The 55,179-nt window shown below is 50.6% G+C and carries 62 protein-coding genes and 2 pseudogenes (2 of these 64 cut by a window edge); 16 read left to right on the top strand and 48 right to left on the bottom strand.

Features of this window, described 5'->3' with window-relative positions:
- The 3 genes in view from xdhB to guaD are tightly spaced (each overlapping or abutting the next) and all read right to left on the bottom strand, a layout consistent with a single transcriptional unit that may run on beyond the window.
- Window positions 1-1,999 carry the 5' portion of a xanthine dehydrogenase molybdopterin binding subunit gene (xdhB, locus tag ACPUC8_RS14395; RefSeq protein ID WP_039336153.1) on the bottom strand. The gene continues 368 nt to the left of window position 1, outside the view, so only the first 1,999 of its 2,367 coding nucleotides appear in the window; the start codon lies at window positions 1,997-1,999; its stop codon lies beyond the left edge, outside the window.
- Complete coding sequence (gene xdhA / locus ACPUC8_RS14390) at window positions 1,989-3,431, bottom strand: xanthine dehydrogenase small subunit (protein ID WP_039336151.1); 1,443 nt, start codon at window positions 3,429-3,431, stop codon at window positions 1,989-1,991. Before xdhA ends, xdhB begins: the two co-directional genes overlap by 11 nt.
- Window positions 3,428-4,756, bottom strand: a complete 1,329-nt coding sequence (guaD, locus tag ACPUC8_RS14385) for a guanine deaminase (RefSeq protein WP_039336149.1) — start codon at window positions 4,754-4,756, stop codon at window positions 3,428-3,430. Before guaD ends, xdhA begins: the two co-directional genes overlap by 4 nt.
- A gap of 1,205 nt (window positions 4,757-5,961) precedes the next feature.
- Between guaD and ACPUC8_RS14380 the strand changes: the two genes are divergently transcribed.
- The 4 genes from ACPUC8_RS14380 (at window position 5,962) to ACPUC8_RS14365 (ending at window position 11,509) form a co-directional block, all read left to right on the top strand.
- Complete coding sequence (locus tag ACPUC8_RS14380; RefSeq protein ID WP_494926625.1) at window positions 5,962-6,549, top strand: helix-turn-helix transcriptional regulator; 588 nt, start codon at window positions 5,962-5,964, stop codon at window positions 6,547-6,549.
- 61 nt (window positions 6,550-6,610) lie between these two features.
- On the top strand, window positions 6,611-7,741 hold the full coding sequence (locus tag ACPUC8_RS14375) for an efflux RND transporter periplasmic adaptor subunit (RefSeq protein ID WP_494926624.1): 1,131 nt from the start codon (window positions 6,611-6,613) through the stop codon (window positions 7,739-7,741).
- A 3-nt stretch (window positions 7,742-7,744) separates the two neighbouring features.
- On the top strand, window positions 7,745-10,873 hold the full coding sequence (locus tag ACPUC8_RS14370; protein ID WP_494926623.1) for an efflux RND transporter permease subunit: 3,129 nt from the start codon (window positions 7,745-7,747) through the stop codon (window positions 10,871-10,873).
- Between the two features lie 42 nt (window positions 10,874-10,915).
- Window positions 10,916-11,509: a TetR/AcrR family transcriptional regulator gene (locus ACPUC8_RS14365; RefSeq protein WP_494926622.1), complete on the top strand. Its 594-nt coding sequence runs from the start codon at window positions 10,916-10,918 to the stop codon at window positions 11,507-11,509.
- A 148-nt stretch (window positions 11,510-11,657) separates the two neighbouring features.
- Here the strand turns inward: ACPUC8_RS14365 and ACPUC8_RS14360 are convergent, their stop codons facing one another.
- On the bottom strand, window positions 11,658-12,476 hold the full coding sequence (locus tag ACPUC8_RS14360) for an arginase family protein (RefSeq protein WP_494926621.1): 819 nt from the start codon (window positions 12,474-12,476) through the stop codon (window positions 11,658-11,660).
- Window positions 12,477-12,848: 372 nt separating this feature from the next.
- Here ACPUC8_RS14360 and ACPUC8_RS14355 point away from each other — a divergent pair, with 372 nt between their 5' ends.
- Both ACPUC8_RS14355 and ACPUC8_RS14350 read left to right on the top strand, forming a co-directional pair.
- Complete coding sequence (locus ACPUC8_RS14355) at window positions 12,849-13,142, top strand: hypothetical protein (RefSeq protein ID WP_494926620.1); 294 nt, start codon at window positions 12,849-12,851, stop codon at window positions 13,140-13,142.
- Window positions 13,143-13,949: 807 nt separating this feature from the next.
- The gene (locus ACPUC8_RS14350; protein WP_494926619.1) at window positions 13,950-14,342 is read left to right on the top strand and encodes a YgiW/YdeI family stress tolerance OB fold protein; all 393 of its coding nucleotides are present in this window, start codon (window positions 13,950-13,952) and stop codon (window positions 14,340-14,342) included.
- A gap of 56 nt (window positions 14,343-14,398) precedes the next feature.
- Here the strand turns inward: ACPUC8_RS14350 and ACPUC8_RS14345 are convergent, their stop codons facing one another.
- The 5 genes from ACPUC8_RS14345 to ACPUC8_RS14325 form a co-directional block, all read right to left on the bottom strand.
- Window positions 14,399-14,605 (bottom strand): hypothetical protein, encoded by a 207-nt coding sequence (locus ACPUC8_RS14345; RefSeq protein ID WP_494926618.1) that lies wholly within the window; start codon window positions 14,603-14,605, stop codon window positions 14,399-14,401.
- Between the two features lie 158 nt (window positions 14,606-14,763).
- Window positions 14,764-14,979, bottom strand: coding sequence for a hypothetical protein (locus ACPUC8_RS14340; protein ID WP_494926617.1), 216 nt, complete (start codon window positions 14,977-14,979; stop codon window positions 14,764-14,766).
- Between the two features lie 80 nt (window positions 14,980-15,059).
- Window positions 15,060-16,322 (bottom strand): translesion error-prone DNA polymerase V subunit UmuC, encoded by a 1,263-nt coding sequence (gene umuC, locus ACPUC8_RS14335; protein WP_494926616.1) that lies wholly within the window; start codon window positions 16,320-16,322, stop codon window positions 15,060-15,062.
- The gene (gene umuD / locus ACPUC8_RS14330; protein WP_494926615.1) at window positions 16,322-16,744 is read right to left on the bottom strand and encodes a translesion error-prone DNA polymerase V autoproteolytic subunit; all 423 of its coding nucleotides are present in this window, start codon (window positions 16,742-16,744) and stop codon (window positions 16,322-16,324) included. The genes umuC and umuD overlap by 1 nt, the downstream gene beginning before the upstream one ends.
- Before the next feature lie 1,254 nt (window positions 16,745-17,998).
- The gene (locus ACPUC8_RS14325; protein WP_494926653.1) at window positions 17,999-18,232 is read right to left on the bottom strand and encodes a DNA polymerase V; all 234 of its coding nucleotides are present in this window, start codon (window positions 18,230-18,232) and stop codon (window positions 17,999-18,001) included.
- A 201-nt stretch (window positions 18,233-18,433) separates the two neighbouring features.
- On the opposite strand from ACPUC8_RS14325, the gene ACPUC8_RS14320 reads away from it, so the two are divergent.
- Complete coding sequence (locus ACPUC8_RS14320) at window positions 18,434-18,604, top strand: hypothetical protein (protein WP_494926614.1); 171 nt, start codon at window positions 18,434-18,436, stop codon at window positions 18,602-18,604.
- A gap of 218 nt (window positions 18,605-18,822) precedes the next feature.
- On the top strand, window positions 18,823-19,416 hold the full coding sequence (locus ACPUC8_RS14315; protein WP_494926613.1) for an Ail/Lom family outer membrane beta-barrel protein: 594 nt from the start codon (window positions 18,823-18,825) through the stop codon (window positions 19,414-19,416).
- A 127-nt stretch (window positions 19,417-19,543) separates the two neighbouring features.
- Here the strand turns inward: ACPUC8_RS14315 and ACPUC8_RS14310 are convergent, their stop codons facing one another.
- From ACPUC8_RS14310 to ACPUC8_RS14275, 8 genes and pseudogenes are all read right to left on the bottom strand, one after another.
- Window positions 19,544-19,969 (bottom strand): tail fiber assembly protein, encoded by a 426-nt coding sequence (locus ACPUC8_RS14310; RefSeq protein WP_494926612.1) that lies wholly within the window; start codon window positions 19,967-19,969, stop codon window positions 19,544-19,546.
- A 2-nt stretch (window positions 19,970-19,971) separates the two neighbouring features.
- Window positions 19,972-21,387, bottom strand: a complete 1,416-nt coding sequence (locus tag ACPUC8_RS14305) for a gp53-like domain-containing protein (RefSeq protein WP_494926611.1) — start codon at window positions 21,385-21,387, stop codon at window positions 19,972-19,974.
- A gap of 64 nt (window positions 21,388-21,451) precedes the next feature.
- A pseudogene (locus tag ACPUC8_RS14300) lies at window positions 21,452-22,113 on the bottom strand (UCP028438 family phage-derived protein).
- The gene (locus ACPUC8_RS14295) at window positions 22,114-23,232 is read right to left on the bottom strand and encodes a baseplate J/gp47 family protein (protein WP_494926610.1); all 1,119 of its coding nucleotides are present in this window, start codon (window positions 23,230-23,232) and stop codon (window positions 22,114-22,116) included.
- A complete protein-coding gene (locus tag ACPUC8_RS14290; RefSeq protein ID WP_494926609.1) occupies window positions 23,233-23,601 on the bottom strand; it encodes a phage tail protein in 369 nt (122 codons plus the stop codon).
- A 3-nt stretch (window positions 23,602-23,604) separates the two neighbouring features.
- Window positions 23,605-24,216: a phage baseplate assembly protein V gene (locus ACPUC8_RS14285; protein ID WP_494926608.1), complete on the bottom strand. Its 612-nt coding sequence runs from the start codon at window positions 24,214-24,216 to the stop codon at window positions 23,605-23,607.
- On the bottom strand, window positions 24,213-25,328 hold the full coding sequence (locus ACPUC8_RS14280) for a phage late control D family protein (protein WP_494926607.1): 1,116 nt from the start codon (window positions 25,326-25,328) through the stop codon (window positions 24,213-24,215). Before ACPUC8_RS14280 ends, ACPUC8_RS14285 begins: the two co-directional genes overlap by 4 nt.
- Before the next feature lie 2 nt (window positions 25,329-25,330).
- Entirely contained in the window at window positions 25,331-26,320 is a 990-nt protein-coding gene (locus ACPUC8_RS14275; RefSeq protein ID WP_494926606.1) for a hypothetical protein, read from the bottom strand.
- A gap of 399 nt (window positions 26,321-26,719) precedes the next feature.
- Here ACPUC8_RS14275 and ACPUC8_RS14270 point away from each other — a divergent pair, with 399 nt between their 5' ends.
- Complete coding sequence (locus ACPUC8_RS14270; RefSeq protein WP_494926652.1) at window positions 26,720-26,896, top strand: con-10 family general stress protein; 177 nt, start codon at window positions 26,720-26,722, stop codon at window positions 26,894-26,896.
- Between the two features lie 65 nt (window positions 26,897-26,961).
- Here the strand turns inward: ACPUC8_RS14270 and ACPUC8_RS14265 are convergent, their stop codons facing one another.
- Window positions 26,962-27,624, bottom strand: a complete 663-nt coding sequence (locus ACPUC8_RS14265; RefSeq protein ID WP_494926605.1) for a thioredoxin domain-containing protein — start codon at window positions 27,622-27,624, stop codon at window positions 26,962-26,964.
- A gap of 151 nt (window positions 27,625-27,775) precedes the next feature.
- Window positions 27,776-29,488, bottom strand: coding sequence for a phage tail tape measure protein (locus ACPUC8_RS14260; RefSeq protein ID WP_494926604.1), 1,713 nt, complete (start codon window positions 29,486-29,488; stop codon window positions 27,776-27,778).
- Between the two features lie 42 nt (window positions 29,489-29,530).
- Between ACPUC8_RS14260 and ACPUC8_RS14255 the strand changes: the two genes are divergently transcribed.
- Complete coding sequence (locus ACPUC8_RS14255; RefSeq protein ID WP_494926603.1) at window positions 29,531-29,863, top strand: hypothetical protein; 333 nt, start codon at window positions 29,531-29,533, stop codon at window positions 29,861-29,863.
- 111 nt (window positions 29,864-29,974) lie between these two features.
- Here the strand turns inward: ACPUC8_RS14255 and ACPUC8_RS14250 are convergent, their stop codons facing one another.
- Window positions 29,975-30,271 (bottom strand): hypothetical protein, encoded by a 297-nt coding sequence (locus ACPUC8_RS14250; RefSeq protein WP_494926651.1) that lies wholly within the window; start codon window positions 30,269-30,271, stop codon window positions 29,975-29,977.
- 132 nt (window positions 30,272-30,403) lie between these two features.
- Window positions 30,404-30,760 (bottom strand): hypothetical protein, encoded by a 357-nt coding sequence (locus tag ACPUC8_RS14245; RefSeq protein ID WP_494926602.1) that lies wholly within the window; start codon window positions 30,758-30,760, stop codon window positions 30,404-30,406.
- An 810-nt stretch (window positions 30,761-31,570) separates the two neighbouring features.
- Between ACPUC8_RS14245 and ACPUC8_RS14240 the strand changes: the two genes are divergently transcribed.
- Both ACPUC8_RS14240 and ACPUC8_RS14235 read left to right on the top strand, forming a co-directional pair.
- Window positions 31,571-32,149 (top strand): DUF6932 family protein, encoded by a 579-nt coding sequence (locus ACPUC8_RS14240; protein ID WP_494926601.1) that lies wholly within the window; start codon window positions 31,571-31,573, stop codon window positions 32,147-32,149.
- The gene (locus tag ACPUC8_RS14235; RefSeq protein WP_494926600.1) at window positions 32,146-33,057 is read left to right on the top strand and encodes a hypothetical protein; all 912 of its coding nucleotides are present in this window, start codon (window positions 32,146-32,148) and stop codon (window positions 33,055-33,057) included. The genes ACPUC8_RS14240 and ACPUC8_RS14235 overlap by 4 nt, the downstream gene beginning before the upstream one ends.
- Window positions 33,058-33,249: 192 nt before the next feature.
- Here the strand turns inward: ACPUC8_RS14235 and ACPUC8_RS14230 are convergent, their stop codons facing one another.
- The 15 genes and pseudogenes from ACPUC8_RS14230 to ACPUC8_RS14160 form a co-directional block, all read right to left on the bottom strand.
- Window positions 33,250-33,621: a hypothetical protein gene (locus tag ACPUC8_RS14230; protein ID WP_494926599.1), complete on the bottom strand. Its 372-nt coding sequence runs from the start codon at window positions 33,619-33,621 to the stop codon at window positions 33,250-33,252.
- A gap of 286 nt (window positions 33,622-33,907) precedes the next feature.
- Window positions 33,908-34,795, bottom strand: coding sequence for a signal peptidase I (gene lepB / locus ACPUC8_RS14225; RefSeq protein WP_494926598.1), 888 nt, complete (start codon window positions 34,793-34,795; stop codon window positions 33,908-33,910).
- Between the two features lie 50 nt (window positions 34,796-34,845).
- Window positions 34,846-35,505 (bottom strand): DsbA family protein, encoded by a 660-nt coding sequence (locus tag ACPUC8_RS14220; protein ID WP_494926597.1) that lies wholly within the window; start codon window positions 35,503-35,505, stop codon window positions 34,846-34,848.
- A gap of 116 nt (window positions 35,506-35,621) precedes the next feature.
- Complete coding sequence (locus ACPUC8_RS14215; protein ID WP_494926596.1) at window positions 35,622-36,110, bottom strand: phage virion morphogenesis protein; 489 nt, start codon at window positions 36,108-36,110, stop codon at window positions 35,622-35,624.
- A gap of 169 nt (window positions 36,111-36,279) precedes the next feature.
- On the bottom strand, window positions 36,280-36,594 hold the full coding sequence (locus ACPUC8_RS14210) for a hypothetical protein (RefSeq protein WP_494926595.1): 315 nt from the start codon (window positions 36,592-36,594) through the stop codon (window positions 36,280-36,282).
- Between the two features lie 72 nt (window positions 36,595-36,666).
- Window positions 36,667-37,098, bottom strand: a complete 432-nt coding sequence (locus tag ACPUC8_RS14205; protein WP_494926594.1) for a hypothetical protein — start codon at window positions 37,096-37,098, stop codon at window positions 36,667-36,669.
- 31 nt (window positions 37,099-37,129) lie between these two features.
- Window positions 37,130-38,683, bottom strand: a complete 1,554-nt coding sequence (locus tag ACPUC8_RS14200) for a phage tail protein (RefSeq protein WP_494926593.1) — start codon at window positions 38,681-38,683, stop codon at window positions 37,130-37,132.
- Between the two features lie 67 nt (window positions 38,684-38,750).
- Entirely contained in the window at window positions 38,751-39,560 is an 810-nt protein-coding gene (locus ACPUC8_RS14195) for a hypothetical protein (RefSeq protein ID WP_494926592.1), read from the bottom strand.
- Window position 39,561: 1 nt separating this feature from the next.
- Entirely contained in the window at window positions 39,562-40,203 is a 642-nt protein-coding gene (locus ACPUC8_RS14190) for a hypothetical protein (protein WP_494926591.1), read from the bottom strand.
- 1 nt (window position 40,204) lies between these two features.
- Complete coding sequence (locus tag ACPUC8_RS14185; RefSeq protein ID WP_494926590.1) at window positions 40,205-40,597, bottom strand: hypothetical protein; 393 nt, start codon at window positions 40,595-40,597, stop codon at window positions 40,205-40,207.
- 46 nt (window positions 40,598-40,643) lie between these two features.
- Window positions 40,644-41,774: a P22 coat - protein 5 family protein gene (locus ACPUC8_RS14180; RefSeq protein ID WP_494926589.1), complete on the bottom strand. Its 1,131-nt coding sequence runs from the start codon at window positions 41,772-41,774 to the stop codon at window positions 40,644-40,646.
- A gap of 13 nt (window positions 41,775-41,787) precedes the next feature.
- Window positions 41,788-42,486, bottom strand: a pseudogene (locus ACPUC8_RS14175) (DUF6651 domain-containing protein).
- Between the two features lie 160 nt (window positions 42,487-42,646).
- Window positions 42,647-43,987, bottom strand: a complete 1,341-nt coding sequence (locus ACPUC8_RS14170) for a DUF4055 domain-containing protein (protein WP_494926588.1) — start codon at window positions 43,985-43,987, stop codon at window positions 42,647-42,649.
- 72 nt (window positions 43,988-44,059) lie between these two features.
- The gene (locus ACPUC8_RS14165; protein ID WP_494926587.1) at window positions 44,060-45,532 is read right to left on the bottom strand and encodes a phage terminase large subunit family protein; all 1,473 of its coding nucleotides are present in this window, start codon (window positions 45,530-45,532) and stop codon (window positions 44,060-44,062) included.
- A complete protein-coding gene (locus ACPUC8_RS14160; protein WP_494926586.1) occupies window positions 45,519-46,088 on the bottom strand; it encodes a terminase small subunit in 570 nt (189 codons plus the stop codon). Before ACPUC8_RS14160 ends, ACPUC8_RS14165 begins: the two co-directional genes overlap by 14 nt.
- A gap of 31 nt (window positions 46,089-46,119) precedes the next feature.
- Between ACPUC8_RS14160 and ACPUC8_RS14155 the strand changes: the two genes are divergently transcribed.
- The gene (locus ACPUC8_RS14155) at window positions 46,120-46,368 is read left to right on the top strand and encodes a hypothetical protein (protein WP_494926585.1); all 249 of its coding nucleotides are present in this window, start codon (window positions 46,120-46,122) and stop codon (window positions 46,366-46,368) included.
- A 178-nt stretch (window positions 46,369-46,546) separates the two neighbouring features.
- Window positions 46,547-46,891 carry a hypothetical protein gene (locus tag ACPUC8_RS14150; protein WP_494926584.1) on the top strand — a complete coding sequence of 115 codons (345 nt, stop codon included), beginning with the start codon at window positions 46,547-46,549 and terminating at the stop codon, window positions 46,889-46,891.
- A 178-nt stretch (window positions 46,892-47,069) separates the two neighbouring features.
- On the opposite strand, the gene ACPUC8_RS14145 is transcribed toward ACPUC8_RS14150, so the two are convergent.
- The 3 genes from ACPUC8_RS14145 to ACPUC8_RS14135 all read right to left on the bottom strand — a co-directional run bounded on the left by ACPUC8_RS14145 (window position 47,070) and on the right by ACPUC8_RS14135 (window position 48,309).
- On the bottom strand, window positions 47,070-47,591 hold the full coding sequence (locus tag ACPUC8_RS14145; protein ID WP_494926583.1) for a KilA-N domain-containing protein: 522 nt from the start codon (window positions 47,589-47,591) through the stop codon (window positions 47,070-47,072).
- 242 nt (window positions 47,592-47,833) lie between these two features.
- The gene (locus ACPUC8_RS14140; RefSeq protein WP_494926582.1) at window positions 47,834-48,067 is read right to left on the bottom strand and encodes a hypothetical protein; all 234 of its coding nucleotides are present in this window, start codon (window positions 48,065-48,067) and stop codon (window positions 47,834-47,836) included.
- Window positions 48,068-48,108: 41 nt separating this feature from the next.
- Window positions 48,109-48,309: a hypothetical protein gene (locus ACPUC8_RS14135; RefSeq protein WP_494926581.1), complete on the bottom strand. Its 201-nt coding sequence runs from the start codon at window positions 48,307-48,309 to the stop codon at window positions 48,109-48,111.
- Between the two features lie 286 nt (window positions 48,310-48,595).
- Between ACPUC8_RS14135 and ACPUC8_RS14130 the strand changes: the two genes are divergently transcribed.
- Window positions 48,596-48,862, top strand: coding sequence for a hypothetical protein (locus tag ACPUC8_RS14130; protein ID WP_283227923.1), 267 nt, complete (start codon window positions 48,596-48,598; stop codon window positions 48,860-48,862).
- A gap of 397 nt (window positions 48,863-49,259) precedes the next feature.
- Here the strand turns inward: ACPUC8_RS14130 and lysC are convergent, their stop codons facing one another.
- The 7 genes from lysC to ACPUC8_RS14095 all read right to left on the bottom strand — a co-directional run bounded on the left by lysC (window position 49,260) and on the right by ACPUC8_RS14095 (window position 52,449).
- Entirely contained in the window at window positions 49,260-49,535 is a 276-nt protein-coding gene (gene lysC / locus ACPUC8_RS14125; RefSeq protein ID WP_494926650.1) for an Rz1-like lysis system protein LysC, read from the bottom strand.
- Entirely contained in the window at window positions 49,462-49,830 is a 369-nt protein-coding gene (locus tag ACPUC8_RS14120) for a hypothetical protein (protein ID WP_494926654.1), read from the bottom strand. Before ACPUC8_RS14120 ends, lysC begins: the two co-directional genes overlap by 74 nt.
- Complete coding sequence (locus ACPUC8_RS14115; RefSeq protein WP_494926580.1) at window positions 49,814-50,317, bottom strand: lysozyme; 504 nt, start codon at window positions 50,315-50,317, stop codon at window positions 49,814-49,816. Before ACPUC8_RS14115 ends, ACPUC8_RS14120 begins: the two co-directional genes overlap by 17 nt.
- Window positions 50,318-50,320: 3 nt before the next feature.
- Entirely contained in the window at window positions 50,321-50,542 is a 222-nt protein-coding gene (locus ACPUC8_RS14110) for a class II holin family protein (protein WP_494926579.1), read from the bottom strand.
- A 206-nt stretch (window positions 50,543-50,748) separates the two neighbouring features.
- Window positions 50,749-51,450, bottom strand: coding sequence for an antitermination protein Q (locus tag ACPUC8_RS14105; protein WP_494926578.1), 702 nt, complete (start codon window positions 51,448-51,450; stop codon window positions 50,749-50,751).
- Window positions 51,451-51,502: 52 nt separating this feature from the next.
- Window positions 51,503-51,787, bottom strand: a complete 285-nt coding sequence (locus ACPUC8_RS14100) for a hypothetical protein (protein WP_494926577.1) — start codon at window positions 51,785-51,787, stop codon at window positions 51,503-51,505.
- Window positions 51,788-51,804: 17 nt separating this feature from the next.
- Entirely contained in the window at window positions 51,805-52,449 is a 645-nt protein-coding gene (locus ACPUC8_RS14095) for a LuxR C-terminal-related transcriptional regulator (protein WP_494926576.1), read from the bottom strand.
- A 381-nt stretch (window positions 52,450-52,830) separates the two neighbouring features.
- Between ACPUC8_RS14095 and ACPUC8_RS14090 the strand changes: the two genes are divergently transcribed.
- Window positions 52,831-53,520, top strand: coding sequence for a DUF421 domain-containing protein (locus tag ACPUC8_RS14090; protein WP_494926575.1), 690 nt, complete (start codon window positions 52,831-52,833; stop codon window positions 53,518-53,520).
- Window positions 53,521-53,594: 74 nt separating this feature from the next.
- Here ACPUC8_RS14090 and budC read toward each other — a convergent pair whose 3' ends face one another.
- Together budC and ACPUC8_RS14080 are read right to left on the bottom strand one after the other, a co-directional pair.
- On the bottom strand, window positions 53,595-54,359 hold the full coding sequence (budC, locus tag ACPUC8_RS14085) for a meso-2,3-butanediol dehydrogenase (RefSeq protein ID WP_494926574.1): 765 nt from the start codon (window positions 54,357-54,359) through the stop codon (window positions 53,595-53,597).
- A gap of 155 nt (window positions 54,360-54,514) precedes the next feature.
- Window positions 54,515-55,179, bottom strand: partial view of a glutathione-independent formaldehyde dehydrogenase gene (locus ACPUC8_RS14080; protein WP_494926573.1) — the 3' portion only. 469 nt of this gene lie beyond the right edge of the window; only the last 665 of its 1,134 coding nucleotides appear in the window; its start codon lies off the right edge, out of view; its stop codon occupies window positions 54,515-54,517.

Genomic DNA, 55,179 nt, shown 5'->3' with positions numbered 1-55,179 from the left:
GCCCGATATCCAGCGCGGGGTTCAGAGAAGCGCCCACATCATGCAGAATATCCGCACGAAGCAGCCGATACTCGCCGGTAAGCGTGTCCACCAGCACTTCGCAGCACGCCGCGCCGTAGGCATAGTAATAGAAAGGTTTGCCGCGCCCGGCCTGACGATCGTAGTGAATGCCGGGCACTTTGTAGAAACCGGTGGCCGATAACGGCACCTGATTCAGCCAACCCTGCTGTGCCACCTGCGCAAAGGTAAAGTGCTGTCCCGGCACACGCACAATGCCATTGCTAAAGTGAACGTCATCAGCTGAACACTGGTGTAAGCGACACAGCATCTCGGTTAAGCGATCGCGTAATATCTGTGCGGCATTCTGCGCTGCTTTACCGTTGAGATCGGCCCCGCTGGAAGCAGCGGTCGGTGAAGTATTGGGGACTTTACCGGTATCGGTTGCCGTGACCTGAATCTGGCTGATATCAATTTGCAGCACCTCTGCCACAATCTGCGCCACCTTAGTATTCAAGCCCTGACCCATCTCCGTCCCGCCATGGTTCAGTTGCACCGTGCCATCGGTATAGATCAGGATGAGCGCTCCCGCCTGGTTGAGAAAGCTGGAGGTAAAGGAAATCCCAAACTTGACCGGCGTCAGAGCCAGGCCTCGTTTCATAAAGCGTTGGCTGGCGTTAAAGGCGGTGATCTCAGCGCGTCGTTGCGCATACTCACTGCTGGTTTCCAACTGCGCAGTCATCTCTTGCAGCAGGTTATCTTCAACCTGCTGATAATAATGGGTAACATTGCGGTCGTGTTTGCCGTAGTAGTTGCGTTTGCGCAGTTCGAGCGGGTCAAGCCCACGTTCGCGGGCGATGTGATCCATGATCTGCTCAATGGCCACCATCCCCTGTGGCCCACCGAAACCGCGATAGGCAGTATTGGAGGCGGTATGGGTACGACAGCGATAACCGGTGATCAGTGCATCGCCAAGGTAATAGGCGTTATCTGCGTGGAACATCGCACGATCGACAATCGATCCGCTAAGATCGAGCGAATAGCCGCAATTGCCTGCCAGATCGATTTTGACACCGCAAAAAATGCCCTGATCGTCAAAGCCGACATCGTAACGCACATAGAAAGGATGGCGCTTACCGGTGATGCGCATATCATCCCGGCGTGCGAGGCGCATTTTCACTGGCCGACGCAACTGCCGGGCTGCAATGGCACATAAGCACGCCACGCCGGCCGCTTGCGTTTCTTTCCCCCCAAAGCCCCCACCCATTCGGCGCATATCAATGGTGACTTTGTTCATGGTGATATTCATCACTTCAGCCACCAGCTTTTGCACTTCCGTGGGGTTTTGCGTCGAGGAGTAAACCTGCAGCGTGTCATCCTCGCCGGGGATCACCAGCGCAACCTGGGTTTCCAGATAAAAATGCTCCTGACCACCTATGTGAAACTCGCCCTGAATACGATGTGGCGCACGCGCCAGCGCGGAATCCACATCACCACGCTGGTGAATATGCGGCTGTTGTACGAAGTGCTGTTTCTCCAGCGCTTCACGCACATCAAGAATGGCGGGCAGAGGCTGATATTCAATAATTGCCGCCGCTGCGCCCGCACGCGCCGCTTCCGGGGAGTCTGCTGCCACCGCAATCACGATTTGTCCCAGATATTCGACGCTATCTTGCGCCAGCAACGGATCGCCTGGTTCAAGCGGACCGACATCGTTCAGTCCGGGCACATCGCGCCACGTCAGCACGCTGACCACGCCGGGGATCGCATAGCAGGGCTGCACATCGATATGTGTGATGCGGGCATGTGCATGTTCACTCAAGCGCGGGCAAAGATGCAGTAAGCCCGGCAAGTCGGGTTTGTCATCGATGTAACAAGCTTCGCCGGTGACATGTTTGTCGGCACTTTCATGCTTTTGACTGCGTCCGACACCGGTTTTCATCTCAGTAGCGAACTGGCTTTTCAGCAGCGTTTCGGTCAGCTCGGGTCGGTTATGAGACATAACGCGCCACCTCCGTGATAGTCAGTTCGCCCGTGATCTGGGCGTAATAGCGGCGCAAGAGATTGCGCGCCACCTGCAAGCGATAGTCTGCGCTGGCGCGAAAATCGCTCAAGGGCTGAAAATCCTGACTGAGTGCAGCGCAGGCTTTTTCGATACTGGCTTGATTTAATGGCATCCCATTCAACGCGTCTTCAGCAGCCAGAGCACGTTTTGGGGTGGCGGCCATGCCACCAAAGCCCAGTCGTGCTTGCTGTACCACGCCGTCTTCCACCTGAATGTTGATGGCGACAAACACCGCAGAGATATCATCATCCAGTCGTTTAGCCACCTTCCATGCGCTAAAGTCATGTGACACCGTCACTTTTGGAATGATGATGGAGTGAATAAACTCCCCCGCCTGCAGCACCGTTTGCCGATAGCCGATGAAGAACTGGTCGAGTGGCACCTCACGCATCACTTTTCCTTTCTGCAGGGCCAAACGCGCATTCAACGCCAGCAGCATCGGCGCACAGTCGCCAATCGGTGAAGCATTACCGATGTTGCCGCCCAGCGTGCCCTGATTGCGAATTTGCAGTGACGCAAAACGCTCGAGTGTGGCGCTAAAAGCCGGGATTTTGTCGGTCAGGAAGTGGTAACAGAGATGCAGCGGCGCGGCCGCTCCCAGCCGGAACGTGTCCTCATCTTCGCTGCACTCGGCTAATTCCTGCACCTGCTCTAAGGCGATCAACAATGGCAGACGTTGATACTGCTGGGTAATTTGCAAAGTCAGATCAGTGCCGCCCGCCAGCAAACGCGCGTCAGGATGCTGCTCATACAGCGCGGCTAACTGCGCCAGCGTTTTTGGCACAAAACAGCGGCTGCCGTTGGCTTCAAGGGTTTGCACTTCTGTGTTGTTCAATGCCTGAAGCCGCTGTACCAGCGCGGTTTCATCAGCTGTAAATGCATCTGCTACTGGCTGCTCACACGCCTGCTGCGCCGCTGCCATAATCGGTCGATAGCCGGTACAGCGGCACAGATTGCCCGCCAGCGCCTGTTCGGCATGGTGCGGATTCCAGCCTTGACTGTTTTTTTGCAAGGTAAACATGGACATGACAAACCCCGGCGTACAATAACCGCATTGCGAGCCGTGGCAATCCACCATGGCCTGCTGCACACTGTGCAGTTCACGCCCCTGCTTGAGATCTTCTACGGTAATCAACTGTTTGCCTTGTAAACTGCTCACCAGTGTCAGGCAGCTGTTGACCGTTTGATACTGCATGCGCCCCGCTACCACTTTACCCAGCGTTACCGTGCAGGCACCACAGTCTCCTGACGCGCAACCTTCCTTCGTGCCGCGCCGCTGCTGCTGATTGCGCAGGTAATTGAGCACCGTGAGATTGGGGTCTAAAGCCGTCTCGGTGATCAGGCGGTTGTTGAGCAGAAACTGGATCATGCGGTTATCTCCTCGCCATGCCGCTGCCAGACGGGTTTGCCACTCAGCCAGGTTTGGGCAATATTGCGGTCATCGCCCAGCGTCATCATGACAAACAGGCGTTCCCAGATGTCTTTACTGTTGGCACTGCGTAATTTTTGCAGCGGTGACACCGCCGGATCGAGCACCACAAAATCGGCCTCTTTGCCGGGATTGAAGTTACCAATTTTGTCATCTAAATCGAGCGCATGCGCCCCGCCCAGTGTGGCGTGGTAGAAGGCTTCACAGGCACTGAGTCGGTATTGTTGCAACTGCCCAACTTTGTAAGCCTCCCCCAGGGTTTGCAGCATATTAAAAGTGGTACCTGCGCCGACATCGGTTCCGATACCCATGCGCACACCCTGCTGCCAGCAGCGTTTGATGTTGAACAACCCGCTGCCGAGGAACAGATTGGAGGTGGGGCAGAATGCGATGGAGGAATCGGTATCGTGCAGGCATTGCCATTCGCGATCTTCCAGATGCAGGCAATGCGCAAACACACTGCGCTTACCGGTCAGTTGATGCTGGTGATACACATCAAGGTAGCCGTCGTGCTCTGGGAACAATTCGTTCACCCAGGCAATTTCCTGCTGGTTCTCACTGAGGTGTGTGTGCAGCCAGGTATCAGGGAACTCTTCACGCAGCTGACGTACCTTCTCCAGCAGCGCCGGTGATGACGTTGGCGCAAAGCGCGGCGTCAATGCATAACTAAGCCGACCACGCTGGTGCCAGCGCTCAATCAGTTCCAGGGTATGCTGATAACTCTCTTCGGGGGTTTCGGTCAGATACTCTGGCGCGTTGCGATCCATCATCACCTTGCCCGCGATCAATCGCATATCGAGCTTTTCCGCTGCGCTAAATAAGGCGTCAACGGACTGTTTGTGGACGGTGCCAAACACCAGCGCACTGGTGGTGCCATTCGCCAAGAGCTGCTGCAAGAAGAAGGCGGACATCTGCGCAGCGTGGTCCGGGCAGTGATATTGGCTCTCGACCGGGAAAGTGTATTGGTTCAGCCACTCCAGTAGCTGCTCGCCAAAGGCCCCAATCATCTCTGTTTGCGGATAGTGGATGTGGGTGTCGACAAAGCCCGGCACGATGAGTTTACCGCGCAGATCGATCACCTGAGCGGCATCAACGCGCCCTTCTGCGATCTCCCAACTTTCCAGCGCGACCACTTTGCCATCACGCAGCGTTAGTAGGCCATCTTCAAGATAGCGTGCATTGGCCGCAATCTGATCGGGCTGTGCAGCCAGGGCGGTGAAGTCAAAGAAGCTGGCGCGCAGCAGGGTTTCAGAGGCGTAAGGCATAAAAGTTCCTTGATACATGTCATTGCAGATAATTGCCTTGAAAGTGAATTGCAAGGGACATGCCAAAGCTTAGAACAAAAAATACTGTTCTATTTCAATAAAATAGGTGATTTTTATTGATTTTGAGGGCAGGATCAATTCGCAAACGAATGCGCAACCGTTTGCTGACAATGGCAAACGGTTGCTATTGGTGATGAAAGTGTAAATCGCAGAGATAACGTAGTAAGACCCGTGATTTTTTGCGCAATGCCGGTGCAATAGCGCACTCTTTTTGTGCACGAAGAATCCTGCAACACACCGGTTAGGCTTTTCATGAGCATGGTGTCAGGGTTAATGCTAAGGTGTGGCTGAGAACCTGAAATCGTTTAAGGATAAGTTTGATGTTGATGGTTAATTTTATGATTTTTAAGTTTAAATATAGAAAATCATAAAGTTAGCCATGAGCTAAAACCTGCCAACCTCTGCTAATGTCGTCTTTTCCTGCCCCTTTTTTGCCCCTTCTGCCCAGTTATGCCCCTGGATTTGCCCCTTTTTTACCCTTATGACTGTACCTGATATCAAAAACACAATGCCGCTTTTTTGATGAGTAAATTGTCATGCTGTTACGTACTCGCAGAACTAGTCACAACTCCACCCGTACTACATAGCCTTTAACCCACAAGGAAAGACCAAAAGTAGCTAACACTTAGTGTTATAGAACGGGAAAGCGGGGCAAATGTAAGAAGCTTCTGTACTGATAATGAGTGGCTGCAAGTTTTATATTCCCGCTAGCACCTTAGGCGCAGAGTTGGGGCAGCTTTTTTTGCATTAAATGAGCTCTATCACAACTTCGGTAAAGCCAAATCCGCCTAACAATTTCATCGTTTAGTTCTGTGCAGTCCAACGCAATTGATAGCCTGATTTCGGATAGGAAAAGGTCAGATGCGGATTTCAGTGCTTCTAACGCGGATCAGTGCTAGCGCGAGCTTCAACCAACTCTCATGATCCGGATACTGTCAGATAGCTAAGGCAAAAAATGCATTCAAACATGCGCATTGACTGACAGTAGACGACAATCGGGGATCTCACCCCAAATCCGGTCACTTCATAAAAACCCCTACGATACTAGTTGCCGCATTAGTTTATTTACTTTACAGTAAAGTAAATTATCTTGAATAAATCTATATTTCAACTGATGCTGGAGTCGTCCCATGAAGATATTGTGTATGGATAATGATGTTTGGGCAGTATCGGGGCTAAGTTGCCTTCTTGAGGGCCAGTTAAGCCTCGAATGCCAGCAAGTCTCTATCAGGCATACGAAAGCCATCCTTGCGAAGCATTATGTCGAATTTTTTATCACCGAACTGGCCTCCCCAAACAACAATGTAAGCGAGGTGTACAATTTTCTGAAGTTGTTGAACGCCAGATTGCCCTGGTTGAAGATTATTATCTTCACGCGTTTTGAAGATAACGCTATGTTACGCTTTTTTTTTGATAATCTCTCCCACGCGGTAATTATTACAAAGCGGGATCCAATTGGTGAGATTCAGGATGCCACAAGTAATTACAAGGACTATTACATCAAAAATTACATGCGATGGCAGTATTTAGATTCGCATCTGAATATCCTGAACAAAACAGAATTTCAACTACTCCAGTTTTTCTCAAGAGGGGAAAAACAGGTGGATATCGCCGCGAGGTATAACTTAAGCAATAAAACAATCAGCACTTACAAACGGCGTATTCTCAATAAATTATCCTGTTCCAATCATGTTGAGCTTAACTCTAAACTCAGAGAGTACGGCTATCATTAAAATAAAAAAAGATTTTATTTTACACATCCACAGTAAAATATATTAAAACTGAAGGTGCAACATGCGATTTTTCATGCGGAATGCGATTACAGCATTTTTCCCCTTATTTTTCATTGTCGGTTGTAATGATGAAGTAGCTGAGCCAGATGAAACGGGTCTACCGGAGGTTTCTGTTCTGGAGATTTATCCACAACCGCTGGTATTAACGCGGCAACTTCAGGGTCGCACTTCGGCGCCAGAGATTGCTGAAGTAAGGCCTCAGGTTAACGGTATTATCCATTCCAAACTTTTTACCGAAGGTTCAATGGTGAAAGAGGGGCAACCCTTATTTCAACTTGAAACTGAAGTCTACGCCAGCCTGCTTGACCAGTATGTTGCCAACCTGGCTGTTGCACGTTCGGCACAAACAGCCGCAGGCTCGAAATTGAATCGAGCAAAAAAAATAATTTCACAACACTATATTAGCCAGCAAGACTATGACGATCTCAATGCTGCCTATCAGCAGGCTGTCGCCAGTGTTAAAGCAAGTGAAGCCCAGGTTCAGAGCGCGAAAATCAACCTGAAATACACTACCATCGTGGCACCAATTTCAGGACAAATTGGTCGCTCCAACATCACCGTGGGTGCTTTAGTCACCGCTAATCAAACTGACCCACTGGTAACGATTCAGAGCATTAATCCTATCTATTTTGATTTCAGTCAGTCTGGTGAAGATTTTCTGCAATTAAGACGCGAGGTGGATTCCGGGAGTGTGAACGCTATCCCCGTGAGCGTACATATGTTCTTGCATGATGGAACAGGTTATGAGCAGCAAGGTGAATTACAGTTTGCAGACGCCACGATTAATGAAAGTACCGGTTCAGTCAGCCTTCGGGCCAGTTTCCCTAATAGTCAAAACTATCTTATCCCTGGCATGTTTGTACGTGCTCAGGTTGATGTTGGTAGGCGTGAAAATGGATTTTTAATTCCGCAAAATTTAATAACACGGGCCGCAAATGGTGATGCCAGCGTGCTAGCCGTCAATGAGAAAAATCAGGTTACCTCATTACCACTTTCATTGGGAAGAACCGTAGGCAATCAGTTTATTGTTGAAAGCGGATTTTCAGGTGGCGAAAGAGTGATCACCGAGGGAGCCAGTGACCTGGAATCGGGCACTGAAGTCGCCATAAAAGAGTCTCCGGAAAAGGAATAAATTATGTTTTCGCGGTTTTTTATTGATCGACCCGTGCTGACCATTGTGATTTCCCTGCTGATTATATTTTCAGGTGCATTGTCTATTCTCACTATGACGGTAGAGCAATACCCTGATATTGCGCCGCCGGGCGTGACCGTCACCGCTAATTACACCGGTGCATCGGCTGAAACGGTACAAAACAGTGTGACACAAGTTATCGAGCAGCAGATTAAAGGTATTGATGGCCTTCTTTATTTCTATTCCACCAGTAGTGCTGCAGGTCAGGCACGCATTCTCCTCAGTTTTGCTCAGGAAACGGATCCTGATATTGCCCAGGTTCAGGTACAAAATGCGGTGAATCAGGCCCTCACCCGTCTACCGCAGGAAGTTCAGCAGCAAGGTATTACCGTGACCAAATCCCAAGGCGATAGCTTGATGGTGGTCGGCTTGTATGATGAATCCGATGCGATGAGCAGCGTTGATATCAGTGACTTTCTCGTCAGCAATTTTCAGGACCCGCTTAGTCGAGTGGATGGCGTGGGAGAAACCACGGTTTTCGGTGCCCAGTATGCCATGCGTATCTGGATGGACCCGGTCAGACTTCACAGCCTGGGACTGATGCCCTCCGATATTCAGACCGCCGTTGAGGCGCAGAACGCTCAGGTCACCAGTGGGGAGTTAGGCGCACTACCCGCGCCAGAAAACCAGGCGATCACCGCAACAGTTACTACCCAGTCACGTCTGCAAACCGTCAGCCAGTTTAATAATATTCTGCTGCGTACCAACCGCGACGGGACAAAAGTACTGCTCAAAGACGTGGCAAGGGTTGAACTGGGTGCCGAGAATTATCAAAACCAAACGCGTTTAAATGGTCACCCTTCCTCAGGTATCTCCATTCAGTTGTCATCCGGGGCGAATGCACTCGCGACCGCAGAAAATGTAAAAGCAGAAGTTGCCAGGCTGACCCCTCTTCTTCCCGCTGGGATAAAAGTCGCTTACCCGCGTGACAGTACACCTTTCGTCACGGTGTCGATCGAAAAGGTGATCGAGACCCTGATTGAAGCAATTATTCTGGTTGTTATTGTGATGTATCTCTTTCTGCAAAACTGGCGAGCCACGCTGATTCCCGCCGTCACCGTTCCTGTGGTGTTGTTGGGCACGTTCGGCTTGCTTGCCGCTTTTGGTTACAGCATTAATACGCTCACGCTGTTTGCGATGGTGCTGGCGATAGGGTTGTTAGTCGATGACGCCATTGTCGTGGTGGAAAACATTGAAAGGATCATGTCGGATGAGGGGAAAAGTCCGCGCGAGGCCACCTTACAATCGGTCAACGAAATCACCGGTGCGCTCTTTGGTATCGCGTTGGTGCTTTCTGCGGTATTTATCCCAATGAGTTTTTTTGGTGGTTCGGTCGGAATCATTTATCGTCAATTCACCTTCACCATTGTCGCAGCCATGGCGCTCTCTGTGTTTGTCGCGATGACGCTAACCCCCACGCTTTGCGCACTTTTTTTAACACCACAAAATCATCGTTCCACGCGCTTGTTTCGCTACTTCAACCAGGCGGTAGAATCAGGGCAGAAAAGCTATCTCAAAAGCGTCGGCTATGTGCTCCGTCGTCCTCTGATCTTTCTCGGCCTGGCCGGGTTACTCGTTTTCATTTTGCTCTTTAGCTACACCCGCCTGCCCACAAGCTTTCTGCCGATTGAAGATCAGGGTTCTGTTATGTTGCAAATCTCTGCGCCGACCGCCTTTACCATGGCGGATACACAGCGCGCAGCCGATGAAGTTGCGCGCTATTTCATGGAAGAAGAGAAAGATAACCTCAACGTGGTTTTTATGGTAGTCGGTCGCAATAATGCCGGCAGCGGTCAGAATGTCGCGATGGCTTTCGCCGAACTGAAACACTGGGATCTGCGTAGCGGCAGTCAAAATACAGCACAGGCGATCATCGCGCGCGCTAACCAGCACTTTCAACATTTTGGCGATGTCTCGGTTAGTGTACTCTCACCGCCCGCCGTAAGAGGTTTGGGTCAATCAAGTGGATTCGAACTCTGGTTACAGGATCAATCGGGAGCTGGTGGCGATAATTTGATTGCCGCCCAACAGAAAGTGCTGGCGCAATCGCAACAAGACCCCAAACTCACCGCGGTGAGAATCAATGGATTGGACGCCAAAGCGCAATTACAAATCGACATTGATCATGATAAGTCCACGGCTCAGGGATTAACCCAGTCTGATATCACCGCAACGCTCTCATCTGCCTGGGGCGGAACCTATATTAACGATTTTCTGGACCGTGGAAGGGTGAAGCGCGTGTATATGCAGGGCGATATGCAATGGCGTTCCGTTCCAGAAGACATTGAGCAGTGGTATGTCAGAGGCGATGATGATCAGATGGTCTCTTTCGCCACCTTTGTAAACTCGCATTGGGTGACCGGTCCACAGATGCTCCAACGTTTTAATGGTGTAGCGGCGGTGCCTTTTCTCGGGTCCGCCGCAGATGGCGAAAGTTCAGGTACCGCAATGACGCAGATGCAAACGATCATCTCGCAACTGAATGGGTTTACTCTTGCCTGGAGTGGATTGTCTTATCAGGAAATCGCTTCATCAGGTCAAACACTTTATATCTACGTGCTCTCCGCTATCTTTATTTTTCTCTGTCTGGCGGCCTTATATGAAAGCTGGTCGGTTCCACTTGCCGTGATTCTTATTATCCCGCTGGGCATTTTAGGCGCGGTACTGGCAACCAGCGCATTCAGTTTCGAAAATGATATCTATTTCCAGGTAGGGATGCTCACCACCATGGGCTTGACGGCAAAGAATGCCATTTTAATCGTCGAATTTGCTCAGGCGCAGAAGAATGCTGGCACCTCCTTGTTGCGGGCCATTCTCTCCAGCGCGTTGTTGCGTTTACGCCCTGTGGTAATGACGTCATTAGCCTTTATTGCCGGTGCCTTGCCGTTGGTCATATCCACAGGAGCAGGGGCGATCAGTCGGCAGGAGATCGGTGTCGCCGTTGTGGGTGGAATGTTTGCCGGCACAGTACTATCTCTTGCCTTTGTGCCGCTGTTTTATGTACTAATTCTGCGCGCAGTGATATGGTGCAAAGCCAGAATCAGCACGTCAGAAAGAAAAAAATCGCATTAATATAAGGCAGTTACAATGACTCAACGCCCACAGGGAAGACCGATGAAAGCACGCCCGCGTATTCTTAGCGAGGCCTGTACACTGTTTTTAGAACAGGGGTTAGATGTTTCATTGGACAGTATTGCCGTCCAGGCAGGCACCACGCGCCAGACGTTGTATAATCATTTTCCGACGAAAAATGCGCTTATACTCGAGACCTTTCAATTTTTGCTTGATGAGATGCAACCTTCTGTTCGGGTCATTGTGGAAGATGAGTCGCTGCCGCTGGCAGACAGTTTATTGGGATTAGCGAACCTGGTGCAAAATCACTTTTACCGCGAAAAATTCGTCAATTTTCAGCGCCTGCTTATCCAGCTTTTACGTCAGGATCCCGCGCTGTTTGACACCCTACAGCAGCGCCCTTCCCAGCGCGTAAAAGCCGCGTTGGTTACTCTGCTGGATAAAGCAAATCAACGCGGTGAAATTGATGTAAAGGACACCAGCGTCAATGCCGCGTGTTTTCTAGGCTCAGTCATGGGTTACCTGTTGCCGGCTGCGCTAATTTCAAGAGAGTTGCCGGATAAAAAACTGCTTGATGATATAACACGCAACAGTGTGGACGTTTTTCTTTCAGCATGGAAATACCACCGAGACTAGCCAACCTGCTCTACGTTGATTGACATTTATTAATGTCCGTTGATAGCCCAATCCGGCTTTAGCGAAATGCTCACTAAATAGAGTGATCGAAGCGACGTCAGCGGAAAAATGCAGGTAACAGCTGGCGGTATTTAACTGCCAGCTTACGTTAGCGTGTCAACAGAGGAGATAGAGCATTAAGGAGCGCTGAGGGAGAAACGGGTTCGCCAGAAGGCTCCCATGAGTTTTGAAACTCAGCAATCTCGATGCCGACAAACGAACCCGCAGCGATAACATCACAGCAGGCTCTGAGGTTTTCCAGCGAGAGTCCACCCTCATGCACATAATCCGTTGGCACAATGCCGGGGTTGAGAACGTCACAGTCTAGATGAACATAGACAGCGCGCCCGGCAATCGCTTGTTTAAGTCTTCCGGCAAGATTATCGCCAGGTTTAACATGGGGGATGCTGTTTGACTCAATAAGTTCCAACTCAAACGAGTCCAGGTCGCGCTGACCGACCAGCACTATCTGGTCAAGCATCAGTCCTTTTCCCAGTCCTGAATCCCAAAGCCCTGACGGACCTGCCAGAGCAAGACCGCCAAGATATCCCGTTTCGGTTGCTTCAGGCGTGTTCAGGTCAGCATGTGAATCAAACCAGACAATACAGCATTCCGGGTGATGTTTCGCAACGGCAGGAAGGGTCGCGAGGGATACTGCACAGCGACTGGTTGCTGCCACAGAAACCGAGCCGGAACTGAGAACATCGTCAAAGCGGGCCTGCACTTCTTTTAAAGCAGGTAAAGCCGCATCGAGTTCCTTTCGCCACCCGGTGTTCATTGCCTGAGCCGGTTTGCCAATAATTACCGGATCAACTCCCGTTCTGCGGGCCAGTTCTTCGCCAATCGCTTTTGCACCAGGCATCGCCAAATCGTTATGATCGCCGGCACGGCCCTGAAATACAGTGTATTGCACGTTTTTTTCGCTCATGAATTTTCTCCTTTTTTCCTCAATGCAGGACGGAAGGTTACATGAGCTACTTTGAAGATGCATCGGAACAGAGCTTCGGTATGTCCGGTTTTCGCTCATAGCTGCCGGTCAACTCGGTAAGAAACTGTCTCTATTTTCTGTTGGAGATGACCAAGAGAAGTACAAACAGGCAGTCAGGTAAAATGCAAATGAGTAATAAACTGAATGCAATTACCCACATGAAAAAAGTCATTAAAGTTAACGCAGCTTGAATTACCTTTGGTACGGGTCGATACATACCTCCGGCACTCCTCGCCCAAACGCATAGGATTGAAGGAACTTCATTTAGATTACATCCAGATTAATCGCCTCTTCCTTACCCAGGATAAAACCATGCTAAAAATCACTTTCTTCGCAGTTTCACTGCTGGTGGGTAGTCATCAAGATCTTGATAACAAAGTACAGCACACTGACACGACGCATTATGTCGCCCGATCATCTTATACCGAGGGGTATGAAAAATTCATATTCGCAGTGCCTGATAACAACATCAGTGTTGGAGAAGCCAGATCTCACCGGCTTGATACCGAAAAACATCATCCAACGCTCAGGGAATTAAAAAAAGGACGCAGTAAGCAGACTAAAGAGAATAGTACCAGTCATCACTGGAATGACTATGCGGTGTGAAAGGACTTCATAACCCTGGTGAGCTACCTCTCTGTTAATATCGATCGCATCTCATCAAGAGGTAACCAACTCGTCGATGAATGCCCGCAGTTGCTGACATTCATCTCAAGAAGGAAAGTCTGGCGGTTAGTTTGGAGAGTTTAAGCTATCTAAAGCAGCGCCTGAATTCAGACAGAATACACATTCTGCGAGATGCCATGAGGGGTGGTGCGCCATGACATACTGAGAAGCCTGTGTAGCAGACGTAAAAGATCCCAAAAACAACCGTTTTTCTCTGTCAGGCAAACGAATACACTGGCTACGATGAAGTGTACAGCGTCCGTCGGGTTCCGGTGTGGTTACTGTGTAGAATTCATAATTCAGTTCCGGCATTACTGTTACTTCTCCTGTACCATCTCTTATTGCGTCATTCTTTTTCAACATTAACAACCTCAGCTATTAATTCATCAAGGCAGGATATCGTCTTATGTATTATTCGGGTTAATTTTAGAAGGATTAACAAAAATCAGCGGATAATCTTTATGCGTTTTTTCTGAAATGAGATAAGGATATGCCTTAGCGTTACGCCGCATTATATCAGGCCGCTACAAGTCACAGATAGTAAAGAGATTTCGATGATTATCTCCTTTGGCAACCTTATATCAAGACGTACATACTTTTGCGCTTGGCTTATTTAAGCCACATGGATACAAGTTTCATCATTTACCCTGCCGAGAAGCTTTTATGATGCGTTTTTATTGAGGGTGAACTAAAAATTCTCACATTCTGTGCCAGGCTTTATACTCGTTAAGCGCTACGGAGAGTGAGATGAAGAAAATTGCATGGGTAGCTGTTTTGCTCCCTTTAAGCTTTGGGGCTTACGCTGAAACAGGGGGATATGAAGCGGGTAAAACACCACCTCCTCAGCATAAGGAAGATGCGGGATACAAGGGTTCGGAAGACACTGCAGAAACGCCCGTTAAGCTGATTAAAGACTTCAGACAGGGTGGCTATGCCACGCTTGAGGGCTATATCCTCAAAAAAGTAAGTAGTGATACATACCAGTTTCGTGACAGTTCAGGGACAGTCATCATTGATGCGCCAGCTTCAACCTTCAAAGGGAAGACTTACAGTGCTGAAGACAAGGTGCGTGTCAGCGGTAAAGTGTTCGGCAAAGGAGAAAGCGCACACCTGAAGGTTTCACGAATCGACGAACCCTGAACCGCTACAATTTTACCTCTGCCAGTCACAATGGCGGGGGTGATCCCCTTCAGAAATTAATCCGGTATCGTCTCCTCGCCCTTTCTCAACAGCTTTGCCGCGTCTAATGCAAAGGCCTTGACCTGTATGTCCTTTGACGAAGCCGCAATCCTCTCAAGTTCATAGAATATATTCTCCTTGTTTACTGCCACGCCTCTCGCTGTCAGTTCAATTACAGCCGTTCCTATGGCACAGCCAATCATTCCTGCTCTGTGTTCTCTCATCGCTTTCCCGCCCGTGGTGAGCGTCAGTTTGATTTAAAATTAAAATAGAACGAAAATCCGAACTTTCAAGATTACCTAACGTCATAACTTATATGGAGATTATCCCATGTAACGAATTTCGCCCGCCCGTGCGGGCTTTTTTTTGCTCGCTGATACCGTCAGAAAGGGCAACCGTCTGCCGTGCTCATCGTCATCACTTCATGAGTCACGGTCCCAACGATCGTGACATCATCAAGCAAATCATCCATGAACAACAGGTCGTCTTCAGTCACAATTCTTAGCGGATACGAGTAGAGCACGCCCCACTCACGAACGCCTGACACATCAATCAAAACAGTGCTGCCATCTACAGGTTTTTTCAGCTCGTCAATCATGTAACTACGGCCTTTCAACTCAACCAGATAGCATGTATCAGTAACTGGCAACAGTTGCTGCAGAGGGCTGAGTAAAAACGTTACCTCGCGACGGGCAGGTCCGAAAACCGGGTAGTGTATGCCGGCGACAGCATTTCCCGCTTCATTGCCCAGGTCTTGTTTACCCCTTGTCCCGCAAACCATAATTTCCCCTTTCCGCTCTGATTAAGGCCGTCAACAACGCGCATCAGCGCTTCACTGTTAGCCTGTGGTTTGAACTCATCGAAAAGATTGAGCTGGGAAACACCCTGACTGTAAAAATCCCCCAGCATGACCCCTGCCTTCATGAAACGACATCCATCCAGCCAGATACGATCCAGTGACTCCATGGCCACACGAACAATCTCTCTGGTGTCATTGGAGGGCGTCATCAGCTTTCCCATCGCCTGGTTGCCGTAAAACGTCTCGCCTACCGCATGGGGGCTTGTACGCACAAACACTGCGATCTGCCTGCAGTATTGCCGTTCGCTTCGCAGCTTTTCAGCTGCACGTTCGGCATACGCACAAACCGCTTGTCGCATATCCTGATATTCGGTGATACGGGATCCAAACGAACGCGAGCACACAATCTGCTGTTTGGTTGGGGCAAATTCCTCCAGCCCGAGGCAGGGTTCGCCTCGCAGCTCCCGGACGGTGCGCTCCAGCACGACGTTGAAGTGCTTACGCATGATGTAAGTGCTCTGCTCTGACAGGTCTTTCGCCGTAATGATGCCCATTGCATTCAGCTTTTTGCTGATGCGCCGCCCTACTCCCCAGACATCCTCAACCGCCACCAGCGCCATCAGCTTGCGTTGACGCTCCGGGTTCGACAGGTCCAGCACACCACCTGTCTTTGTCCATTTTTTTGCGGCGTGGTTGGCGAGCTTGGCGAGCGTCTTGGTGGGCGCAATGCCGACGCCGACGGTGAGATGCGTCTCCTGCTTAACCCGCGCACGAATTTCCCGACCGTAGTCCTCCAGCACGCGGCAGTTTCGCACGCCAGTCAGGTTCATGAAGGCTTCATCGATCGAATAAATTTCGACGGCCGGTGCCATGTCTTCCAGTGTGGTCATGACCCGGTTGCTCATATCGGCATACAAGGCATAGTTCGAGCTGAACACTTGTACCTTGTGTCTGCGGAATTCGTCTTTGAGTTTGAAGTACGGCGCCCCCATAGGGACATTGATGGCCTTGGCCTCTGCCGACCTTGCGATGACACACCCATCGTTGTTACTGAGCACAACGACAGGTTTGCCGCGCAGATCAGGCCTGAATACCGTTTCACAACTCGCGTAAAACGAGTTCACATCCACCAGGGCAAACATTACCGGCCCATCGTCTTGATGGAGTGCTTCACCACACCGAAGATTTCAAACTGGTCGGGATCCGGTATCGGTATGACTGAGTGTGCCGCATTCATTGGTTTGAGGTGCAGGAACGGTTTCAGCATCAGCTGTTTGACGGTGAACTCACCCGCAATGGCCGCAACGATGATGTCACCGTGTTCCGCTTTGACGGAACTGTCGACCACCAGCATATCGCCGTCGTTGATACCGCCCTCAGTCATGGAGTCACCGCTGACCCTGATGAAATAAGTCGAACTTGGGTGACTCACAAGAAGATTATTGAGGTCAAGGCGCTGTTCAACGTAGTCCTGTGCCGGCGACGGAAAACCGCAGGGAACGCGGGCGATAAAAAGTGGTAACTCAAGAACGGCACGGATGTCCGCAGGTCTGTAAAACTCCATAATGATGCCCTTGTCAGATACTGTATATTTAAACAGTAATCTCTAACTGCACCATCAATCAAGTCACCTCTTAAGTGTTTTTAAGAAGGTATTGGTGTGAAAAGGAATTTTGTCGAACTTCTTGGTCAGGCAATACGGTGACGGGTGTCAAAACTAAAATTATGCAGATGACGGGCTCTTGTTCAGCTCCACATGAAAGGAGAAAAATATTGCAGAACATCATACCGCTTCGGTTAAGTACCTTTATATTCCCTTTAAAAATAATAAGTTAATGACTTATCGGAAATTAATGGAATTTAATGAGTTAATTTAAGAACTTCTGGCACTCAGTAAAAAGTGGTCTAAGGTATGTGGGCCAGTCATTGGCTGGAAGCACAGCACACAGGATGCGTTTCATGCGAGAGAGACATTCCTAAGCCACTGCTTTTGCCCGCCTTGTGCGGGCTTTTTTTTAACTGTTGATCGTCCGATATCAGGCTATTCGAGTCGTTAAACCCGAATGCCGTTATGTGAAAGGCAAAGCTGATCTATACCCATCCACGGCTCCGCTTTTGGTTGAAACAGACCTGCACTATGCTTTATGAGCAAAACGATCGGGTGTTAGTGACAGAAGCTTTAATGCGAAGCGCTGAGTTAGTGAAGTGATGATGAGCTCACCCTATCATTGTATGTATTTGTGACAACGTCACTCAGCTACCCGATGTGACAACTGGCTTTATTCCACCGGCGTGGTGGTGAGACACTGTTTGCTGGTCAATGACTACAAACCATTCTGCACCATAACAGCACGCTCTGATTACAGGTGACTTATTGATGTTTCACCAAGATTTGTCGTTGTACTGAACATTGTTGCAGTTGTCGTTCTGGTTATTGGTTTATCTGAGTATCTGAACTGGTTCTGAAAGCCTAAACCTGCGGTCGATCAGCTTCCTGGTCATGTAAACAATTCAGTGAAAAATGCTCGCAGGTTGCCATTGATTCAAATGCTTGTCATCAGACATGCAGGAGACTGAATATGCGATACCTAATCATACCTGCAGTCACCACTGTCTTGGTTCTGGTGATTGTGTTTCTGGTCCAGACCCAATGGGGACCCACGCCCTGGTGACACTGATCAGCAGGCCGGGCAAATAAAAATAAATATCGAATTGTCAGCACTCTCCACATGAACTGGGCTCAAGGCCGGTTCATGTGTTTTTTTTACCAGCTGAACCGAAGTCAGGTTGAACTCGCCCCGCATCAAATGCCTTCTACTCAACCATTGGGATTGAACACCTGAAAGACCCTTTCTTCACCCTCCTCCGGTGAGATGTCCCTGAAGGTCGTCGTATGCATCTCGATCCACTTGTTAGCGGCACGTAGTGTGTAGTGCCAGTTCAGGCGTTCAAGTTCCTTCACAAAGTCAGTGGTGCTGATGGTATAGCGGCCAACGCCATCACGTTTTATCGCCAGTCTGAAGGCAATCAGGATTTCATAATCACGAGGCATGGTAGTCACTTCATTCGTCATGACTGTATTTATATACAGTATCTACTCTTACCTGCACTGATCAACATGATTTATCCAACAACTCACGAACGTACTGGTAGTAAAAAGGATTTAGTTCCGCCGTTTCGCTTTCATAAGTGGGCAGACGTGACCAGGATTAGTAGGCAACGATGGGTTGCCTGATCTTTTGAAAGGAATGTTATGAAGAGCTTTTTAGGTGGGATGTTTATTGTCGCCAGTCTTATGACGCTGGCTGGCTGCCAGGAACCTGGACCGGCTGTGGGTCCTGATGGTCGCCCTCATGCTCCAAGTCAACAGTCCGTGCCGGGTGGCCCGCAGGGTCAGGGGCCTGTCGGTCAGCCTCAGTCCTGAATCATTATGCCCGATTTTGTGTCGGGTATTTAACTCTGTTTTGAAGCCTTATACTTACTGAGTGTCAAAGATGAATGTCACCCTTAATCCAAAACAACAACTGAACGCTGATTAGTAATTTCATTTCCTGAATAAATCATGCAGTTAAATGATTTGGCCATCATGTAATTTACCCCGGAACCAAGAAAGTCGCTTTTAACTTAATATCGGGAATAAACATGAAAATCAGATTAACTTACGCTCTTTTATTATCCACGGCCCTTTTCCAGTTGCCCGCATCTGCTGCACTGAATAAACCTGACCTTAACAGTAACCGTACTTCAGTCTACCTCGGGTATCAGCATGGCGAGCTTAAAGATTTCGGGGCTCTGGATGGAGCCAACCTTAAACTGCATTATGAAACAGAATATCCGCTGGGCATTATGGGTTCTGTTTCTGCGATGAAAAACAGTTGGGGTAAAGGTCACTTTAAAAAAGGAAAAAATAAAACGGAAGCAGATAAGGAAACGCCTCACAGAAGTGCTGAATATTATTCAGCAATGGCAGGTCCGACATTCAGACTCAACGACTCAGTCAGTCTTTATGCGTTAACCGGGCTTGCTCACACGCGGGTAAAACTGCCTTCACGCGGGGAGGTGTCAACTGGTGATTCAGTTAGTGCATCAAATAAATTCGCTTACGGCTTCGGCATGATTGCTAATGTCACTGATAACCTGTCATTGACGGTAGGTTATGAAGGTTCGAAAGCCATGTTCGATGAGAAAGCACACAGTATTAATGGCATCCTGGTAAATGCGGGTTATCGCTTCTGATGTAGAACTGTCACGGAGGCCATGTACGGCTTTGGCATGGTCGCCAGTTATATTTCTTCCGGATAACATCAGAGCCACTCTCACTGCCACATACGAAAGAGTGGCTGGAAAGTAGTTTTCTCACTTATCAATCGGATTCAGGTTTTTTGGGCCATATGAAATCCGTTTCTTCTAGGCTAACGTTATAAATGTTCTGAAGGTAGTTTTTCCACTCTGTCAGCTTCTCATTATCCGATGAAGTAAGTTTTGTAATCGCTGAGATAAGCTCGAGCTCTCGGATTTCTTCGATTGCTTCGTTTAATTTTTCTTTTTTTATTATCAGGCGCTGCTTACGGCATTCCTCTTCTGATAGTGGTGGTAAATCAATCCAGCATGGATGACCGTTCGTATCTGCACCTCTTTTTTTTCCTGGGGGAGCTTCTCTTACAAACTCACGCCATATTTCGTCAGAAACAGGAATAATATCATCCTGCCAGAATCCACTTTCCCTGTATGTAACTTCCTCATCAAGAAAATAAAAGGCATCGACCTTTTTGCTATAGCCGAACTGCATGTTTAATATCCCATAGCCAGCCAGTAAAAAGATGTCTCACCGCTTCCAGCATGTAGAGTAAACTGATAGTTGTTAACACTGTCTACATACGAATTATCTTTACTCATTTTATGTTTACCGGACTGTGTTATTAAAATATTGAGACACTTTTTAGGAAACAATGCAGGGAATTTCACTACACCACCGCTCGCTTGAATCTGCCCTCCCTGCATGATGAGTTTACTGACCGGATCCTTACAGATAAAAACTGGATCATCCTTTTTAATTTTTAATATAGTTGAATGACTTTCGAGCCAGCTTTTTAAACTTCCCGCCCACAACTCGCCGGAAATGTCACCTTCAGGCGTAAGTTTCGACTTCCCGATTTCTAATGCTCTGTCCGTACTCAGCGTACCTTCAACCCTTAACGTCCCTTTTACTTCGCCACCCTCAAGCGACAGGTAGCGCTTGTCCGATTCTTGGCGGCTGTAGCTGTTAGGGGAAGAGCACAGAATCCATGCGCCTGGCGTGCTGTTCCATTCGACTTCCACAATCTGCCCCTGCGTAATTTGCCCTGCCTGAAGCTCCTCATGTCCGGTAGTGAATATGCTGGCTTCAGGCAGATGACTCACCGCAAACGATGACGGACCTGTATTGGAATTTTTCGCCCTGAAATGCAGTCGCATACCGTCAGTGAGGTGGCTCACAGCTGGATGACAGGAAATCTGATAGTGGTTTGCTGTACCTGTATCTTCCCCGTAGTTCAGACGCCCCTGCTGAATCGCACTGATGAGGCCGTCAGCTGGCAGAAATGGTGCTCCATCAGCGTGTCGGATAGCTTCCGAATCTATTACGCGATCACCATAATTAACCGTGATCACCCACGCTGATGTGTAGCCCGCATCGGGGGGCGGCGTCATCTGTGCCCCACTGGCTGCCGCAATGCCAGCTTTTACCGCTACGTGACAGACACCCGATCGTATTGTGCTTTGTGCGTTGCCTGCATTATCGGGGCCGCTGTAGGCGATTGCCGGGTTAGCTGCGTTGTAATAAGGCAAGACGGTCGGGCCAGAATCTACATCACTGTAAGCAACCTGAATCAGGTAATTGATACTCTGACCCGCAGTGACAGGTGCCTTCAGGCTAAATGTCATCGGGACCAAGAGCAGTCCCTGCTTTACTATGCTGTTCGTGGTGTCTGCTGGCAGTGAGGAATATGCCGCACCATCAATAAACTGCAGAGAGTAAATCTGGCCTTCCCCCACACTGACTGTCATCGATGCAGGCATGCTGGGTGTGCAGGCGAGGCCGAAGAGACAGGTATTTTGCCCCAGAATGGCAGCAGCAAGTTTAGCCAGTCCAACCATGGCAAACTTGTTGGTATTCAGCAGGTCAGTTTCCAGCGGAATCTGCCCCGGATATACAATCTGACGATCCATAATTTCCCCATAAAAAAGGCCACCTGAAAGGTGGCCAGACGAATAAATCCTGCAGATTTCGTGATTACTCCAGCCTGACCCACACGATACTGCCTTCGATTTTCACCGCCGCTACTGCGGCGTATAACTGTGCATCTGTCACTTCGCCCCTGAACTTTTCGAGTGAAATGTATTGCCCACGCGAAGGCGTACCGTATCCGGATGGCGAAGTGTCATAACCCGCGATGTAAGGGAGACCTGAGATTTCAGGCCTGCGTGCAATGACGAATGCCTGATAAGGCGTCATCAGCGAACCGTATCCCCCCCCATCCGGTAACCCAGCGCGGACCCGCCGTATGAACCGGTATCCGCGGGTCTTTGTGGTTCAAAAACCGTTGGCGTATTGCCCGTCAGTGCCTCAAGCACATCGATAATGGCCTGGCGCGTGCCGCGCTCACGGAAAAGGTTAATCAGAATCTTTTTGCGGAAAGCGTCATCGGTCATGCCCACCGGTCGATGCTGTGTGTTACCGAAGAAGTCATATGCGGCCATATCCAGCCAGCCATCCGTGGCGGTTGAAATACGTGTCTGTTTTTGTGCATGCCGATACAGCCTGTGACACCATGCCAGTGTCTGGGCAGCAGCCACCAGCACATTATTGAGCAGTGGGCTGCTATCGGCAAACCAGCCAGTGGGCAGCAGCCCCCGGAGTCGTGAATGAAAGTCGTCCTGATCACCTTTCGCCATTCAGCTCACCATTATGCTGTGGAGGCGAATAACCTGCCGGTGAGAGGCCGCAAGGTCCGATATCCCCTGATTGAGCGTAAGCGCTGTGATGTTTGTCACTAAGTGACTGGCACCATATGCAACCTTGAACAGCTGGGTATACGCAAGCAGTTTCCCCAGCGAAAGGCTGTTTATGTATTGAGTGACATCCTGTTTGACGAGACTAATGACCCCGGCATGGTCTGCCGATGATTCTGTGGTGATAATGAGCGTGACGTCTGCATTAACAACCTCGGGTGCGAATACGCCAAACGTGACAGTAAATCCCCGTACCGCATCGATGGCCATGTAGGCCCGCTTGAGAAAATCAGGAGAAGGGATACCTGTGCCGTCATCGACTACTGCATAAAAATATCCTGGTTTTGGCGCATCGTCATAGCTGCAGTTTTCAGTCAGTGTGTAGATCACTCCTTGCTGCAAACTGGTAAGAGCAAACCCAATGGCCGCCTTCGTAGCTTTTGACAGTGAGGCTATCCACTGAACAAAGCGTTCGCGAAAATCGTCATCAGGCTCAGAATCTTTGCCATTCACGAATATGTCGTGGTTAGTGACAGTATCCACATAGGGTATCGAGCCTGTAATAACGCAGACCATCCCTTTCTGCGCATTACCTGCAGCACCTGCGGTATTCGCCAGAACTGGCACGGCAAGGGAACAGACCTTAGCGTCCATGACATATCCACACAACTCTGCATTCCAGCCTTCACCAGCCGTTACCGTGTAAGTCTGGCTGCCGTCTGCCGTGGTCACTAACGTTCCCACGGGAATAAGCGCCTGCTTCGTAGCTGTGAACCGGCTAAAGGTTACCTTTCCGGTTGCCTGGATAGCTGAAAGTCGGGTAAAACTAAAATCTGCCATCCAGCTGTCAAGGTCTTCGCCTGAACAGGTTGCCGCGCGGGTAGTCACCAGCAGTTTCACAATCAGCTGCTGTATCCACATGGCCACGCCGGCATTCGACTCAGCCAGCGACCGGAGAATGCTGCCAATGGAGAAGTCCACCAGTTTCAGAGTCCTGGCCTGAATAGCGGTAACCTGGTCGCTGACCAGCTCAGCAAAGGATTTGATGTTCAGTGTTGCCACTTAATACCTCGTTACGTCAAAACGGAGTGTTTCGGGTGTGTCCGTCAGCGCATCGGTGTATGACACAGAGACACTGACACCGCCTTCGAAAAGGGACAGGCGGACCTGCGGTGGCGGACTGGATGATACGGCTTCCTCAAGCAACATCTGCCCGACAATCAGCGCGCGCCACTCTCCGGGGTGAATGTTTTCCCCCACCTTTTTTCCCAGCCCGGCGCCATATTCAGGGTGAAACAGATAGTCACCGGGATTGGTAAGGAGACGACGCAAAATGCGCTGTCTGCCCCGCTCCCGCTCATTTACCGGGCGCAGGTCGCCCGCAGGCGAGACATCAAGGTCTCCGCCCATCATGTGGTAGAGGTCGAACATGGATTACTGCGACTTTAAGGATGAGATTTGTTGTTTAGGTGGCTGAGTAAATTGCCCCCGGCCATTTTCGAAGTGTGTGTGTCCGGCATAAACAGTGCGGATCCGGTGAACTGTGCCGTACTGGCCATTACAGTCGCAGATGTCTTTAACCACGGTGAGGTTCTCATCTATCAGCACATTGCCGCCCGTAAAATAATGGGCCGGTGCGTCATAGGTGAGTTTGACTTTCGCACTTAACAGAACTTCGCCGCTGTTCAGGAATTTGAGCAGTGAACCACTCTGATGCACCAGCCAGAACTCGCCGGAAGGTGGTCCAGGACAAAGGTCTTCATCGTTGTAGAACTGCCCCGCCGCCATGCCAGCACCCGGCAGGCCAGAATCAAACTCGACCTCCACGACTGCACCAATCATCGGTCCCGCGGCCATGCCCCAGCCGTTGCCGACCCAGGGTGAGCTGAGGGGGATCCAGCCCGTTTCCTCACCCGTTGGTTGCAACTGCACTTTCACCGCATAGGCTTCCGGATCGTATGCGGTGATGATGCCCTGCCGGGGACCGTTTTCGCCCATGGTGGCCTGCCTTGCCGTTGCCGCCATGACATTCAGTAAGACTCTCATTGCCGCACCTCCAGAGCCGGACTGTGATTCTTCCCGGACAGATGCATGGTGTAGCCATTGTCCCAACTGAGCGTCCGACGCACGCGATCGCACCAGTAAGACTGATCGAACGGGCTTTGCGTGCCCTCAATACGAACCAGTGTACGTGGCGTCAGCAGGTTGTCACCCGAGGTTGAACCACTGAATGACAGCTCATGCTGGACAATCTGGCGGTAAATTGACTGCGCCAGTGCGCTTGCCGCCTCGGGTGACAGGCCATTTCGTATCACGCGATAAACCTGCGTCTTCGCTTTCGCCTGCCCGGGTGAAGCGCCCTTTGATGATTCCGGGTAAGTCGCAACAAACTGTCTGTTTTTTTGCTTCGCATTCCAGCTCAGCACCTCAACAGTGACACCTCTGGAAATCGTCAGCGCACGCGAAAAAGACAGGTCGTCGGAGAGATTGCACTGAGGAAAGGCCATGACACCTGGAGGTTGCCAGCGGATCACGTAATGTTCTTTATTCCGCGGATCTGTCAGGGGGTGAAAGTAAAGGCTGTCGTCTTTCACATACACCGAGAAATTCTCGATGCCTGCCAGCGTGCTGAGTAAATCCCATTCGGTCTGCTCGCCTGTCAGGTGCGCATTATCAATCTGATAAAACTCCCCGATGCGCTGAGTTGTCGCCGTGACGTGCGCTTTGAGCCCGTGACGCTGCGCCAGCAGAGTCGCTATCTGCGAGCTGGTGTGGTTTTTGAAACTGTCTCCAGTGGTTTTCGCATCAATGAGCAGAGCGGTGAAATCACGTCCTTCAGCCGTTATCTCAAATCGCGCTGGCTGATAATGCCAGGCATCAATGTTACCCATGATGAGCTTTTTCTCGTCAGTGCCGGCCTGCGTGATTATCGATATGAACAGTTCTACACGAATAGTCGTCTGTACCGCCCACCAGTTCAGCATCTGTATGGAAGCTGGCAGCGCTGAAATGGCCAGAGTCAGATCAAACGTTGACGCCCCGCGAAATGCATTGTCCTCAACCGAAAAGGAGACAAAGGGAACTTCAATACCGTTTAAAAGACAACGCCCGTTGACATGGCGGGCGCTGGATTCAATGATGGGATGGTTAATATCCATAGCTAACTCGTCGGGCTGGTAGGGATGTTCAGGGTGTGAATGCCGCTTAATTGCGGATCGGACAGGTCATTGGCATCAGCTATGCTGGTCCAAAGTGACGCGTCGCCATACTGTTCTGACGCCACCTGATAAAGGTTACCACCCGACAGTGTCACCGCCCTGACGCCCGAAGCCGTCTGGCCTGCGTTCACGTTTTTATTCAGCCGCCCCAGCACGTCCTGCAGACGGTAAAGCGAAGGAATGCGCGTGGTGTGATCTAACTGCAGGAGGAGATTGCTGACGGTTCTGGCAATGGGATTGCCTGGCACCAGGCCGCCCAGTGAAGTAATTTTCCCTGCTGCGGCCTCCAGCAGCGCAAGCTCATGCTGAATGATGTTACGGGCGGCAATCAGCGGTCTGACAATAGCCTGAATCTGCACGACCGTAGCATGTGCAAAGTCGGTGACCATCTTAACAGCCTGATGCAGGTCTTTAACGGCCTGCGTAACGGCATCGATGTTAATCAGATGAGCCAGCCCCAGTGCGCGGCCCAGGTCACTGTCAATCAGCCCCTGCAACGCACCGGTCAGTGCATCGACTTTGGCCGGTGCGCCATCATTTTTGACCACGGCTACTTCAATGGAATACGGACGACGCCAGATAAATTCATACACCGGCGTGAAACTGGTTATGACGACCGTAAACCGGTAATCGTCCAGAGTGAGTACAGTCGGTCGCCCTTCATCGCGCATCCGCTCAAGGGCGTTGACACGCTCACTGGCCTGCGAGCCGGTGATGATTCCTGACCAAGTCAGCGGTTCGTACTCTGTACCCAGCACGTCGATGATACGTCGGCCCCCGATAAGTTGGTGCTGCACTGTCTTCTGCCGACCGGGGATAGCGATGCGTTCGGGGACCTCAAATTCCATAAACTCGAACTCACCCAGCACCAGGCGAGTAACTGTCGGATCGATACATTGCGCGAACTGACTCAGGGAATCTAATAATGGCATTTAATTTTCACCTTTTGAACGTGTAACTTTCTTTGGGGGAGTTACGCATGTATTCGGGTGCATTCCCTGCCGCTTCGCATGCAAAATCTCATGCGCCGTCTAATATGCAGAAGCGTCTGTTACTCCTCGTGATGGAAGCACGCTCTTTGAAATGTTCGGTACACTTTTGTGCCAGCCCGGTTGCCACCACTTCCGGGCTTCTATTTTCTCTAATATGCGCAGCTATTTTTCTCTCAATTAATTCCCCACTTAACTCAAATTTCGTTAATTTCTTTGACCTGTTTCAATTAATTAGCCATCTAAGCATGTGGAAAACCCGATGTGCCTGGCTAAAATTTTCAAGGTGTACCACTTTTAAAATCATATAAAAACTGTGAAAGAGGTCTGACTGTGGAAGAAATTAAACGTAGAGGTGGTTCAGGAAATTTTGCCAACGATCCGGAACGAGCCAGGACAGCTGGAAAAATTGGAGGCAGCCTCAGCGGAGGTAACTTCAAAAACAATCCTGAACGTGCCATTGAAGCTGGACGAAAGGGAGGCAGTGTAAGTCGCCGCCCATCTAATCCGTCTGCCTGATTCGCTGAAGGATCACTTGCCAGGGAATGGCATTTTAAACTTTCCTTTTCCAGCACCAACGCCACTCATACGTTCTTCAAAGCTTCGTCTACTGCTTTTCTCAATTCTTCATAGGGCACTTCCCCCAAAAGAACGCGATCACCAATGAACGTTGTCGGTGTACCAGAATACTGCAGTGTTCGCAGTAACTCCTTGTTCACCTCAATGATGTGGTGCGTATCGGGTCTGAACTTATTCAGCTTTACACCCGCCGTCTCTAGAGCTGACCGAATACGATCATCATCCGCCATGCCTGGATAGACCATCAGTGCATGGTGGAAAGCATGGAATTTATCAGGTTGCTCAATCCAGACTGTGAGAGCCATACGCGTTGCCGCGGTAGACGCTTCGGAACCATACGAAATCAACCTGTAGGTGATAGCAATCTGGGGATACGCCTTGAGCAGTTTTTCCAGGTTGCTGTCGAGTTGCCTGCAATGAATGCAGTCATAGTTAACGAAGCTGACAATTTTCAACACCGGGTGCTCAGCTCCCACCACCGGCGACATGGGGTCATTCAGCAATTTGTTATGAATCAGTGCCTCGACCTGTGCCGGTCTGGCAGGTGAGAATGCCACCTTTGTAGGCGATGAAATGCTGGTGTCAGAGGGGTGCCCACAAAAGTCAGCTCCCGCTATTGCCGAGCCAACAGATATCAATCCAAGTAAAACGAATATCTTCTTCATCATACCCATACTCCATCCAGAAACTCGCGGCATCCGCGACTGTGCGTTTGTCAGTGAGGTGATGGTTAACCCACGACCAGAGCGCGCAGCATGGCGATAACAGCATTCTGAATTCTGAATATTTGCGAAACTGATGAGTTAAACGAAACGGGGTCTACGGAACTGACAGGCTGCTGGCATGGCCGGAATGCATCATCAGCATGGATGAGTCGAAAGCGCTGGTGCCTGCAGGTGCACGCGTCGCCTCACGCACCTGATGTTGCGTTACGGCTTCGCCCACTGCCTTTTTATCCAGATATACCTTACTGTGCACCTGTATCATCTGCTGAGTTCTGTCTGGCAATGGAGGTGCGTCATTACCGCGATGCAGGCTCCGCATACCTTTTGCGTAATCTACGCCTGCCTGACTTCTGCCCTGACCTGCCAGGGCAATCGCCATGGCTGAATGGGCTCCGGGAACGTGTGTGCCACGGGTAATGGCCTCAATATCATCGTAAAGTGTGTAAGCGCTCTTTTTCAGTTGGCGTTCAGCCGATGTCGGAATATTTACGCCAGGCAGGTTGTTGAGCAGACCGATGATGTAGTCAAACAACCGGTTAAAGCCTGACTGAAAACGCTCACCGAACTTATCGGCTCTGGACTCAATGCCTTCCCACCAACTGATAAAGTGTTGCCCCATCCCCTTTATCGCAGCCCAGGTTGTGCTGGCCACCTCACTCAACTCTCTCCACATCCCCGTCAGCGCGGGACGGATACGCTCCCAGTTGCTGTAAATCAGCACGCTGGCACCGGCAACTGCTGCGATGGCCAGCGTCACCGGGCCACCCAGCATCGCGGCGACAGAGGTGAACACACCGAGGCTGCCCACCAGACGGGCACCGGTGATGGTGGCACCTAACAGCAAAATCCCCCCGGACAGCAGTGATAACCCCGCGAGCGCAGTCGCAGAGTACGCCGCAATCCGGCTAGCCCATGGATTGTCTTCAGCGAACTTGCTGAGTTTGTCGATAAATCGCGTGAGTCCCAGCGTCAGTCTGGTTACCGTGGGCAGCAGCTGGATGCCCAGAATGGCTTTCAGGTTGGTCCAGGCTGCCGTGAGGGCAACCGCTGCTCCATCAGGTGAATTCAGATAGGTGTCGTAAGCCGTGCTGTAGCTCTGCGCACGGTGGAATACCGCGGCGTCTTTTCTCAGTTTGGTCGCATTCTTGATGTGCTGACCATAAAACTGTCCGGCGTTACGGTTCAGGTATTCACCGAGCATGTTCCCGACCTGGTCATCGGTAAGCCCGCTGCCGTAACGCTGTCGGATTTTCTCCGCCATCACGCCAGCCAGCTTATCAGGACGGGAAAACAGTCGCGCGTACTCCGGTTTGAGGCCACCACTGGTAACGGACTCACTGCCGAGGCTAAGCCTGTATACATCCCTGTCTTCAGCCGACATGTTACGCATAGCTTCGCGCATCATCTTCATTCGTAAAGGACTGACACTTTCTTCAAGCATTCCAAGTTCAGCCAGAAATCCCTTTGCCTTGCGGTCCATATGTCCGCCGATAAGCGAACTGAATGCTGTCATTAGAGCGGAACCAGACTTACTCCCACCGTTATCCATGCTCATCAGCCCCGCAAACTGGCCATAGAGATATTGCGGATCGAGCATCATATAAGCGACTTTGCCCGTCTGCGAGGCCGCGAGGAAGTCCTTCGGGCTGACACGCCCGCGGGACGCAAGCTGAACCTGAGACATCATCGACAGTTCATGCTGGAAACGGGCGGGGTCATTAACTACTGCGCCACCACGGTGCTCCAGCACCTTCGCCGCGGCGTTGACCAGTCCGTCAGTCGCGCCTTTGCCGAGCGCCATACGCACTGTTGCTTCATAGCGCGCAAATTCAGGTGCGGTCTCAACAGCATGGTGCAGGTCACCGAACGCCGTATGCAGGTCCTGAATCAGCCGGATGTTACCTGCGATCGTAGTTCCCAGCGTCTGATGCGCCAGCAACTGCGCCTGCCCCGTGACGGCAGCATTATTCTGAGCGGAAAGATTGAGCGTGCGAAAGTCAGTCTGGCCTCGCACCAGGTCCCGAGCCGCCTTGAGGGTCGCATCCAGTCCCTTAGTGATACCCAGACCTACAGCTGTCAGACCACCACCGGCGATCGTCATTCTCCCGATCTGTTTCATCTGAGCCTGAAACAATGCGGCCTGCTGGTGGGTATCAGCGAACCTGCGGGACACAGCGAGTAAACCAGCGGAGATGTTTTCGGTCAGACTGAGCCTGACTGCGACTTTATAGGCATCTAAATCCATCTACACTCCGTATTTCAGGCAATAAAAAACCCGCTTTCGCGGGTTACGTCAGGATGCATGGCTTTTGCGCCACTCATCGACCATTTCTCTGGAAACTTCTTTCTTGTAGCAAACAGGCGCATACCCACCCTGCTTGCTCCACGCACTTCTTCTGCCACAACTACTGCCATTACGGGCGGAGTTGAACGGACACGCACAGACACCCGGGTATGCCGCGATTGAATCTTCGATAATGAGCTGACGTATCTGATCGTCGGTCTGCTTTGATGATTTCGCCTCTGTAGCGCTGATCCACAAGAGACTAAAGGCCGCAGCCAAAGTTACAGCGAGTTTGCGTTTATTCATGATTCCCTCCGTTAAAAGAGAGGATAAATTAGCCTGAATAAAGGCGGTCCAATCGTCTGAAAAAGCAGCAAGTAATTGCTTATTTTTTTTGAAAACATCCAAACAAAAAAGCCACCTTCAGGTGGCTTCATATCAGACGTGGTTTTCGCAGCCTGCCATGGTTTTATCGATGATGAGGTTTCCTTCAACACGGAAACCAAATGTCCCGAAGATAAATGCATGGTTCAGTTGAGAAATCACTACGTCGCTCAAGCCTACCGCGCATTTATCCTTTTCGATCGCCCTGTCCATTGCCGTTTTAACGTTAGGAATGCCCAGAGGGAAAATAACGATTGGTGCTTTGTCTTCACCTGTAACACGTGCACCCTTTTCAAACTTGCCAGCATTGAGGTTGTAGTTTTTAGTACTACCCACCGTCATGTCGGCCACGCGCACTGTACAACCTGAAAGTAAAAGCGCTCCCAGCGCTACTGCTAAAACCTTTTTCATTTTTATTTTCCATTGATTGCAAACGGACGCATCCTAGCATCATGCACATGCAATTCAACTTTAAAACAATAATTTATATCTTCTCCTACTAATATTGGCAGGTCAGCGACAGCGATTTACCCATCAACAGTTGCATTGCGACACCACAGCGAGTTAAGACTATTCCTATAAATTTTATTGATAAGTCATCCTCTCGGACGTAATGTAATTTCGCCACTTGGCAACACAATCACACAGCGAGAAACATTATGAAAAAAGTAATGGCTATCTTTTGCCTCATTCTGTCTATGGGTGCTTCAGTGAGTGCATTTGCGGGCAACTGTCAGCATAACAATGATACAGCTGCAGATGGTTCACGTTGCGGTAACCGCTCTGCGGACGCTCGTCCGGGCGGCAACTAAAGATATAGCCCACTAAGGTGGGCTTTATCTTTAAAAGGGCATGATGTGAGAGTGATGATCAAAGGTTCTTTTGGCTAAATGATCTCCGTTATTCGCCGATAACCATAGGCAATCAACTCATGGAGAACTCTCAATGGAAAAGCCAAACCCTCTCGCAGCCCTGTCACTAATCATCTGGTTTCTGATGTTCATCCCTTGCTTCCGCATGGCACAGAAGGCTGGTTTCGGATGGAAGATGGCGTTGCTGCTATCGTGTCCCGGTATACATTTCATCATGCTTTATGTCTTCGCTTACAGAAAGTGGTCAACTGCCCCATATCGGTAAGCACTGATCATCTATCAGGATGGGCTTAAGAAGAAAGCCAAGTTAGTATTGTTAAATAAGAATTTGCCACCATAGGGAGTGAATGTGGCGTCATTATCAAATTCGATTTGGAACGAAATGGGTGTTATCCCTCCAATAGATGAAAGGGATCCAACGAGTCAAAACCGATCCCCCTATCCAATCGACATTATTCGGTTCACAGCAACTTTTGCCCTTACTCCTGCGAGAATAAATATTCTCAGGGGTTTTCTTGCATTCCGTAATGAGCTTTATAGCGCGGGAATTCATTCTGGATTTCAATGGCTAGATGGTAGCTTTTCGGAAAACGTTGAATTAATCGAGAACAGGCCTCCAAACGATATTGATGTTGTGACATTTTACAGGCGCGATGATGGTGATACCGATGAAATAATTGTTGGGAGAAATCCAAATCTCTTTGACCATGATCACGTCAAGTCAACATTTGCGGTAGACTCCTACTTTCAAGCGCTTCAGCTTGAGGGGGAGAACCTTGTTAAAAGTACTGTATATTGGTACAGTATGTGGTCACATAAACGAGATAGCTCTTGGAAGGGTTTTTTGAGTGTTCCCCTATCCCCTGAGCTTGATCCGGCAGCTTTAACTATACTTAACCATGCGCAACAAAATGGGGGTGAGCAATGAATCATAGTGATTATTTGTTCGCTGTCAGTGAAAGAGAGCAAATCCTGAAGTTACTTGCTGATTTGCCAGACTCCCAATCTATTAGTCGAATGAGTTTAGAGTCTCGGCTTAAGAAAGTTGACTCCATTATTGATCAAGCTGATGTCAGGAAATATCCTCCAACAAAAGCTGTTTTGACTTTCCGAGGCCCAACAGTCATTGGCTCCCATGGGATTTCAGCTGCGTTCGGTACAAAAGCAGTTCAGTATTTTAATGAAGCTATTTCCTATGTTGCTGCAGCATTTATTGACCCTCTTCCGACTGGAGGAAAGGTCCGTGCTGCTGAAGACAACCATTTAATGATAACGTCTTCTGCAAGGGGTTCTTTCGGCTTCGTATTAGAGGAGTTTTGCCCTGACTCTCCTTTAGGATTTGATGAGAAAACACTCGTATCTCAAGCCATTGATAAGTCGCAAGAAATACTTGAAGCTTCTATTGCGAAAGATGATGACAGATTGACCGATGCTCTCTATGAATTGGATTCTCGAGCACTCGATAAAATAAGGGCTTTTGTTTCATATCTGCAAACTAACAAAACCGTTTTTTCGTTAAAACATAATGAGCACAGCACTACATTTAATAGCACTGTCCAGCTTGAACTGGCCATGCAGAAATTAAGTGTTGATAACATTCATGAAGAAGACTTTGAATCTGAGGTTATATTCATTGGGACATTACCGAACAAAAGGCAATGCGAGTTTATAATCCTTGGTGACCCAAGTGTGAAATCTGCGAGAATTGACAAATCAATCAACTCACCAGATGAGATAAATAAACATTTAGGCACGCCAGCAAAATGCACTTTTAAAAAAGTCACCGTTGGTGCTAGCAAGCCTAAGTTTGTACTGATTAAATTACCTTCATGGTGATTCATTAGCCCGGCTCAATCCGGGTTAATGAAACATGCCACTTGGTCCTACCGCTTCGCATGCATTCCTCACCACAGCAGCTATGCTCAAATCGTCTCTTACTTCCCTGTGATGAGGCCATGCTCTTATTGGAAATCTTTGGCACAGGATTGTGCCCAGCCCGGTTGCCACCACTCCCGGGCTTTTTGTTTTCTAGCTTTTGCGTCTCTTCTCGGTCACTTTTTTCAGGAACATCCACTGAATGCTGTAGGCGATTTGTCCAGGTCCAAGCACCCATGCAGACGAAGAATGCCCGTCAGTACCCATGACCACGAACTTCATCCCTACCAGGTTAAGCAGATCGACGACCTTCCTGTCCCAGGTTTCCGCAATACCGGTATCGCCCGGCACCACATCCACTTTGACGCGTGTCCCGGGCGGGCATGTTATTCGTGTGCACGTCCCATGGATTTCGGCCATGGTCTTGTCCCAGCTGTCGCCGTAGTAGGTGTCACTGTCATTCACGTCCATAGCTGCGGTCACCAGCGTCAGTGCCAGCAAGGATACAACTGTTAATGTCTTCATGCCCACCGGCCCCGAGAAAATGCAGAGATTACAGGCTGGCACTTTCAGGGTTCAGTTTTCCGCACAAATGCCACACTTAAAATATTCATGGCTGGTCGAACACATAGTTAACCCGTATGACCCGTAACAAAATATTACTGTAATATATCCCTGCCACAATTCAGTGGCTGTCAGACACAGCACGCGTTCATACGAGAATTTCGATGGTTCCCCCATCAGGCCCGCTTTGTGCGGGCCTTCTTTTATGTGTAGGGATAGTTATCGGAGACTTGCGGTGTGAAATAAATCAGCCGATATTACCAATACGATTGATTCTTAAGCCGATTGGCCACGGCCACTCCTGCTTCTCCAGACTGAGCCAGATTGCGACTGCTTTCCCGACCAGGTTATGTTCAGGTACAAATCCCCAGTAGCGACTGTCATAACTGTTGTCACGATTATCCCCCATCACAAAATATTGACCGTCGGGGACCACCCACTCACCTTCAGGCATCCCTCTCTGGCGGAAGAATTTACCCTTACCAACTCTTCTGGCCGGGTCCTGCTGAATTTTGTGGGCAATACTACCCAGCATTTCATATCGCTGTGTGAGTTGGCGACCGTAATAAGATGAATCCGTTGGGTCGGCGGGTTTAAGTGTTGTGTAGCTGATTTGCACGTGAGAAACATCACTCTCCAGACCTGTTGGTGAGGAGAGAATGGAGAGAGAATGCTTTTCTGTGTCATAAACAACATGATCACCGGGCAACCCTATGACGCGTTTGACCAAAAGTTCTGACTCACGCAGTGGAAAGCGAAAAAAAACGACATCTCCTCGCTGGGGATGGTTACCCTGCAACAGTTTGTTTTGATTAAAAGGGTTTTTCAAACCATAAGCGTGCTTATCAGCGATAACAAAATCGCCTGTCAGCAACGTTGGCATCATCGACTCTGACGAGATACGAAACGGCTCCCATCCAAAACAAGGCATCAGTAAAATTAGGATTAGCAGCGGACAAATAGATGCTCCGGTTTTGACCCACCTGTATATCCAAGTAATAATGCGTTTTTCCGCCCCATGATGTCCTTTACTACTGGATATGGAGAACAGGTTCCTCTCTCTGAACCACGTGACTATTCGGCAAACTCCTGTAATTAATACGGCTGCTGCCAATACCCACGCGAAATTATTCATCCATCGGTTCCTGTTTAAGTGCCATCAGACAATACTGTTTCAAAATTAATTTATGCGCCTTTGAGCGATGCATTCACCGCTGATTCAAGTTCATCAAACCGCACATCACCTTGCAGGATATGGTCCCCTATCAATGTGGCCGGGGTATCAGTGATACTGAGTTTTTTCATCAAGGCCAGGTTCAGCGCAAGCGTATGCGTAACATCCGGGCTGAAACGATAAACACTGGCACCTGCTGACCGGATCGCACTTCGGATGCTGTAATCATCCAGCATCCCCTGATAGCTCATCAGGTGATGGTGAAATGCCTCAAATTTTTCAGGCTGGTGGTCCCACAGGGTCAGTGCCATCCGTGAGGGATTGAGTGGCTGAAAAAAACCGGGGGTGAACTTATAGGTAACGGCCAACTGAGGATGCAACGCCAGCAAACGATGCAGTTTTTCATCCAGCGCTTTGCAGTCTTTGCAGCTGTAATCCGTGAAGCAGACCAGTGTCAGCGCAGGTTGTCGGGCCCCTATTCGTGGTGAATGAGGATCATCAGTCAGATTACTTCTTATCAAAGCTTCAATCTTCGGTTCCCTTTCGGGTGTAAATGCCACCAGTTCAGAAACAGGCACGCGCAGGAAGTGCCTGGAAACATCTCCATCAGTATGGGCTGACGCCGGGTCAGTCCCGAGTAACATCATTGAGGCAATAAGGGTCTTCAGCATAAGAACTCCCGAAAGTTTTCATCGGCCTGCCTCGCAACAAATGACTGCATCTGGCCGGAATGAGAAGCGAGGCGTTAATTTGACTTAAGTTTTTCGATGAAGTTTCGTAGCGGAACTTATATGCGGCGGTCATAGCCGAGTCTTTTATGGACGGCTGTGCCTTCAGTGATACCGATGACGGCAGCGCGGCCCAGTATCCGGCGAATAGTATGCTCATTGTGAATGACGGCAGGACCGAGTACCGGGCGGGGAGGCATATTGACGGTACCAAACTCAAACCACGGTGCCCTTTTGTCTTTTGAGCCGACCACTGCTTGAAAACCACTGACCTCATGTTCCCATGTCTCCCGGAATTCACCGGAGCGCAGGAGCGGTGCTTCCAGGGGGAAACCTTTTCTCGCTTTATCCGCTTCGGTACTCTCAGCCAGCGGAGCCCAGTCCTGAAAAGGGCCCACCGCAGGCTGATAAAAACCGATTTCATCTTTCGCCGTCTGGACAATAGATTCTGCGACGTCTTCGAGTCCGTCAGCCAGTCGCTTGTGCAGCGCGACTTCCAGCGCGGCAAACTGCAGAGCCGCCCCGAGAAAACCCTCTAACTCTTTCACGTCTGTTTCTCCCAGCCCCATGTTTGCCAGTTAAACTGTGCACCTTCCAGCTCCGAAAACACGATCGCCATCGCGTGCCGTTCGTGCGCCGCCATGTCTGTCACATCAAACACTATTGAGAACGGAACCCCGTTCTTCACCAGCCAGCAGCGGCTGCGAAAATCAGGGTTCAGGGCAAGTTTTTTGTGGCGGCCCTGAAGCCGTCATTGCCCGTCACATTGTCTCCGGTCGGGAAAAAACGGGTGGCCAGTGCGTCCATACCTTCGCGCCCCAGAATGCTGATCATGGCATCCACCTGCGCCTGAGTCTGAGGGATGGCGTACTCATCGCCATCGATGTCCGAGACCCTTGCTGCCGGAATAGCATAGACATTCACATAAACCGGGTTCATAGCGGCCTGTGCACCAATGGCCAGAATCAGCCGCGACTCCTGTAACGGGTCCAGTTCACGGTAGCTGATGACCCGGCCCCGGGCGTCAGTCACCTGACTGGATACTGCGGGCGATGCCGTCTCTGGCATCGGTTCTTCATGGACAGTGACTTTCACTCAGTGGCCTCAGTTAACTTTCTTACGACGACTGGCGGTAAAGGTCAGCGTCTGGTTGACGGTTTTCTCACCCTGCTTGTTGCCAGCATCGGTGAGGTGAAAAGACACGCCTTCATAGCGGTACACGCTGACTGTGCCGTTCGCTTCGGTGATGGTTTCGGTAATGGTGCCGCGGGGCTGATCGATACCGTTGAAGTAGTTGTCCTCCCACCTCGCCCAGAAGTCATCGAGCGTGGCATCCATGCGTTCCGCGGTGATGGTACCGTGCCAGCCGACAGGGATTTGCAGCTCGTCTGTGATGCCGTTCAGCGGCGTAATCTTCTGGGTTGAGACCTGCGGCTTTGAGTCAAAACTCATAATTTTGGGAATGCGAAGTTTGCCCGTGTGCGTAATGATATCGACTGCGATATCACGGCCCACGGTATAGCCAAGGGTTGGCATGGTTTATCTCCGGGATATTAGCGCAACGAACTTAACGAGGTGAGTCGTTGGAGACGGAGATGGATACGCTGCCGCCTCCTTCAAGATTCACGAGGAAATAACGCACCACGTTCAGGTATTTGACCTGCACATCGGCGGTCATGTAGCCCAGCGCAACGCGGGAGTCCGGGTTATTGGTGGCATCGAGGCGCACGGCAAAAGCGGGTCCGCCGTTCGGGTCACCAATCATTTTCAGCGTCTCCAGATTCGACAGAAAGGACTCCAGCGTGCTCTTGGTTTCACGGCGTAAATCCACAGTCTGATTGTCACCCACCACGCCACCAAAACTGGCCGCAATCGTCAGAGACAAAAAGTTGGTCATACGGGTGTAGGTGTCATCATTCTGGGTCGGGTTTGATGAGGTGTTGCGCCCTGAGCGCATGCCAAAATAATGACCGCCCGGACAGGGGTTAGTGATGACATCAAGTCGGGCAGAGTTAATCGCCCCGATTTCAGGTACCGAATACGGTCGCCCGTCCAGCTGGCGCTGAGTCGCAATGATGCCAGGGATGCGCTTGTTCAGTGTGGAGATATGCGGTGATCGGGCCGCAATATTCGCCGCCTCAAAGGTGGCTGGCGCAATTATGCGGTTAATACCGTTGGCAGTGTCTTTCCATGACGGCCAGTCACCCACAATCAGTTTTAAATGCCAGTTGTCCACACCTGAACTGTTGAGGGCTTCGGACAGCGCCTGACATCCCGTCGAGACAGCACCCTGCGCGATCGCATATGCCCCTTCTGACGCCGCAAACGCAGCCATCGCTGGCCAGCAGTTTTTATCCGTCACATCGATGAGGTTGATGACCTGAGAGTTGGTACCGCGGAGGGCATACATACCCTTACGTGGGGTATCAATACCGTCCTGACCGAGGATGGTTGTGTCATTAATCCCTGTTGCACCATCGGTACCGCCACTCAGGGTGACTTCAGTAGCCGGTGACGGTGTCGTTGCCTCCGACTCGGTGACTTTTGCCCTGACAAGCTGGCTGGGACCGCGAATATTGAGCTGGCCCTGGTTCACCGCATCAGCCATGGCTTTCCAGAACGCGTCACCCTCACCCCGGATGTTATCGAAGACTTCGGCACTCACACCCGGCAGGCTGATAGTGAGCTTTCTGGAGCCGACTGCGGTACCGTTACCGATGCCTGCACTAATCTGATTACCGCGGGAACCGCTGTACAGTGCGGTTAGCAACAATGAGTTCTTGAGCCCATTCTCAAAGAGCTTACCGTTGGCTGCAGTATCGCGCCCGTTAGTAACGCGGACACACTTCAGGTTCGTAGCACCGAGCTGTAGCGAAATCGCGACTGCGGTTGAGAGGTCGTATTGACGGTTTTTCGGTGAACCAAGAAAGAAAGCCATATCAGTATCGGAACAGACAGAAAACGCACTGTTTACCGGCCCCCAGCTCGCTACACCCACCAGGCCCAGACCATCAGTGGCTATTCCATTGATAAACCGCGTGCGGGATGGCACAACCTGCACATACAAATCCGGTGCCGTCAGTGCAGACGTGTTGAGGCTGCCGGAGGGATAAATCGGCATGAAAATTACTCCGTAATAAATCAGTAGTGCAGGCCGCTGGTGACAGCTGATGTGTGAAGGTCAGGCATCAGGGCCTGAAGCGGTTGCGGTTGCCATTGAGATTAACGGCGATGTCTGTTACCTCAGGCGCACTGATGGTCTGGGTAGAAGCGAAATTAACACTGAAAATAAGGTCACGACGGTACACGTGCCAGTTCTCAGCAGCATCAGAATCAAACTGGCGGGCATAGAACATCTGAGCGGGCACACCATCACCGAGGTCAATGTGACAATGCTCTGAAAGAGCCGCATCAATCGCTGTGCCGATCGTGTTTCTCAGTTGAGGCGTGGGTGCCCAGACAGTTATCTGAAAGTCCTTTATCTGACGGCGGAGCTCCCGAACAGCCGTGCCCGCGGTCGATGCGTAAACATGGATGTGTTCAGCTTTAAGGACCCACAGACCACTGCCCAGAGTGAATGAATATGGAATGGTTTCAGAGAGTTTGCGAAGTGCCCTTTCGGCTTGATCTCCTGTCTGAAACTTAAACTTAAACACCTTATTATCAACGTTTATTTTTACGAGTGTTAATGCCGAAGCCACTCCCTTCACGCCAATGATGTTGCCATTTACGGTGAACTGCAGCGTTGGAGTACCCTTTGCATGAAGCCTGAATGGCCTGCCCAGCGCACAGTGAATCCTGCGTTCAGCAGGCAGAGGCCGCACCGAGACGTGCGCACCGCCAGACTCAATGTCTGACTGTAAGGTTAGTGAGGCAGGCCAGCCTGGATAAATTTTGACAGGGGCATTAACAATCCCGGGCAAAAGAGAACCGCCGGGGTAAAGCACATCCGCTATCCGTTTTGCCAGGTATTGTGCGACGTCATCAACACTTGCCATTTTACGCAGTCAGCCGCATCGCTGTGAGTCGCCATCCCATATCAGTCAGTTCGGTGCCGGTGACCACATAGCGGTGTCCACCATCATCGGTCATAAAATCCCCGGTATGGATATGCAGATTACCGAAGGCTGGCATGAGAATGCCGTACCAGGCGCTGCGGGTTTCTCCGGGTAATTTTAACGGGCTGTGCTCACCACTACGGTTAAGCAGAATGCTCGCAGGCCAGTCGGACATGACTATTGTTTCCCTGGCAGCAGTCGTACCGCCGTAATCCTGCAACCCTTCACTCGCCCTGCCCGCAGCGGTGCGCTTCAACGTTATCTGCCGCTCTGCTTTCACACACAATATGGGCTGTAACAGCGGCATGGCAGCCACATAAAACGTGCCTTCTTCTGAGACCAGGATGTCGCCGACCTCAAATCCCGTTGCATCAAAAATACCAATGCGGGCGACCTGACCAAAACGCGCAGCGCGCATGTAGCCGTAGTCAGTCGTGAAGGATGCTGAAAGTAACTGTAGCGGCTCCGTTTTAAGCGGACTAAAGGGAGTCACTGCCCGGTAATGACGGGCGATGCTACCAAGGCGTTTTGCTGCCTTGCCATTGCCCATGCTTACCCTGGCTGAAAGCTGTAACGCATCCATATCAGCTCCTGACCAGTCGCGCAGTGCCATTACCCAGAGACGGCCCCGGAGTGATACCCAGCAGGCCACACAACTGCCGTCGCCACTGGTTGTATAACCGCGTGCGATCTGCCACCTCTGAGCGGTTGCGCTGCCAGACGGCAGCCTTATCCGTATCGAGATTGTCGGCCGCGCGGGCAATGCCGCTCTCAAGTCCTGCCAGTGTGATGAGGTAATTTGTCACAATCGCCTCCTCCTCATCCCGCAGTGTATTCAGTCGATGCGCCAACGTCTGATAGCGTCCGGATGTGACCTGTGCGTACGCCACATCTGAGCGATCGTCCGGAGAGGTATCACCCAGCATCGAATAACCCATGTACCGGCGTGCATCAGCCTGCTGTTGTGGAGTCAGCATGAGATACCTCGTTATTTGAATTGCCACCTGAAATGGCAGCGAAGGGCTAACCTAAGAGCAGAGCGGTGTGTTCTGGTTTGATGTTCTGACAGCCCCATGCCGCGGCTATTTCGTAGCGAACGCGACGGTACTGTTTGTACATCGAGACTTCGAACGACATATTGGTGCGCGGGTCGGTGATCATGATGCGGTCATCGGCCATATCGCCTTCTTCCGGCAGTGCCGGGGCGCGGGTCGCCAGGATAATAGCAGAACGGCTGAAGGCAAAGTTTGCTGTGAACTTACCGACGACTTTCAGCTCGGCACCTTTCAGAATCTCTTCACGTACACCGGGCGCAAAAATATGCACCCCTTTTTCTGAGTCCACCTTAGCAATGACATATTTATGATTGCCGGCGACAAGAACATCCCCCGGGGAAGCCTGCTGGGATGTGATTGCTATGGGGATGAATATGGAACCAACAGCAATTTTTTCATCCCCGGCCAGTTTAAAGGCTGCCCCTGCCTGGCCATTCAGTGAAGCCACCCCCGCCGATTCGCGCAGAGTAAAGCCATGCAGTTCGAGCAGTGTGCCCTGCGCACGCAGCGATGTGGTGCCCGCTTCGTTGGCTTTGGTCAGTTGCGCCATGGTGCGCAGCGCAGCACCTGCGGTCGTATCAATGACACATTGCAGGTCACTGAGCGGTGCACCGTTATCGGTGAGAATTTTACGCACCTGTGCCGTATCGGTAAGCGTGTCTTTGAACGGCGTTTTACCCGCCTCACCCGCTGCACGTGAGGCGCGGCGGAAGAGCTGCCCCAGGTCAACTTCGATTTCGTTGACCAAGGTACGCATCGCCTGGGTCACCTGGTCACGGCGAATGCCGTGATAACCAGGCCCTGACTTAATGCCCTTCTGCTGTTCGCCTTCCCAGCGGAACGGCACCATACGGGATTTCGTGATGGTCAGCGGCACGTTATCGATAACCTGGTCACCGTCATCCGGCGGCAGTTGTCCGGGCTTCACATCTTCACCCTTTGCGGCAGGCGTCAGCGGAATGCGGATCGGCTGGTTCAGTGCCGCACGTTCAGCCGAGGGGTCCAGCGTAATTGACGGAATAAACCCGCAGAGTTCGCGGGATACAATATCGAGCGACTGATACAGGTCGGGAATAAGTTGGGTCAGGGTATTAGACATTCAGCGTGTCCTGTTAATCAGTAATCTGCACACCCGCGCACGCCTTTTCACTCTGCTCCTGAGGGCTGAGTGATTCGAACTGTTCACGGGTCAGCGTATTCGTGTTGGTGTTGCCATTACCCCCTCCGGAGCCGCCGCCTGATGCACCGGTGCCTTTGAGGATCTGGTCTTTATAGGGGTAGTGCTCAACGAGAATGCCCAGCGCTTCGTCAAAACCGGCCGCTTCGCCGGGTTTAATTGCACTGAAGATTTTGTTGCCATCGCGGTCAAACGCCGTGACGGTGTCACCTACCACCTAGAAGTTACTGCCAAAGCGGGCTTCTACCAGGTCAGCCGGAATACTCATCTTTTCGGCGATGAATTTTGAGCGGGCAAAACTGCCGCCAATTTTCTCAGCGGTTAGTTTCTGGCTCAGGTCATCACGTTCTTTGACGATCGGCGCATACTTCTCTTCCAGCGCGCGGACAGCTTCGGTCCGCACCTTTTCGACTTCGCCAGCATCCACCAGCGTTTTGTCTGCCAGGTTTTTCACGGTCTCCAGTGCCGCAAGAGCGGCAGCCGGGTCAGCAATACCTTCGAACGTCTTAAGCGTTGTCTCTGCTGTTTCGGCACGTTCGCGGTGTGACTTCGCCTCACCGTTCAGTCTGGTAATGGTCTGCAGCGTGCCGGGGGCATCAAAGACAACTTCTTTGCCGTCATCCTGCACGTACATAGGCTTGCCATCGTTCACGACAACATTGCCGTTCTCATCGAGTTTCAGTTTCATTCAGGTCATCCAACCGGGTAAGAGCCATCCGGCTCGTGGCGCCGTGCTGCATCCGCAGCGGTCGGCAATAAAAAAGGCCCATGCAGAAGCACAGGCCTGAAGAGAGTTACACCCGGTCTGATACCGGCTTTTCTGTCATGGGTGGCGGCATGGCGCGGATACGCAGCTGTTCATCCGTCCAGCGGAGTTCGCTGTTGATCAAACCTCGGCGCTGAATCTCGTTGAACAGCGTCTCGTCTGACAGCGCACGTGCCTTGTGCATGCCCACCAGGAAGTCTGCTGATGCTTCGGCGAGTGTGGTGGCACCAAAGTCACTGAAGATGGTGACATGGCCACCGTCTGTTTCACCGATCCACTCCGCCAGATACTGCAGCGCCAGCCGGGCCGCATCAGTCAGGTCGCATACCATGCGCTGCAGGGCGCTGGTGCCCGCCTCGTTATCCGCCAGCGTCTGCACCACAGTACGATGACCGGGCTTGACCACCAGCAGCTCCGCCCCTATCTGGCGCATCTTCTCCTCAAGGTCGAGGATGTCAGTGCGCCCGGCTTCAATGGCTTTACCGGTATGTTCGACATAGCGCAGGTCGGCATCCTCCTCTTCGGACATGATTGCGGAAGCCGCGCCAACCGATATAGGCGCATCACCCAGCTTTTTGCCAAACAGGACCGGTACCCTAGCCACGTGCAGAATCGTCTGCTGGTCACTGCGCGACTGCCAGTGCTCGACATTCAGCCAGGCCAGTTCCGCCAGCGGCGGCCTGCCGTTCATAAAGCCCCGTTTGTCGCCGTAAACCGGGACAAAGGTGATTTTCTTCAGGCTGGTGGTGCCTTGCTCATGCAGCTGCCACTCCAGCGCACCGTTAGTGGCGTTGGGTTTCTCACGATAGATACGCCAGCGTCCCGGATTCAACACCCTGACCTGCTGAATGTCTTTCACGACGAATTCATTCTCCGGGTCACGCTCGCTCACCGTCTCGACAAAGCGCAGCATGGTGAACGTCTCATGGCCGTTTACGCGTTCTGACTCGTAATCCAGAAGACTGTTGGCGGTCACCTTCACAAAGTAAGGCCTCAGGCCGCGCTGGCGCTCTTCGGCCAGGGAAAGCGGCTTATCCGCGGGCGGATGCTCCACCAGAATTCCGCAGAGACCATAAGCCATGGCCTCTTCACAGATGTCAGCCAAAAAGGAGTGCAGATTGGTACCCTGCAGGTCTATATCCGTGAACATCTCACGTATGCGGGCAGGCACAACCTTCTCATCCCAGGTCACCGGGCAGGAGAACGGTTTGCCGCTCAGCACCTCAACCGTGCGTGAGAAAGCCGGGAAAAGCGTGGCCGTATTCAGGCGGTTCTGATAAAACGCATCCTCTTCGTTGGGCCACCGAGGCAGATACGTTTTCCCTGCCTTACGCATGGCAGCCGTACCGCCCAGCAGTGCGGTAATCATTGGCCAGCATCCGGCCATCGACTCAATTACGGGCGATCGCTTTCGGACATCGTTGCTCATGGTGTTATTAAGCTATGCAGAGAAGGGACGGACTGTCGTGCCTTTCGGCTGGAACAGTTCGGTAATGGCCCAGACCAGCGCATCGAGGCGGTCGGGGGATTTTTTGGCTGTGGCAGGCACGTATTCCAGCAGCTGGTTCTCGAGCTGGTAGAGATTACCGCGGTGCGCCACCCGCCCCTGTTCGTACAGCGCAGAGATAGGCTCGGCACGGGCAAATTTACCCTTACTGGCATGAACACGAATGATGCGCCCGCGAAAACCCGCATTGCGCAGTGTATCCTCCGCCATATCACCGCCCTGATTGGTTTCGATGACGATGGCTTCAGCACGGTGCTCTTCATAAGCCCTGATGGCCCGCTTCGCCCAGCCGTTGGGCGAGTATTTACCGGAGTAGTCCGCGTCAGCTGAGAACAGCCGGTCGTTACCGCGCCCGTAACTGCTCGCCACAACAATCCCCGTTTCGTCACTCTCTTCACTATTGGTGGCCTGCGGGTCGATGGCCACAACGGTACGCGATGGCTGAAGAGTAATCTCCAGCGTTCGGGCACCAGTGACCATCGCTTCGGTCCAGAGCGCGCCTTCGGTATTGAACCGCCGTGGACGCTGCATGTACTGCGCTTCAGCGGTGCGCCGGTGAGAAAACAGCGAAACCCGGTGCGACTCATTGTGCTTGTACGGCCACAGCCAGCCATCAGGCAGACCATGCTCAACCGGTATCGCGTGTGAGTTTTCAGGGTACTGCGCTGAATAGCTCTGGCTGTTATCAATCAGCACAGGCAGGTTCAGGTGGTGCCAGTTCTCACCACTGCCACCCCGCAGCAGATAGCCACTCAGGTCGTGGTAATGAATGCGCTGCATGATGACGACAATGGGCGTGGTCTCAATGGCCAGACGGGAGCGGATGGTTTCGTTGAAGCGGGTGTTGACCCCGTCGCGGATAATTTCACTGTAGGCATCATCAGGTTTCACCGGATCATCCAGAACCAGACAGCCCTGCCACCCCGGCTCCATGTGCCCGGCACGAAAGCCGGTAACCTGACCCGCAGCTGACGAGGCATACACCCCGCCGCCGTATTCGGTCCACCACATCGCTTTACTGTCCGCATCGTCGCGCAGCGCCATCGGCCACATGGCCTGATAGGCAGACGATTTAATGATGCTGCGCGTGGTCGACGAGTTCAGTAACGCCAGGTTGTGGGAATACGACAGATGCATGAAGCGGGCGCGGCGGTTCAGCGCCAGACCGCGGCACATCATGTTGATGGTGGCAAGCTCGGTCTTGGTGTAGCCCGGTGGCACATTGATGATGAGTCGCTGTATGTTGCCATCAATCACCCGGTCCAGCGTCTGCTGTATAACCTGATGGTGTGGCGCGACTATCATCCTGCTGCAGGTGCGCTGCTTGAAGAAATAACGGGCGAAGTACATCCCGTCTTCTTCACACTCTATGCGCCTTGCAGCAGTCTTGTAGTCAGCAGTCGTCATCCTCTAGCATTTCCCGGCGGGCCTGCCGGTATTCCTCGCGGGAGAGCAGCTTAACTTCAACAGGACCGCCATCCTTACCCGTCAGCGCATGTGTGGCCTGTTCGCGGAATGCCTGCACTGCGATGTGTTTGCCCAACAACTCCAGATTCTTCACTTTGTCCGGCCACTTAATCTTTTTGAGGATGTTTTCTGTTGTGGTTTCGTCGAAGTTGGTGATGGTCGTCAGCACGTCCAGACCGCTCAGTGTCGTACGCCAGACCTTAGGCCACTCGTGGACCATCTTAAGGCCACCATCATCTTTGAGGATGTCGAGCACGTCCATCTCATCGATCTGCACCAGCCGCTGCAGAACGTAATCTGCATTTATCTCTACCCTTTCGTTGCGAGCTGTTTTAAGTTCATTAATGCGCTTCGCAATATCAGGTTTTGACAGGTTTTCAGAACCCATGCGGTTTGCGGTCTTCTGACTGTAACCTGCCCTGATGGCAGCCTGTGAGGCGTTTAAATCGATCAGGTACTCTCGACAGAACATTTCCTGTTTGTCGGTGAGTAGCATGTAATTACCTAAGCAAAGTTATGGAAAACTTATGAGCTGGATAACCGATAATCACGCAGTATCAATTGGTTTTGGAGTTTTGTCCGCTGGATTCTGGCTGGGCTCTGTATTTGTAAAATCAAATATCAAGCCTCACACCGTCGTAATCACAATGGGTGATGCAAAGGATGACATTGACTTGCATAATCTGATCCTGTCTATGCAAATGCAGGCCAGATATAACGGTTACGCAGCTACTTGTGCAGCTATTGCTATTCTTAGCCAAATTGGAGGAGCGTAATTACTTTCGGCATAGGTTTTATCATGCGGGTGGACACAGTTAAGTCGTTTGCGAGTAAAGATTGGGGGCATTAATTTTCATGAAAATTCGAACCACCTGTTAAGAGAAATCATTAATAATTTAATAGTTAGTAGCAAAGCCCTAACCATCTGCTAAAACTAATAAAGAGGAAATAGACATGTCAGATAATCTAGTGCATTCCCTAAAGAAATTGCTCGTAATCTTCCCCAACGCCTGCATCAAAGCTGGGAGTTACAATGATGATATTGCTTTGAAAGTTAGCATTTTAGATAGAGAAAAAATTGAAATATACACTCTCAGCAGAAGAATCATCGGAACGTATGATAAAACCACAGGAACCATAAAACGCTCTTTCACAAGGCAAGAGTTTAGTGGTGATAAGAACTTACCAATCCCTCCTGACTATATCAAAATAGCTGATATTCTTTATCTATTTAAGCCTATTAAACGCCAGATTAAAGTAATGGGAAGGGAAAACCAACCGAGACAGCACCCTGAATAATGGGTCTAAACCTTAAACTTTCTCACCATAATTATTACTGATTTATTGCTTTGAAGCAGTTGTTTATTTGATAGCCTTCGATAAGCTTATTTATATAAACGCTCTATGTAACTAGTACGTCACTCACAGTATGGTTACACTATTGTGAAAATCTTGTGTTTTGTAGGCGCTTCCCTCACTAGATGGCGATATCCAATATGAGCTGTAATTGGTTTCGCCAGTAGTCCACATGGGCATCCAATTCAGGCTTATCCCATCTCCATCGGGCCATTTCTCGTGCTCCTTTACTTGCTTTTGATTTACGATCATCACGAATGCGACATGATTGCTCAAACCTCTGCTGCTCGGACAATTCACCACGGAGTAGGCTGTCGATGTGCAGATCACACCAGACGGCGAAGCTTGCATCGCACCAACGAGCAAATGCCACAGATAACTTAGGATGCAACCAAGTGCCGCCGCCCCTGTCCTTTCGAGCCTTGCTCGTTCTTACATAACTGGATTGTGAGGGATGTAGAATTTTAGATTCGTTACCGGTGAGTGCTTGATCTAGCGCACGGACATATTCAAGCGTTTCAACCAATCGCATCCAGTTATCGACTCGCTTACCGAATCGTTCAGCCACACCAGTGACATTGACCCAGCCATCAGTATTGAAGCAAACAGCTTCGCCTTTGTATTCCAGTGGAATTACGTTCATGAGTTATACCTTTTAGAAAGTGAGCCTGTTCGCACAGAAAAGCCGCCCGAGAGAGGTCGCCGCCTTTAACGGCTTTTCTCAGGCTCACTTTATGAAAGGCTCTCGTTATACGCGCATGCGATTGCGCAGATTGAAACTATGTCGTAAAAAAGCCGCACCTGATAAGGCGCGGCCATAAATGTTAAATGTCTTCTGGATTGTGTAATTGCCATCGAGCAAGATCGTAACGGCTAAAACTCTGGCTACTCTCTATCAGCATCAAGAACACTGGCATCCACTTCTACCCGCTCACCCAGAGACCAGCCTTTCTTGCCCAGTATGCGATCCGGCGTCACGTCAGGTACGTTGAAGTAGTATGAGTGCCCATCATCACCAGATTGACTGTTGTCCTGGTGAATATCGTTAGGGCTAAGCCCCATTTCCAACAGTTCTTCCTGAGTGAGGTCCAGATGCTTGGCTATTTTTGAAAGATTCATGCTTTGTCTCCTTCAACATGGTTTTGGCTGTTCAGGTTCTACTACTCGTCCTTATAGGGGTCTTTCTTATGATCTTTGCTGTCATCGCGCGTACGGGGAATCTCACCGTGTTCATTGGGATTGTCTTTTGCCGGGTGATCGTCTTCTTCGTAAGCGTTGCCCGCATTAGGTGCCGCCTCAGGTAATCCCTTGTGGACATCCCCTTCTTTCTTGCGTTGCTCATTAGAATTATGGTCTTTCATAAATAACCTCACTGTTAATGTTATTTAAATGTAGGCCATATTTCAGACTAGGGACTCAAAGTTAAGTAAATACCAATCAAAGCATTTAAAGAAAACCCTGAAATTAACGCCAGGAAAAACAAATCGCCTTAGCATGCAAAGCAGTAACAAAAGGCATGAATTAACGGTTCGCTTACCCCTGGTAATACCTGTTATTGCTTGAGCGACTCTCTATTCAATGAGATAGTTTTCATGCAGTTATCTGTCTGTGATAAATACTGTCAAATTGAAAATATAGGGAGTGACAATGTCAGCTGAGAGCAGAATTAAGGAACTTGAGGAAACCGTGTTGCGCCTCAAGGTCGAGACCGATGTACTGCGTGAACTCATGATCAAACAGGTGGCCCTGAACAACATCACTTTTAAAGGGAAGTACGATGAAGTCCTGATTCAGATGGCTAAGGAGTACGAAGAGCGCGGTCTCGATACCGGCCGTAACCGCGCACTTCACGAAGCGATACGACAATATATTCGTTTTGATTCACCCTCGATTGATGGCAGTCAGCCAGCATAAGCGACCGGGTACCCGCTACGGATAACTAACAGAGCCGCCAAAGGCGGCTCGTCTGACAGATAGTGGTACTCTACTCACCGCACCCATCATCCTCGTTATCAACTTAACGTTAATCAGCACCCGGACGCGGCTTAACTTTATCTGGTTCAGTATCTGGACGTTCAGACATATCTTCCTCCAGCACCCTCAATGGGTGATAAAAGTTTAGTCATCATGAATGACATCTTTTCATCCCTATTGAAAAATGTGAGGAAGGCTTCGGGTAGAAATTATTCCCTTCGACGCGCTTGGCTTACAACATCAGTGTGATGTACTGAGTAACGGCTTATATAAGCTACCTGATATCAGATGATTCATTTAAAACTAAAAACGCTTTAATGTTGCCTGAATACTGACGTCACTGGTTGCTTTGCTTACTGTCCTCTGAATGCCTGGTATTTTCAATTTCCCGTATAGCCGCTTTATCTCTGTTGCAATTTTGAAGTTCGGTAAGCAGTTTTTCATTCAGTTCGAGACTGTCACCCCAAGAAAACTGTTCTGGTATATCGGGGACCGGACAATCCGCCAACAGCGCTGCCGGAATGGGGACTGGAGATGTATCAATGTACCGCGTTTCGGTGCGCACGCAGCTGCTGAGCTGCGTCAGGAGGCACAGGCTGAGCGGCACAGTCATTGCCCTTAAAAAGCCTCCTGATAACCACCACCCTGCGATCGCTTTCTTCCCGCTGTAACTGATTATCATGCAGAGTTGCTCTCGCCAGGTCATTCATGAGAAGGGTCGTTTTAATGAAGTTCCGGGCAATCGCTTCAGCAGACTTTTTTTCTGACAGCAGTTGCTGGTTAGAGTGGATAAGATGCGTAACGGAGACATGCTGTACGGTGACGGTAATGCCCAGCGCAGCAATGATGGCCACCAGCATAAGAGCCAGCAACAGCGTGAGGTTAAAACGGCTAGTTACCAAGTCCATCTTTCACTCCGGACAGCCAGAATTCGATCTCTCTGCGGTTAATCAGCCCCGTGCGCTTTTTGCCGGCTGCGAATACCCATCGATGCAGTTCTTCCCGTGCTCCTAAGTCATCCCCCGCGTTAAGCTTCTTCAGCAGGGTCGATGAGGCAAAGGCGGTGAGCCCGATGTTATAGGCAAAGCTGTAAAGCGCAGCCCGCTCATACTCACGAAGCGGAACCTGCACCAGACTGTCCACCCCCTGCTGAACGACGTTCAAATCTGTATTCAGCAGGCGGTCACAATCGGCATCGGTGTAGGTTTTTCCTTTCACGATATCTGGACCGGTATGCCCGTCACACACGGTCAGAACGCCTGCCACATCCTGATAAGGGGTATAGCGGCGCCCTTCCAGCCCATCCTTCCCCCCCAGTAATGTTGCGGCAATCATGAATGCACCCGCGCCAGCAATGGCCAGAAGGCGCTTACGCAGGGATGATGTAATGGCCATGATTCAGTGGCTGACGTCCTTACAGGTGCAATGGCTGGCTTTGATCTCTGCGAGGGTCGCCTTACGCCGGTAATACCAGTTGATGATGCAGGTCAGCATGGCGATGCCGATGCCTGCAAGCACCCCCAGGGCGCTCCACTCTTCCGGACTCAGTAAGGTGAGAATGCTGTGGACGATCGCGCCCGCAGATGCGCTGTAAGCGACACCTGTAGTCAGTTTGCTCATAAAGGTCTGCCGGAGAAGGATGTGAAACTGGAAAGAAGTCATAGCCTGACGTGGGATAGCATGGCCAGGAAATAAAAAAGCCCCGACGGTGAAGTCGGGGCTTAAGCGTTTGTTGAAGGGTAATAACCCATTATTAGAGCCATTCTACCCCAAAAAGTGGAAAAGTAAATAGCGAGCGATAACATCGCCAGCTTGTGTATCGCGCACTATTTAGTAATAACTGAAAGGTGCTTCTCCGCCCAGGCCTCTTCCCTGTAAAGCTCCGAAATCAGAAACGCCAGCAGCTGCTTCACGCTTTTGTTCCAGGTATCCAGTGAAATCGTATCGGTGACCTGGCACACCGCCCGGAACACCACCGCGGAAGCAATCCGCTCAAATCCGCGTCCGGCACAGCGCTGGCAGTGCTGATAAACAGGTACACCCTGTATCTGGGTTTTCAGGCGATGGACGGACTGGCCACGACCTTTGCAGTCTTTGCAGGCGGCGCGCATCACTCCCTTGCCTCCGCACTTGCTGCAGCGCTTACTCTTTTTCCAGCCCGTGTTGTTACAGGCATGACATGGCAACTCTGTATCCGGGCTGCGCGCATAATCGAGGAACGCGTAGTTTGCGAGGATCCTGACAACAGCCAGGCGTTCTGAATCCATCAGCTTTCTCAGGGCCGGGTAGAAAACGGACCGGTTTAAACCGATGGCGGTGAGCAGGGTCACGGCGCGCTGTTTGTCCTGATGACTGAGGTTCATTTTGCCGCAGAAGGCCGAGTAGCCGAGAGGTGTGCGCCTGAGCGCCATTCCCAGTGCGGCCATGATGTCCGTACCTGAAATGTCATCAGGTGAGGATGGAGACGAAATAACAGAGGGTGTGGCTGAACGGGGACAATGATACTTAACAACACTTTCAAGTTTCATACGGATTACTCTGTGCCGGTTTAACCAGCCGGCACTATGAGTAAATCTCAATTCATTTTTCTGAATGTGCGCATTCACGTTTTGAAGAGTGAAAAATGAATTTCTGCACAAACTTCTCCTTAGGTAATTCGTCCCTGCTCTTCCGGGTCACGCGGCACCACAGTGCAATCAGCGCTTCCCCGGTGTGGTGGCGAGGGCTGGCCCCTTTTTTCCATCCAATCAGGGTGGAGGCGACGACGTCCAGTTCTTCAGCAATATCCTGCAACGAGTAGCCTGATCGGCTCATGTCTGACAGGATACGGAACCAGTCTATTTTAGAGATGTTGATAATTGGCACGCTGCTTCCCCTGAACTTCAAAGTCTGAGTAATTCTTTCAGATTTCTGACACCGAGTTTGTTGGCGCAGTTCTTGCGATGCTGGTAGAGCGTCTTGGTGGAAATACCCATCCAGGATGAATGGCAGACGGCGTCGACACCATTCAGAAAACCATCGATGACGGCCAGTTCACGCATCGACATTTTGCATTTTTCTGAAACAGAACATTCCCGATTCATGTAGTATTCTACCAGGAACGAGAGGTAACTCACTGGCATCGAAACATCCAGAACATATTCCAGCTCGCAAACACGCTTTAGCAGGCCTTTTTTCCGTTTACAAAGCAGCTCATGATTGTCTGCAAAGATCAGAACATTGCCATCAGTCTTTCTAATCAACGTTAAAAACGTACTGAACCACGTCGGAAAGAAATCTTCTGTTCCCAGGCAAAGAATGGCAAGAGTGAACGCACCCGAATGCTTATCAGAAATCTTTATCCAGAAGTCATGATCATTATCTGAGTAAAAAGGGATAAGATTTCTTTTGATGCACTCGGTTTCAATCAAATGAAAGAGGCCACAATGCAATATGTTATCTGCGCCTATAACCACAACATATTTTTTACTACACAACATAATATGGATTCCATCAACAAATTCATAATGTAAAGTGAAGTGAGCCATCCCTGGCTAAATTCATTACTACTAACTTTCGACCGAGCAATCAACGCAATCGTTTACCTTATATTTGCGGTTACATTTACCATACCAGGCATCACCTTTTAATATCAACAAATAACCATGACTCCTTGCAATGAAATAGGATTAACTTTCAGAATGGGTTTAGTTATTTTTCTTAACCTTAAATCTTGCGAAATATATCTTTCGTTTGTCAATGGGGTGAGTAAAGCAAAGAAAAAACGCAAACACCTGCAAATATCATCGGGGATGTTTTGGATGAGGCTTTTCTAAACCTAACTCAATTAGGTTAACGCCTTAAGGTCTTGCGTCTATAATTACTATGATCAACATATTCAGCAAACCCCACCCCGTTCAGGAGACTATATGGGAGGCTTCGATCTGCATAAATTTCTTATCAACGACCAACCTTACACCTTTTTATTCGAAGTCATCGTTCGTGTATTTATCGCTTATGCTGTCGTGTTCATTTTCCTCAAAATCTCTGGACGAAGAGGTGTCCAGCAACTGTCGCTTTTTGAGGTCGTGGTCATACTGACACTGGGGTCTGCTTCAGGGGATGTCACTTTCTATGATGATGTCCCCGTTCTGCCCGTCATTCTCGTATTCGTGGTTCTGCTCCTTCTCTACAGGTTAACCACATGGGCCATGACGAAGTCTTCCTACATCTCAACGCTGGTGGAAGGAGACGTGGTTACTCTGATCGCTGACGGAAAATATGTGTCGGCAAATCTCGACCGGCTCAACATTTCAGAAGATGAATTCCTGATGGAGCTGCGCCTGAAAGGAGCGGAGCACCTTGGGCAGATTCGGCTGGGTCTGGTGGAAGTCGATGGCCAGCTAAGCCTGTATTTCTACAGGGATGACGAAGTAGTGCCTGGACTGTCTGTGCTCCCGGCTGAACACCGCTTATGCTACACGCGTATTCCTCAAGACGGACTGTATGCCTGCAACCGCTGCGGCGTCACAAAGACGATGAATATGGGGCATCAGGAACGGTGTGCAGAATGTGGACGGAACACATGGTCACTCGCGTTACACACCATCAGAACCTGAAGCGGAAATGTTTTTTGTGGGACTTAAGGCAAGAAATGGAGGAGACCATATGTTCTCCTCCAAAATGCTGAAAGTCACGCCTGTTTGGGTTGACCGTTCGACGCGGTAAGACCGCCATCGACAGGCAGGTTCACCCCGGTGATGTATCGCGCATCGTCGCTGGCAATGAAGGCAATAGCACTGGCGATGTCTTCGGCTTCTCCAGCTCGCTGCAAAGGGATACGATCATAAAAGCGTTCCAGCAGCGCCTTATCATTCTTCATATCTTCGGTGAGGTCGGTCAGGGTGAACCCGGGGCAAATTGCATTTACCCGGACTCCGTCAGCGCCATAATCCATAGCCAGCGCGCGGGTAAAGTTCGATACCGCACCTTTAGCCGCATTGTAGACACTCATTCCCCAGTCACCACCCAGTCCGGAGACTGAAGAAGTATTCACCACATTGCCCTTTGTTTTGAGCAAACCAGGCATGAAGAAATGGGTACAGTGGAAAACACCATCCAAATCGGTGTTCATGAGTTTTCGCCAGTCATCGACTGAGACTTCATGGATCTTCCCCTGAACCACGCTACCCGCATTATTCACCAGCACATCGACTTTACCAAATGAACGCTGCACCTCTTCTGACAGCTGTTTCACTTGCTCTGGATCGCCGACGTCACACTGAGCAACCAGGTGTTGCGAGCCAGGTAGGGTATTGAGTACGTTTTCGAGTTTTTCACGGGTTCTTCCCACCAGCACCACCGAAGCCCCTTCACTGGCAAAACGCTTTGCGGCAGCAGCACCGATGCCGGAACCTGCGCCGGTAATCACAACAACTTTTTCTGAAAATCTCGACATACTCAGTCCTCACTTTATTAAATATGTGGAGACTAAGCATGGCAGCCATGAACGGGAGTTCAAGCGAAGCAGTGTCAGTAGGACGTAGGGTCGGCGAAAAGAAACATGTCAGCCCTGCGGGTCTTTGGCAAGGCTGATTTTTGGCTGACAACCTCTTAAGGCTTCAGGATGACCTTAGTCCATCCCGGCGCCCTTTTATCAAAGTTGCTGTAGCCTTCAGGGGCTTCAGCCAGGCTCAACCGGTGTGAAACAATTTGTCCTGGGCTGGCTTTACCCTGATGAATCAGGCGTGCAAGCTGGCGGTTATAGGCTTTGACGTTGGCCTGGCCAGTCCTGACAGACTGCCCCTTGAACCAGAAACTCCCAAAATCGAAAGGCATTTTTCCTTCCTGAGCCAGAGAACTTTTTGCGCCCGGATCCTGAGGAACAAACACCCCGACGACACCGATACCTCCTGTTGCCTTGGTGGATGCCACAAGACTGTTCATGGTGGCGCTGTTGTCTTCATGGCCATGCTTGTTACAGCACTGATACCCTACACATTCACAGCCGCAGTCCGTGCCCCTACCGTCCGTCAGTTCAAGAATCCTTTGCACCGCCTCATCACCGACGGCATTCACAGGCGTTGCGCCGAGCTTTTCAGCCAGAGCCAGACGATCGCTGTGGGTGTCAATGACGAAGACCTGAGAGGCTCCCTTAATAACTGCGGAGTGGGCAGCCATCAATCCCACTGGCCCAGCGCCGTATATGGCGACAGATTCCCCTGCCCGCAGACCTGCCAGTTCCGTTGCGTGCCATCCTGTCGGGAAGATATCAGAAA

The organism is Pantoea sp. CFCC18177 (genome assembly GCF_059412425.1).
This window is presented reverse-complemented; position numbering and strand designations above follow the sequence as displayed.

Excerpts from the sequence above, each read along its gene's own strand:
- budC (WP_494926574.1), bottom strand. The coding sequence starts at position 54,359 with ATGTCGAGATTTTCAGAAAAAGTTGTTGTGATTACCGGCGCAGGTTCC.
- umuC (WP_494926616.1), bottom strand. The coding sequence starts at position 16,322 with ATGTTTGCCCTGGTGGATGTGAACTCGTTTTACGCGAGTTGTGAAACG.
- ACPUC8_RS14370 (WP_494926623.1), top strand. The coding sequence starts at position 7,745 with ATGTTTTCGCGGTTTTTTATTGATCGACCCGTGCTGACCATTGTGATT.
- ACPUC8_RS14230 (WP_494926599.1), bottom strand. The coding sequence starts at position 33,621 with ATGAAGACATTAACAGTTGTATCCTTGCTGGCACTGACGCTGGTGACC.
- umuD (WP_494926615.1), bottom strand. The coding sequence starts at position 16,744 with ATGGAGTTTTACAGACCTGCGGACATCCGTGCCGTTCTTGAGTTACCA.
- ACPUC8_RS14160 (WP_494926586.1), bottom strand. The coding sequence starts at position 46,088 with ATGCTACTCACCGACAAACAGGAAATGTTCTGTCGAGAGTACCTGATC.
- ACPUC8_RS14340 (WP_494926617.1), bottom strand. The coding sequence starts at position 14,979 with ATGATTGACGAGCTGAAAAAACCTGTAGATGGCAGCACTGTTTTGATT.
- ACPUC8_RS14310 (WP_494926612.1), bottom strand. The coding sequence starts at position 19,969 with ATGCAGTTCGGCTATAGCAAAAAGGTCGATGCCTTTTATTTTCTTGAT.
- ACPUC8_RS14235 (WP_494926600.1), top strand. The coding sequence starts at position 32,146 with ATGAATCATAGTGATTATTTGTTCGCTGTCAGTGAAAGAGAGCAAATC.
- ACPUC8_RS14140 (WP_494926582.1), bottom strand. The coding sequence starts at position 48,067 with ATGAATCTTTCAAAAATAGCCAAGCATCTGGACCTCACTCAGGAAGAA.
- ACPUC8_RS14365 (WP_494926622.1), top strand. The coding sequence starts at position 10,916 with ATGAAAGCACGCCCGCGTATTCTTAGCGAGGCCTGTACACTGTTTTTA.
- ACPUC8_RS14195 (WP_494926592.1), bottom strand. The coding sequence starts at position 39,560 with ATGGCAAGTGTTGATGACGTCGCACAATACCTGGCAAAACGGATAGCG.
- ACPUC8_RS14290 (WP_494926609.1), bottom strand. The coding sequence starts at position 23,601 with ATGTTCGACCTCTACCACATGATGGGCGGAGACCTTGATGTCTCGCCT.
- ACPUC8_RS14265 (WP_494926605.1), bottom strand. The coding sequence starts at position 27,624 with ATGATGAAGAAGATATTCGTTTTACTTGGATTGATATCTGTTGGCTCG.
- ACPUC8_RS14280 (WP_494926607.1), bottom strand. The coding sequence starts at position 25,328 with ATGGATATTAACCATCCCATCATTGAATCCAGCGCCCGCCATGTCAAC.
- ACPUC8_RS14320 (WP_494926614.1), top strand. The coding sequence starts at position 18,434 with ATGAAGAGCTTTTTAGGTGGGATGTTTATTGTCGCCAGTCTTATGACG.
- ACPUC8_RS14255 (WP_494926603.1), top strand. The coding sequence starts at position 29,531 with ATGGTGCAGGTCACCGAACGCCGTATGCAGGTCCTGAATCAGCCGGAT.
- ACPUC8_RS14285 (WP_494926608.1), bottom strand. The coding sequence starts at position 24,216 with ATGAGAGTCTTACTGAATGTCATGGCGGCAACGGCAAGGCAGGCCACC.
- ACPUC8_RS14375 (WP_494926624.1), top strand. The coding sequence starts at position 6,611 with ATGCGATTTTTCATGCGGAATGCGATTACAGCATTTTTCCCCTTATTT.
- ACPUC8_RS14135 (WP_494926581.1), bottom strand. The coding sequence starts at position 48,309 with ATGAAAGACCATAATTCTAATGAGCAACGCAAGAAAGAAGGGGATGTC.
- ACPUC8_RS14205 (WP_494926594.1), bottom strand. The coding sequence starts at position 37,098 with ATGCCAACCCTTGGCTATACCGTGGGCCGTGATATCGCAGTCGATATC.
- ACPUC8_RS14200 (WP_494926593.1), bottom strand. The coding sequence starts at position 38,683 with ATGCCGATTTATCCCTCCGGCAGCCTCAACACGTCTGCACTGACGGCA.
- ACPUC8_RS14170 (WP_494926588.1), bottom strand. The coding sequence starts at position 43,987 with ATGATTACCGCACTGCTGGGCGGTACGGCTGCCATGCGTAAGGCAGGG.
- ACPUC8_RS14350 (WP_494926619.1), top strand. The coding sequence starts at position 13,950 with ATGAAGAAAATTGCATGGGTAGCTGTTTTGCTCCCTTTAAGCTTTGGG.
- ACPUC8_RS14090 (WP_494926575.1), top strand. The coding sequence starts at position 52,831 with ATGGGAGGCTTCGATCTGCATAAATTTCTTATCAACGACCAACCTTAC.
- ACPUC8_RS14220 (WP_494926597.1), bottom strand. The coding sequence starts at position 35,505 with ATGCTGAAGACCCTTATTGCCTCAATGATGTTACTCGGGACTGACCCG.
- ACPUC8_RS14245 (WP_494926602.1), bottom strand. The coding sequence starts at position 30,760 with ATGAAAAAGGTTTTAGCAGTAGCGCTGGGAGCGCTTTTACTTTCAGGT.
- ACPUC8_RS14305 (WP_494926611.1), bottom strand. The coding sequence starts at position 21,387 with ATGGATCGTCAGATTGTATATCCGGGGCAGATTCCGCTGGAAACTGAC.
- ACPUC8_RS14325 (WP_494926653.1), bottom strand. The coding sequence starts at position 18,232 with ATGCCTCGTGATTATGAAATCCTGATTGCCTTCAGACTGGCGATAAAA.
- ACPUC8_RS14130 (WP_283227923.1), top strand. The coding sequence starts at position 48,596 with ATGTCAGCTGAGAGCAGAATTAAGGAACTTGAGGAAACCGTGTTGCGC.
- ACPUC8_RS14315 (WP_494926613.1), top strand. The coding sequence starts at position 18,823 with ATGAAAATCAGATTAACTTACGCTCTTTTATTATCCACGGCCCTTTTC.
- ACPUC8_RS14380 (WP_494926625.1), top strand. The coding sequence starts at position 5,962 with ATGGATAATGATGTTTGGGCAGTATCGGGGCTAAGTTGCCTTCTTGAG.
- guaD (WP_039336149.1), bottom strand. The coding sequence starts at position 4,756 with ATGCCTTACGCCTCTGAAACCCTGCTGCGCGCCAGCTTCTTTGACTTC.
- ACPUC8_RS14250 (WP_494926651.1), bottom strand. The coding sequence starts at position 30,271 with ATGAATAAACGCAAACTCGCTGTAACTTTGGCTGCGGCCTTTAGTCTC.
- ACPUC8_RS14355 (WP_494926620.1), top strand. The coding sequence starts at position 12,849 with ATGCTAAAAATCACTTTCTTCGCAGTTTCACTGCTGGTGGGTAGTCAT.
- ACPUC8_RS14360 (WP_494926621.1), bottom strand. The coding sequence starts at position 12,476 with ATGAGCGAAAAAAACGTGCAATACACTGTATTTCAGGGCCGTGCCGGC.
- ACPUC8_RS14115 (WP_494926580.1), bottom strand. The coding sequence starts at position 50,317 with ATGGCCATTACATCATCCCTGCGTAAGCGCCTTCTGGCCATTGCTGGC.
- ACPUC8_RS14145 (WP_494926583.1), bottom strand. The coding sequence starts at position 47,591 with ATGAACGTAATTCCACTGGAATACAAAGGCGAAGCTGTTTGCTTCAAT.
- ACPUC8_RS14120 (WP_494926654.1), bottom strand. The coding sequence starts at position 49,830 with ATGGACTTGGTAACTAGCCGTTTTAACCTCACGCTGTTGCTGGCTCTT.
- ACPUC8_RS14095 (WP_494926576.1), bottom strand. The coding sequence starts at position 52,449 with ATGGCTCACTTCACTTTACATTATGAATTTGTTGATGGAATCCATATT.
- ACPUC8_RS14105 (WP_494926578.1), bottom strand. The coding sequence starts at position 51,450 with ATGAAACTTGAAAGTGTTGTTAAGTATCATTGTCCCCGTTCAGCCACA.
- ACPUC8_RS14275 (WP_494926606.1), bottom strand. The coding sequence starts at position 26,320 with ATGCCATTATTAGATTCCCTGAGTCAGTTCGCGCAATGTATCGATCCG.
- ACPUC8_RS14180 (WP_494926589.1), bottom strand. The coding sequence starts at position 41,774 with ATGTCTAATACCCTGACCCAACTTATTCCCGACCTGTATCAGTCGCTC.
- lepB (WP_494926598.1), bottom strand. The coding sequence starts at position 34,795 with ATGAATAATTTCGCGTGGGTATTGGCAGCAGCCGTATTAATTACAGGA.
- ACPUC8_RS14190 (WP_494926591.1), bottom strand. The coding sequence starts at position 40,203 with ATGGATGCGTTACAGCTTTCAGCCAGGGTAAGCATGGGCAATGGCAAG.
- xdhA (WP_039336151.1), bottom strand. The coding sequence starts at position 3,431 with ATGATCCAGTTTCTGCTCAACAACCGCCTGATCACCGAGACGGCTTTA.
- ACPUC8_RS14165 (WP_494926587.1), bottom strand. The coding sequence starts at position 45,532 with ATGACGACTGCTGACTACAAGACTGCTGCAAGGCGCATAGAGTGTGAA.
- ACPUC8_RS14150 (WP_494926584.1), top strand. The coding sequence starts at position 46,547 with ATGTCAGATAATCTAGTGCATTCCCTAAAGAAATTGCTCGTAATCTTC.
- ACPUC8_RS14110 (WP_494926579.1), bottom strand. The coding sequence starts at position 50,542 with ATGAGCAAACTGACTACAGGTGTCGCTTACAGCGCATCTGCGGGCGCG.
- ACPUC8_RS14155 (WP_494926585.1), top strand. The coding sequence starts at position 46,120 with ATGAGCTGGATAACCGATAATCACGCAGTATCAATTGGTTTTGGAGTT.
- ACPUC8_RS14185 (WP_494926590.1), bottom strand. The coding sequence starts at position 40,597 with ATGCTGACTCCACAACAGCAGGCTGATGCACGCCGGTACATGGGTTAT.
- ACPUC8_RS14345 (WP_494926618.1), bottom strand. The coding sequence starts at position 14,605 with ATGAGAGAACACAGAGCAGGAATGATTGGCTGTGCCATAGGAACGGCT.
- lysC (WP_494926650.1), bottom strand. The coding sequence starts at position 49,535 with ATGACTGTGCCGCTCAGCCTGTGCCTCCTGACGCAGCTCAGCAGCTGC.